The 56,459-nt window shown below is 54.6% G+C and carries 52 protein-coding genes and 4 pseudogenes; 32 read left to right on the top strand and 24 right to left on the bottom strand.

Annotated features, from left to right (window positions below):
- Window positions 1-105: 105 nt before the first annotated feature.
- The 4 genes from GHN86_RS08660 to gap form a co-directional block, all read right to left on the bottom strand.
- Window positions 106-1,059 (bottom strand): FecR family protein, encoded by a 954-nt coding sequence (locus GHN86_RS08660; protein WP_416333490.1) that lies wholly within the window; start codon window positions 1,057-1,059, stop codon window positions 106-108.
- A gap of 51 nt (window positions 1,060-1,110) precedes the next feature.
- Window positions 1,111-1,629: a sigma-70 family RNA polymerase sigma factor gene (locus GHN86_RS08655; RefSeq protein WP_323369255.1), complete on the bottom strand. Its 519-nt coding sequence runs from the start codon at window positions 1,627-1,629 to the stop codon at window positions 1,111-1,113.
- Between the two features lie 139 nt (window positions 1,630-1,768).
- A complete protein-coding gene (locus GHN86_RS08650) occupies window positions 1,769-2,233 on the bottom strand; it encodes a methylglyoxal synthase (protein ID WP_153378391.1) in 465 nt (154 codons plus the stop codon).
- A gap of 4 nt (window positions 2,234-2,237) precedes the next feature.
- Entirely contained in the window at window positions 2,238-3,239 is a 1,002-nt protein-coding gene (gap, locus tag GHN86_RS08645) for a type I glyceraldehyde-3-phosphate dehydrogenase (protein ID WP_153378392.1), read from the bottom strand.
- A gap of 207 nt (window positions 3,240-3,446) precedes the next feature.
- Here gap and edd point away from each other — a divergent pair, with 207 nt between their 5' ends.
- The 4 genes from edd to GHN86_RS08625 all read left to right on the top strand — a co-directional run bounded on the left by edd (window position 3,447) and on the right by GHN86_RS08625 (window position 8,544).
- Window positions 3,447-5,273: a phosphogluconate dehydratase gene (gene edd, locus GHN86_RS08640; protein WP_153378393.1), complete on the top strand. Its 1,827-nt coding sequence runs from the start codon at window positions 3,447-3,449 to the stop codon at window positions 5,271-5,273.
- Entirely contained in the window at window positions 5,270-6,226 is a 957-nt protein-coding gene (locus GHN86_RS08635; RefSeq protein WP_153378394.1) for a glucokinase, read from the top strand. The genes edd and GHN86_RS08635 overlap by 4 nt, the downstream gene beginning before the upstream one ends.
- 130 nt (window positions 6,227-6,356) lie before the next feature.
- Window positions 6,357-7,094, top strand: coding sequence for a response regulator (locus tag GHN86_RS08630; protein WP_153378395.1), 738 nt, complete (start codon window positions 6,357-6,359; stop codon window positions 7,092-7,094).
- Window positions 7,084-8,544 (top strand): ATP-binding protein, encoded by a 1,461-nt coding sequence (locus tag GHN86_RS08625; protein WP_153378396.1) that lies wholly within the window; start codon window positions 7,084-7,086, stop codon window positions 8,542-8,544. The genes GHN86_RS08630 and GHN86_RS08625 overlap by 11 nt, the downstream gene beginning before the upstream one ends.
- On the opposite strand, the gene GHN86_RS08620 is transcribed toward GHN86_RS08625, so the two are convergent.
- Complete coding sequence (locus GHN86_RS08620; protein ID WP_153378397.1) at window positions 8,513-9,160, bottom strand: AP2 domain-containing protein; 648 nt, start codon at window positions 9,158-9,160, stop codon at window positions 8,513-8,515. The two genes, GHN86_RS08625 and GHN86_RS08620, sit on opposite strands and share 32 nt — an antisense overlap.
- A 341-nt stretch (window positions 9,161-9,501) precedes the next feature.
- Between GHN86_RS08620 and GHN86_RS08615 the strand changes: the two genes are divergently transcribed.
- From GHN86_RS08615 to GHN86_RS08590, 6 genes are all read left to right on the top strand, one after another.
- On the top strand, window positions 9,502-10,788 hold the full coding sequence (locus tag GHN86_RS08615) for an ABC transporter substrate-binding protein (RefSeq protein ID WP_153386440.1): 1,287 nt from the start codon (window positions 9,502-9,504) through the stop codon (window positions 10,786-10,788).
- Between the two features lie 119 nt (window positions 10,789-10,907).
- Window positions 10,908-11,816: a carbohydrate ABC transporter permease gene (locus GHN86_RS08610; protein ID WP_153378399.1), complete on the top strand. Its 909-nt coding sequence runs from the start codon at window positions 10,908-10,910 to the stop codon at window positions 11,814-11,816.
- Window positions 11,809-12,654 carry a carbohydrate ABC transporter permease gene (locus GHN86_RS08605; RefSeq protein ID WP_153378400.1) on the top strand — a complete coding sequence of 282 codons (846 nt, stop codon included), beginning with the start codon at window positions 11,809-11,811 and terminating at the stop codon, window positions 12,652-12,654. The genes GHN86_RS08610 and GHN86_RS08605 overlap by 8 nt, the downstream gene beginning before the upstream one ends.
- A gap of 3 nt (window positions 12,655-12,657) precedes the next feature.
- Window positions 12,658-13,788, top strand: coding sequence for an ABC transporter ATP-binding protein (locus GHN86_RS08600; RefSeq protein ID WP_153378401.1), 1,131 nt, complete (start codon window positions 12,658-12,660; stop codon window positions 13,786-13,788).
- Window positions 13,789-13,883: 95 nt separating this feature from the next.
- On the top strand, window positions 13,884-15,239 hold the full coding sequence (locus tag GHN86_RS08595; protein WP_228384867.1) for a carbohydrate porin: 1,356 nt from the start codon (window positions 13,884-13,886) through the stop codon (window positions 15,237-15,239).
- Between the two features lie 113 nt (window positions 15,240-15,352).
- Window positions 15,353-16,216: a D-hexose-6-phosphate mutarotase gene (locus tag GHN86_RS08590; protein WP_153378403.1), complete on the top strand. Its 864-nt coding sequence runs from the start codon at window positions 15,353-15,355 to the stop codon at window positions 16,214-16,216.
- A 5-nt stretch (window positions 16,217-16,221) separates the two neighbouring features.
- On the opposite strand, the gene GHN86_RS08585 is transcribed toward GHN86_RS08590, so the two are convergent.
- Window positions 16,222-17,082 carry a MurR/RpiR family transcriptional regulator gene (locus tag GHN86_RS08585; RefSeq protein ID WP_199750905.1) on the bottom strand — a complete coding sequence of 287 codons (861 nt, stop codon included), beginning with the start codon at window positions 17,080-17,082 and terminating at the stop codon, window positions 16,222-16,224.
- Between the two features lie 208 nt (window positions 17,083-17,290).
- Here GHN86_RS08585 and zwf point away from each other — a divergent pair, with 208 nt between their 5' ends.
- Genes zwf through GHN86_RS08570 form a run of 3 tightly spaced genes read left to right on the top strand, consistent with a single transcriptional unit; the run spans window position 17,291 to window position 20,146 of the window.
- Complete coding sequence (zwf, locus tag GHN86_RS08580; protein ID WP_153378404.1) at window positions 17,291-18,760, top strand: glucose-6-phosphate dehydrogenase; 1,470 nt, start codon at window positions 17,291-17,293, stop codon at window positions 18,758-18,760.
- Window positions 18,747-19,460, top strand: coding sequence for a 6-phosphogluconolactonase (pgl, locus tag GHN86_RS08575; RefSeq protein WP_153378405.1), 714 nt, complete (start codon window positions 18,747-18,749; stop codon window positions 19,458-19,460). Before zwf ends, pgl begins: the two co-directional genes overlap by 14 nt.
- The gene (locus GHN86_RS08570; RefSeq protein ID WP_194286208.1) at window positions 19,457-20,146 is read left to right on the top strand and encodes a bifunctional 4-hydroxy-2-oxoglutarate aldolase/2-dehydro-3-deoxy-phosphogluconate aldolase; all 690 of its coding nucleotides are present in this window, start codon (window positions 19,457-19,459) and stop codon (window positions 20,144-20,146) included. Before pgl ends, GHN86_RS08570 begins: the two co-directional genes overlap by 4 nt.
- A 180-nt stretch (window positions 20,147-20,326) precedes the next feature.
- Here the strand turns inward: GHN86_RS08570 and GHN86_RS08565 are convergent, their stop codons facing one another.
- Together GHN86_RS08565 and GHN86_RS08560 are read right to left on the bottom strand one after the other, a co-directional pair.
- Window positions 20,327-21,514 carry an aminotransferase class V-fold PLP-dependent enzyme gene (locus tag GHN86_RS08565; protein ID WP_153386438.1) on the bottom strand — a complete coding sequence of 396 codons (1,188 nt, stop codon included), beginning with the start codon at window positions 21,512-21,514 and terminating at the stop codon, window positions 20,327-20,329.
- Window positions 21,515-21,526: 12 nt separating this feature from the next.
- Window positions 21,527-21,763: a DUF3820 family protein gene (locus GHN86_RS08560; protein WP_153378408.1), complete on the bottom strand. Its 237-nt coding sequence runs from the start codon at window positions 21,761-21,763 to the stop codon at window positions 21,527-21,529.
- 207 nt (window positions 21,764-21,970) lie between these two features.
- On the opposite strand from GHN86_RS08560, the gene GHN86_RS08555 reads away from it, so the two are divergent.
- Entirely contained in the window at window positions 21,971-22,438 is a 468-nt protein-coding gene (locus GHN86_RS08555; protein ID WP_153378409.1) for a ferritin-like domain-containing protein, read from the top strand.
- Between the two features lie 55 nt (window positions 22,439-22,493).
- Here GHN86_RS08555 and GHN86_RS08550 read toward each other — a convergent pair whose 3' ends face one another.
- Entirely contained in the window at window positions 22,494-22,964 is a 471-nt protein-coding gene (locus GHN86_RS08550; RefSeq protein ID WP_153378410.1) for a MaoC family dehydratase, read from the bottom strand.
- A gap of 64 nt (window positions 22,965-23,028) precedes the next feature.
- Window positions 23,029-23,973, bottom strand: coding sequence for an alpha/beta hydrolase (locus tag GHN86_RS08545; protein WP_153378411.1), 945 nt, complete (start codon window positions 23,971-23,973; stop codon window positions 23,029-23,031).
- 186 nt (window positions 23,974-24,159) lie between these two features.
- Between GHN86_RS08545 and fadD2 the strand changes: the two genes are divergently transcribed.
- Together fadD2 and fadD1 are read left to right on the top strand one after the other, a co-directional pair.
- Window positions 24,160-25,848: a long-chain-fatty-acid--CoA ligase FadD2 gene (gene fadD2, locus GHN86_RS08540; protein WP_153378412.1), complete on the top strand. Its 1,689-nt coding sequence runs from the start codon at window positions 24,160-24,162 to the stop codon at window positions 25,846-25,848.
- Between the two features lie 353 nt (window positions 25,849-26,201).
- Window positions 26,202-27,893: a long-chain-fatty-acid--CoA ligase FadD1 gene (gene fadD1, locus GHN86_RS08535; RefSeq protein WP_153378413.1), complete on the top strand. Its 1,692-nt coding sequence runs from the start codon at window positions 26,202-26,204 to the stop codon at window positions 27,891-27,893.
- Between the two features lie 103 nt (window positions 27,894-27,996).
- Here fadD1 and GHN86_RS08530 read toward each other — a convergent pair whose 3' ends face one another.
- On the bottom strand, window positions 27,997-28,377 hold the full coding sequence (locus GHN86_RS08530; RefSeq protein ID WP_153378414.1) for a hypothetical protein: 381 nt from the start codon (window positions 28,375-28,377) through the stop codon (window positions 27,997-27,999).
- A 199-nt stretch (window positions 28,378-28,576) separates the two neighbouring features.
- Here GHN86_RS08530 and GHN86_RS08525 point away from each other — a divergent pair.
- The 3 genes and pseudogenes from GHN86_RS08525 (at window position 28,577) to def (ending at window position 30,445) form a co-directional block, all read left to right on the top strand.
- Window positions 28,577-28,768, top strand: a pseudogene (locus GHN86_RS08525) (CsbD family protein).
- A gap of 181 nt (window positions 28,769-28,949) precedes the next feature.
- On the top strand, window positions 28,950-29,903 hold the full coding sequence (locus tag GHN86_RS08520) for a YihY/virulence factor BrkB family protein (RefSeq protein ID WP_153378416.1): 954 nt from the start codon (window positions 28,950-28,952) through the stop codon (window positions 29,901-29,903).
- 2 nt (window positions 29,904-29,905) lie between these two features.
- Window positions 29,906-30,445, top strand: coding sequence for a peptide deformylase (gene def, locus GHN86_RS08515; protein ID WP_153378417.1), 540 nt, complete (start codon window positions 29,906-29,908; stop codon window positions 30,443-30,445).
- Here the strand turns inward: def and GHN86_RS08510 are convergent.
- Window positions 30,399-30,845, bottom strand: coding sequence for a GNAT family N-acetyltransferase (locus GHN86_RS08510; RefSeq protein WP_153378418.1), 447 nt, complete (start codon window positions 30,843-30,845; stop codon window positions 30,399-30,401). The genes def and GHN86_RS08510 overlap by 47 nt on opposite strands.
- A 292-nt stretch (window positions 30,846-31,137) precedes the next feature.
- Here GHN86_RS08510 and GHN86_RS24050 point away from each other — a divergent pair.
- Window positions 31,138-31,908, top strand: a pseudogene (locus GHN86_RS24050) (PAS domain-containing protein); the annotation flags it as partial.
- Window positions 31,885-32,457, top strand: a complete 573-nt coding sequence (locus tag GHN86_RS24045) for a methyl-accepting chemotaxis protein (RefSeq protein ID WP_397462673.1) — start codon at window positions 31,885-31,887, stop codon at window positions 32,455-32,457. The pseudogene GHN86_RS24050 and the gene GHN86_RS24045, both read left to right, overlap by 24 nt.
- Before the next feature lie 25 nt (window positions 32,458-32,482).
- Here GHN86_RS24045 and GHN86_RS08500 read toward each other — a convergent pair whose 3' ends face one another.
- Window positions 32,483-33,514: a LacI family DNA-binding transcriptional regulator gene (locus GHN86_RS08500; protein ID WP_153378420.1), complete on the bottom strand. Its 1,032-nt coding sequence runs from the start codon at window positions 33,512-33,514 to the stop codon at window positions 32,483-32,485.
- A gap of 229 nt (window positions 33,515-33,743) precedes the next feature.
- Between GHN86_RS08500 and GHN86_RS08495 the strand changes: the two genes are divergently transcribed.
- Window positions 33,744-34,277 carry a gluconokinase gene (locus GHN86_RS08495; RefSeq protein ID WP_153378421.1) on the top strand — a complete coding sequence of 178 codons (534 nt, stop codon included), beginning with the start codon at window positions 33,744-33,746 and terminating at the stop codon, window positions 34,275-34,277.
- An 85-nt stretch (window positions 34,278-34,362) separates the two neighbouring features.
- Window positions 34,363-35,715, top strand: coding sequence for a GntP family permease (locus tag GHN86_RS08490; RefSeq protein ID WP_153378422.1), 1,353 nt, complete (start codon window positions 34,363-34,365; stop codon window positions 35,713-35,715).
- A 46-nt stretch (window positions 35,716-35,761) separates the two neighbouring features.
- Here the strand turns inward: GHN86_RS08490 and alaC are convergent, their stop codons facing one another.
- The 4 genes and pseudogenes from alaC to GHN86_RS08470 all read right to left on the bottom strand — a co-directional run bounded on the left by alaC (window position 35,762) and on the right by GHN86_RS08470 (window position 39,350).
- The gene (alaC, locus tag GHN86_RS08485; protein ID WP_153378423.1) at window positions 35,762-36,955 is read right to left on the bottom strand and encodes an alanine transaminase; all 1,194 of its coding nucleotides are present in this window, start codon (window positions 36,953-36,955) and stop codon (window positions 35,762-35,764) included.
- Between the two features lie 140 nt (window positions 36,956-37,095).
- Window positions 37,096-37,602, bottom strand: a complete 507-nt coding sequence (locus GHN86_RS08480; protein WP_153378424.1) for a GNAT family N-acetyltransferase — start codon at window positions 37,600-37,602, stop codon at window positions 37,096-37,098.
- Between the two features lie 189 nt (window positions 37,603-37,791).
- Window positions 37,792-38,097: a PepSY domain-containing protein gene (locus tag GHN86_RS08475; RefSeq protein WP_153378425.1), complete on the bottom strand. Its 306-nt coding sequence runs from the start codon at window positions 38,095-38,097 to the stop codon at window positions 37,792-37,794.
- 153 nt (window positions 38,098-38,250) lie between these two features.
- Window positions 38,251-39,350: pseudogene (locus GHN86_RS08470) on the bottom strand (glycerophosphodiester phosphodiesterase).
- A 136-nt stretch (window positions 39,351-39,486) separates the two neighbouring features.
- On the opposite strand from GHN86_RS08470, the gene GHN86_RS08465 reads away from it, so the two are divergent.
- Window positions 39,487-39,828 (top strand): DUF2025 family protein, encoded by a 342-nt coding sequence (locus GHN86_RS08465; protein ID WP_153378427.1) that lies wholly within the window; start codon window positions 39,487-39,489, stop codon window positions 39,826-39,828.
- Between the two features lie 11 nt (window positions 39,829-39,839).
- On the opposite strand, the pseudogene GHN86_RS08460 reads toward GHN86_RS08465, so the two are convergent.
- Window positions 39,840-40,900 (bottom strand): annotated as a pseudogene (locus GHN86_RS08460) (diguanylate cyclase).
- Between the two features lie 226 nt (window positions 40,901-41,126).
- On the opposite strand from GHN86_RS08460, the gene GHN86_RS08455 reads away from it, so the two are divergent.
- Window positions 41,127-42,089: an MBL fold metallo-hydrolase gene (locus GHN86_RS08455; protein WP_228389608.1), complete on the top strand. Its 963-nt coding sequence runs from the start codon at window positions 41,127-41,129 to the stop codon at window positions 42,087-42,089.
- Window positions 42,090-42,115: 26 nt separating this feature from the next.
- Here the strand turns inward: GHN86_RS08455 and GHN86_RS08450 are convergent, their stop codons facing one another.
- The 4 genes from GHN86_RS08450 to GHN86_RS08435 all read right to left on the bottom strand — a co-directional run bounded on the left by GHN86_RS08450 (window position 42,116) and on the right by GHN86_RS08435 (window position 44,994).
- Complete coding sequence (locus GHN86_RS08450) at window positions 42,116-42,433, bottom strand: helix-turn-helix domain-containing protein (RefSeq protein ID WP_153378429.1); 318 nt, start codon at window positions 42,431-42,433, stop codon at window positions 42,116-42,118.
- Between the two features lie 250 nt (window positions 42,434-42,683).
- Window positions 42,684-43,931 (bottom strand): ribonucleotide-diphosphate reductase subunit beta, encoded by a 1,248-nt coding sequence (locus GHN86_RS08445; protein ID WP_122783414.1) that lies wholly within the window; start codon window positions 43,929-43,931, stop codon window positions 42,684-42,686.
- A 491-nt stretch (window positions 43,932-44,422) separates the two neighbouring features.
- Window positions 44,423-44,641 carry a heme utilization protein gene (locus GHN86_RS08440; protein ID WP_153378430.1) on the bottom strand — a complete coding sequence of 73 codons (219 nt, stop codon included), beginning with the start codon at window positions 44,639-44,641 and terminating at the stop codon, window positions 44,423-44,425.
- Window positions 44,642-44,730: 89 nt separating this feature from the next.
- A complete protein-coding gene (locus GHN86_RS08435) occupies window positions 44,731-44,994 on the bottom strand; it encodes a DUF2790 domain-containing protein (protein ID WP_153378431.1) in 264 nt (87 codons plus the stop codon).
- Between the two features lie 415 nt (window positions 44,995-45,409).
- Between GHN86_RS08435 and acs the strand changes: the two genes are divergently transcribed.
- The 7 genes from acs to argR all read left to right on the top strand — a co-directional run bounded on the left by acs (window position 45,410) and on the right by argR (window position 53,140).
- Window positions 45,410-47,365, top strand: a complete 1,956-nt coding sequence (gene acs / locus GHN86_RS08430) for an acetate--CoA ligase (RefSeq protein ID WP_153378432.1) — start codon at window positions 45,410-45,412, stop codon at window positions 47,363-47,365.
- 511 nt (window positions 47,366-47,876) lie between these two features.
- Window positions 47,877-48,659, top strand: coding sequence for an ABC transporter substrate-binding protein (locus GHN86_RS08425; RefSeq protein WP_153386434.1), 783 nt, complete (start codon window positions 47,877-47,879; stop codon window positions 48,657-48,659).
- A gap of 104 nt (window positions 48,660-48,763) precedes the next feature.
- Window positions 48,764-49,453, top strand: coding sequence for an ABC transporter permease (locus GHN86_RS08420; RefSeq protein ID WP_153378434.1), 690 nt, complete (start codon window positions 48,764-48,766; stop codon window positions 49,451-49,453).
- Window positions 49,450-50,148: an ABC transporter permease gene (locus tag GHN86_RS08415; protein ID WP_153378435.1), complete on the top strand. Its 699-nt coding sequence runs from the start codon at window positions 49,450-49,452 to the stop codon at window positions 50,146-50,148. Before GHN86_RS08420 ends, GHN86_RS08415 begins: the two co-directional genes overlap by 4 nt.
- Before the next feature lie 3 nt (window positions 50,149-50,151).
- The gene (locus tag GHN86_RS08410; RefSeq protein WP_153378436.1) at window positions 50,152-51,264 is read left to right on the top strand and encodes a succinylglutamate desuccinylase/aspartoacylase family protein; all 1,113 of its coding nucleotides are present in this window, start codon (window positions 50,152-50,154) and stop codon (window positions 51,262-51,264) included.
- Window positions 51,265-51,287: 23 nt separating this feature from the next.
- Window positions 51,288-52,052, top strand: a complete 765-nt coding sequence (locus tag GHN86_RS08405) for an ABC transporter ATP-binding protein (protein WP_153378437.1) — start codon at window positions 51,288-51,290, stop codon at window positions 52,050-52,052.
- A gap of 107 nt (window positions 52,053-52,159) precedes the next feature.
- A complete protein-coding gene (gene argR, locus GHN86_RS08400; RefSeq protein ID WP_153378438.1) occupies window positions 52,160-53,140 on the top strand; it encodes a transcriptional regulator ArgR in 981 nt (326 codons plus the stop codon).
- 3 nt (window positions 53,141-53,143) lie between these two features.
- On the opposite strand, the gene GHN86_RS08395 is transcribed toward argR, so the two are convergent.
- The gene (locus tag GHN86_RS08395; RefSeq protein ID WP_153386432.1) at window positions 53,144-54,391 is read right to left on the bottom strand and encodes a leucine-rich repeat domain-containing protein; all 1,248 of its coding nucleotides are present in this window, start codon (window positions 54,389-54,391) and stop codon (window positions 53,144-53,146) included.
- Window positions 54,366-56,270: a DUF6543 domain-containing protein gene (locus tag GHN86_RS08390; protein WP_153386430.1), complete on the bottom strand. Its 1,905-nt coding sequence runs from the start codon at window positions 56,268-56,270 to the stop codon at window positions 54,366-54,368. Before GHN86_RS08390 ends, GHN86_RS08395 begins: the two co-directional genes overlap by 26 nt.
- Window positions 56,271-56,459 lie beyond the last annotated feature (189 nt).

Raw genomic sequence — 56,459 nt, 5'->3', positions numbered from 1 at the left:
CTTATAGTTGCGAAGCTGACTCAAAATGCGAATCAGTTGCATTGACTACTACGAGACGTATGACCTTAGGCTATCGCGTAAAAAAAGATGCGTTCCAATGAACTTTTAATTGAGGATCACCAGAGACGCGAATTCCGAGACGCTGCTGGAGGTGATATTGGCGAGTGAGCGAATGATGTCCAGTGGCTGATCAAGCCGGTAATTACCGGTGACAGCGACACTGGCCAGCTTCTCATTGTTGTTGATGATCCAGCCTGGGTAATAGCGGCGCACTTCATCAAGCACTTTGCCCATCGGGCAGTTTTCAAACACCAGGCGGCCCTGAACCCAGGCCAGGTCCGTTTGTGGGTTCAGCAGGGTGGTCTTGCTGAATCCGTTTGGGCCAATGCTCACACTGTTACCCGCCGACAAGCGCATCTGAGTGCCGACACTGCTCACTTGTAATTCCACATTGCCCCGTTGCACCCGTACCTGTGCCTCGCCATTGAGGTAGCTCACGGCGAAATCGGTATCGCGCACGCTGACGCGCACCGGGCCGGCGTCGAGTTGCAGCGCAAACTCAAGATTGGCCGGCACCTCAAAAAAAGCCTCACCCTGATACAGGCGTGCGCTGGCCTGTGCGTTTACGACTTTGCTGGAGAATGCCGAGTTGGTGTTGAGCAGCACCTTGGAACCGTCATCGAGTTGCAGACGCTGGCGCTCTCCGACCACGGTCAAATGATCCGCCTGGATGCGCATCGGCACATTGCTGTAGGCGCCCACCGTCAACACCAGCACGGCAGCTGCGGCCACGTGTTTCCAATGCCGGCTGATGCGACGTAATCGGCCAGGCGTGCGGCGGGTGTGCAGGGTGTGTGCGGCGGTGACAACAGACTGTCCGTTCCAGATGGCGCTGGCTTTAGCGAATGCTTGAGCATGCGCAGGATCTGCATTCCGCCAGGCCTCGAAAGCGATTTTTTGTTCATCGCTTGCGCACTCAAGGGTGATCAGCCAGTCCAGAGCCTGATCCATGGCGCTGTCTTGCAGCACGTCTTGAGCAGATTTTTGGTTATCCGTCACGGGTGTTCCTTGGCAGTCTCAGAACTTTCTTACAAGCATCGGCTGTGCAGATTAAGGCCGATTGAGTCTGTCGGCTACCCCGATGCAGATTGCCATTATCAATTTGAGTTCCTTTTGAACGGTGCTCAAGGAGACATTCAGCTCATCGGCAATCTCTTGATAACTGCAACCGTGCAGGCGGCTAAGGATGAAAATCCGTTGTTGGCGCGCCGTTAACTGGCTCAAGCTCACACTCAAACGCTCCAGTAATTGCGCGGCTTGATGGGCTTCTTCGGGAGTACTGAGGGGGGAGGGAACCCCTTCCATAATCTCCAGTGGCACGTCTTCGACGACCGTGCGCGATTGAATGCGGCGAGCGCGCAGATGGTCGAGTGCCAGGTTGCGGGCGGTCTGGAAGACAAACGGCTCAAGGTGCTCAACGGTGCGGTCGTTGATGGCACGGGCGACGCGCAAGTAAGTCTCCTGCAACAAGTCCTCGGCGGTACTGTGGTTATTCACCATCCGCTGTAACGTGCGCAGCAAACTTTCTCGCTGAGTTAGGAAGACTTGATTGAAGTGGGACTGACTCACTGTACTACCCGACCAATTTTGAGCGAATGATAATGCTTATCATCTGTACTGTTGGTCAAGTGATGTTTTGCAATGAGGGCAATAACCTCAGGATTGCCACCTTTGTAGCCGCTGCCTGCGGCAGCTGCTACGCCAAGGATTACAACCGGCCCTTCAAATACGCGTTGTAGTCAGGGACGCGGTGCTCATGGGGTTGGCTCATCAACGGACTGCTGATCAAGTAGTCAGCGCTGCATTCGTTGCACGCCACGGGAATGTTCCACACAGCGGCAACCCGCAGCAACGCTTTGATGTCCGGGTCGTGCGGTTGTGGCTCGAAGGGGTCCCAGAAGAACACCAGCATATCCACCCGTTGCTCGGCGATACGTGCACCGACTTGCTGATCGCCGCCCAAAGGGCCACTGATCATGCTTTCAATCGGCAAGCCCAGACGCTGACTCAACAACAAGCCCGTGGTGCCCGTTGCGCACAGGTCATGCTGGCTGAGCGCGGTTTTGTTGCGCTCAGCCCAGTCCAGCAAAAAGCCCTTACAGTTATCGTGGGCCACCAGGGCGATACGCTTGCGCGTCGCCAGGGTGGCCGTCGTGAAACTGATGCCGATCATCGCGTCACTCCGCGTTGTGCAGCGCCAGGCAGTTGTCGAGCATGCGGTTGGAGAAGCCCCACTCATTGTCATACCACGCCAGCACTTTCAGCAGCTTGCCGCTGACTTTGGTGTGATTGGCATCAAAAATCGACGAAAGCGGGTTGTGGTTGAAGTCGCTCGATACCAGCGGCAGGGTGTTGTAACCCAGTACTTTCGAGTGTTGGCTGGCTTCTTTGAACACTGCATTGACTTCAGCGGCGGTGGCTTCGCGCTTGAGTTCAATGGTCAGGTCTACCAGTGACACGTTGATCACCGGAACGCGCACCGCCATCCCGGTCAACTTGCCTGCCAGCTCAGGCAACACCAGACCTACCGCTTCAGCGGCACCGGTTTTGCTCGGGATCATGTTCTGAGTGGCCGAGCGAGCGCGGTAGGGATCGCTGTGGTACACGTCGGTCAGGTTCTGATCGTTGGTGTAGGCGTGGATGGTGGTCATCAGGCCGTTGGCAATGCCGAACTCGCGGTTGATGATTTGCGCAACCGGCGCCAGGCAGTTGGTGGTGCAGGATGCATTGGAAATAATTTGATGAGATTGGCGCAGAATGTCGTGGTTAACGCCATAGACCACGGTCGCATCGGCATTTTTACCCGGTGCAGAGATAATGACCTTACGGGCACCGGCAGTAATATGCGCTTCGGCCTTGCTGCGTTCAGTGAACAGACCGGTGCATTCAAATACCACGTCGACCTTCAGCGCGGCCCATGGCAATTCAGCCGGGTTGCGGGTGGCGCTGACTGCAATGCGATCACCGTTGACGGTCAGGCTTTCCTGATCGTGCTCTACGGTCGCGTCGAAAGTGCCATGAACAGTGTCGTACTTGAGCAAATGAGCGTTAATCGAGCTGTCACCCAGATCGTTGATTGCGACGATCTGCAAGTCTTGACGGTAGCCTTGGGTATACAGTGCACGCAGGACGTTGCGGCCGATACGGCCAAAACCATTGATTGCGATTCTTAAAGTCATGGGAAGCGCCTGCCTCGATTTGTTGTTGGAATTACAAGATTATTCTCATAAAAATAGAAAACAAGCCATTTAAGTGGCAATATTTTGTTTTATCTACAACGAGTGACCTGAATCAACGGGTCCGAATGATTGAATCGGCGTCTCTGCGCCCTCGGTCAGCATAGGACACGTACAGGTCGCCACATCCGTTAGCCTGGAGTTCAACACATGCATCCCCGCGTTCTTGAAGTCACCGAGCGTCTTATTGCCCGCAGCCGAGCGACCCGCGAGGCGTATCTGGCGCTGATTCGCGGCGCTGCCAGCGACGGTCCGCAACGCGGCAAGCTGCAATGTGCCAACTTCGCTCACGGCGTAGCCGGGTGTGGTACGGATGATAAAAACAACCTGCGCCTGATGAACGCGGCCAACGTGGCAATTGTTTCGTCATATAACGACATGCTCTCGGCGCATCAGCCCTACGAACATTTCCCTGAGCAAATCAAACAAGCGCTGCGTGAAATGGGTTCAGTGGGGCAATTTGCCGGTGGCACCCCGGCCATGTGCGATGGCGTGACCCAAGGCGAGGCGGGCATGGAGCTGAGCCTGCTGAGTCGCGAAGTGATTGCGCTGTCAACGGCGGTGGCGCTGTCGCACAACATGTTCGATGCCGCGATGATGCTGGGCATTTGCGACAAAATTGTGCCGGGCCTGATGATTGGCGCGCTGCGCTTTGGCCATCTGCCGACCATCTTTGTACCGGGCGGGCCGATGCCGTCGGGCATTTCCAACAAGGAAAAAGCCGACGTTCGCCAACGCTACGCCGAAGGCAAAGCCAGCCGCGAAGAGCTGCTTGAGTCGGAGATGAAGTCTTACCACAGCCCTGGCACCTGCACTTTTTACGGTACGGCCAATACCAATCAGTTGCTGATGGAAGTCATGGGGCTGCACTTGCCGGGCGCTTCTTTCGTCAACCCCTACACACCGTTGCGCGATGCGCTGACCCGTGAAGCGGCCCACCAGATCACCCGCCTGACCAAACAAAGTGGCAACTTCATGCCGTTGGGCGAGATCGTTGACGAACGCTCGCTGGTTAACTCCATTGTGGCGCTGCACGCAACCGGCGGCTCGACCAACCACACCCTGCACATGCCGGCCATTGCCATGGCGGCGGGTATCCAGCTCACCTGGCAAGACATGGCCGACCTGTCCGAAGTCGTGCCGACCCTGTCCCATGTGTATCCAAACGGTAAAGCCGATATCAACCACTTCCAGGCCGCAGGCGGTATGGCGTTCCTGATTCGTGAGCTGCTCGAAGCGGGCTTGCTGCACGAGAACGTCAACACCGTGGCCGGTTTTGGCCTGAGCCGTTACACCCGCGAACCCTTCCTCGTGGATGGCGAGCTGGTATGGCGTGACGGTCCGATTGAGAGCCTCGATGAGTCGATCCTGCGTCCGGTGGCGCGTGCGTTCTCCTCTGAAGGCGGCTTGCGGGTGATGGAAGGCAATCTGGGGCGCGGCGTGATGAAAGTCTCGGCCGTTGCGCTTGAGCATCAAATTGTTGAAGCCCCGGCACGGGTGTTCCAGGACCAGCAAGAACTGGCAGACGCATTCAAAGCCGGTGAACTTGAGCACGATTTTGTCGCCGTCATGCGCTTTCAGGGGCCGCGCTCCAATGGCATGCCAGAGCTGCACAAGATGACGCCGTTTCTCGGCGTGTTGCAGGACCGGGGCTTTAAAGTGGCGCTCATTACTGACGGGCGCATGTCCGGCGCGTCGGGAAAAATTCCGGCGGCCATCCATGTCAGCCCGGAAGCGGCGGTGGGCGGCGCGCTGGCGCGGGTGCGTGATGGCGATATGATCCGTGTGGACGGGGTAAAAGGGACGTTGCAACTGTTGGTGGATGAGGCAGAATTCGCCGCACGTACCCCGGCAGTCGGCACCTTAAGCAATGCGGTCGGCACGGGACGCGAGCTGTTTGCGTTCATGCGTCAGGCCTTCAGTTCGGCCGAGCAGGGCGCGAGTACCTTTACCTCGTCTCTGGAAACCTTGAAATGAAACTCGCACTGGTCGGTGATATAGGCGGTACCAACGCTCGCTTTGCTTTATGGGAAAACGACCAGTTGCATTCGGTTCAGGTTCTGGCCACGGCAGATTTCGCCTGTCCTGAAGACGCCATCAGGCTTTATCTGAGCAGCCTCGACCTTGCGCCGGGCGCGCTCGGTTCTGTCTGCCTGTCTGTGGCCGGGCCGGTCAGCGGCGACGAGTTTCGCTTCACTAACAACCATTGGCGCTTGAGTCGTGCGGCGTTTTGCCGTGAATTGCAGGTCGACAACTTGCTGCTGATCAATGACTTCAGCGCGATGGCGTTAGGCATGACGCGCTTGCAACCTGACGACGTGCGCCAAGTGTGCCCCGGCACACCCGAGCCGGGGCGACCTGCGGTAGTGGTCGGGCCCGGAACCGGGTTGGGTGTGGGCACTTTACTGTGTCTGGGCGAAGGCCAGTTCATGGCGCTTCCAGGGGAGGGCGGTCACGTTGACCTGCCCATGAGCACCCCGCGTGAAGTGCAACTGTGGCGGCACATCTACGCTGAAATCGGCCATGTCAGTGCCGAGTCCATCCTGAGTGGTAGCGGCTTGCCACGCGTATACCGTGCAATTTGCGCCCTCGATGGCCATGAGCCCGTATTGGAAACTGACCGCGCGATTACGGCGGCCGCATTGGCCGGTGATCCGGTGGCATTGCAAGTACTGGAACATTTCAGTTGCTGGTTGGGCCGTGTGGCGGGTAACAACGTACTGACGGTCGGTGGTCGGGGCGGGGTGTACATCGTGGGCGGGGTCATCCCGCGCTTTGCCGATATTTTCCTCGCCAGCGGTTTTGCCCGCAGTTTTGCTGACAAGGGCTGCATGAGTGATTACCTCAAGGGTATTCCGGTATGGCTGGTCACAGCGCCGTACTCCGGCCTGATGGGTGCGGGTGTAGCGTTGCAGCAGGCGTTTGCTTGAAAAGCGCCTCAGTTGGCCCCCTTGACCGAGGGAGAGGGGGCTGACTTTTGATGTTGTTGAGTCTGTATGGAGACAGTTGTAGGGCCAGGGAGCTAGCTGCGGTACATCCATAACAATAAGGAACACCACTATGAGTGCACACGGCAAATCCATTTTGCTGGTCGATGATGATCAGGACATTCGAGAACTGCTTGATCAATACCTCAGTCGTGCCGGTTTTGTGGTGCATACCGTAGGCGACGGCGCGGGTTTTCGTCAGGCGCTCGAACAAATTCCCTGTGATTTGCTGATCCTTGATGTGATGTTGCCCGACGAAGACGGGTTTAGCCTGTGTCGCTGGGTACGCCAGCACGCGCGCTTTGCCCAGACCCCCATCATCATGCTGACCGCCAGTTCCGACGAAGCTGACAGAGTCATCGGCCTTGAGTTGGGCGCGGACGACTACTTGGGTAAACCTTTCAGTCCTCGTGAACTTCAGGCGCGCATCAAAGCGTTATTGCGCCGTGCGCAATTTGCCAGCGCAGGAGTGCCGGCGGGAAGCGAGATCCTGACGTTTGACGAGTGGCGTCTAAACACCGTGACCCACCGGCTGTTTCATGCCGATGGCGAAGAAGTCATCCTGTCCGGGGCTGACTTTGCATTGCTCAAGCTATTTCTGGATCACCCGCAACAGATCCTTGATCGCGACACGATCGGCAATGCCACCCGTGGCCGCGAGCTGATGCCGCTGGATCGTATCATCGACATGGCTGTCAGCCGTTTGCGCCAACGTCTGCGTGATACCGACAAGCCGCCTCGATTGATTCGTACCGTTCGCGGCAGTGGTTACCAACTAGCGGCGCAGGTCTCAGCTGTTCATGGCCTTTAAATGCTTGCCTAAAGTGCGAGTGCCGCGTTCGTTACTGGGGCGAATGTTGCTGCTGACGTTACTGGCCATTGTGATAGCGCAAACCTTGTCGAGCGCTATCTGGTTGTCACAGTTGCGCACCACACAACTGGAAGGGCTGGTAACCAGCGCCCGCAGCCTCGCGCGTTCCATGACCGCCACCGTGACTTACCTGCGCTCATTACCTTTGGCTTATCGCCCGCTGGTACTGGATCAAATGCGCAGCATGGGCGGCACACGTTTCTTTGTGAGCCTCAATGACAAGCCATTGGGGATGCCGACGTTGCCCCTCACTGCCCGAAAAAAAGCGGCATTGGACGCGGTGGATCAAGTACTCCGTCAATCCCTGGGCCCTGATGCGGACGTGTCAGTGAAATTTGTCAGCCCTCATGATTTACGTATCTTCAACGCGGGTCTCAAGCTTGAGGAACTGCCGCGTTCCTGGGCTCACTTTGCCCTGACACTTGAACCGGTCAACCCGCCGGTATTGGTCACGCAAATCCAGATGGCGCCGGGTGAGTGGCTGTACATTGCCTCCTTGCTACCCGAGCCTTACACCAGCCTTGAAGAAGAAGGGTTGCCAGCGTTGCAGGTCTGGTTCATCGCGCTGAGCAGTATCTTCCTGTTGCTTTTTATCGGTTTGCTGGTGCATTGGCAGAGTCGTCCGCTCAAGCGTCTGGCGCGGGCGGCACGGGATATGTCGCTGGGGGAGGATGAGTTCAAACCGGTTGAAACAGGCGGCGGCAGTGAAGTTGTCGAAGTGGGACGCGCGTTTAACACCATGCGTGCCCGCATCAGCCGTTATTTGACCGAGCGCAGCCAACTGTTCAGTGCTATTTCCCATGACTTGCGTACGCCCATCACCCGCTTGCGACTGCGGGTGGAGCTGCTCGAGGACGAGCAGGTGCAGCACAAGTTCGGTCGCGATCTGGATGAGCTTGAAATGCTGGTCAAAGGCGCGCTGCAATGCGTGAAGGACACCGACATTCATGAAAACATCGAACCCGTCGACCTCAATGTGTTGCTCGACTGTTTGATCGAGCCTTATCTGCTCCCCCAGGGAAATGGCCGTGTAACCTTGCGCGGCAAAGCGTTGAGGCCTTACGCAGGCAAGCCGTTGGCTTTGCGTCGCTGCATGGGCAACTTGATCGACAATGCCCTCAAGTACGGCCAAAACGCCCATTTGCGCATCGAAGATAACCACAACGCTTTTATGCTGATTGTTGATGACGAAGGCCCTGGCGTCCCTGAACAGCGACTTGAGCAAGTGTTTGAGCCGCACTTCAGGCTTTCGGGAAACCAGCAGGGTTATGGTTTGGGGCTCGGTATCGCGCGCAGTATCGCGCACAGTCACGGTGGCGAAGTCAGTTTGCAAAACCTGAGTGTCGGCGGTCTGCGCGTTACTTTAAGTATGCCGCGAAATGCCGATTGATAGACTCGCGGGCTTGCTCGGCACTGATTGGCAGTACAGGCTCCAGATTAGGGTTGGGTGCATGTTCAGAGGCAGGGTTTAATGTGGAATTTTTATCCATTGCGGCTTTGATTCGTTTTTCGCGGACGCAGCGGCTGGTTTGGCTGAAGTGCTGCTGTAGTTTTTCCATGGCAACGTCATAAGGCTCATTGCAGAGTGTCAGTTGCCGCTCGCGCTCTTGCAGCGCCAATTGCAATGCGCCCTCATTGCCATAACGATCAATACGAAAGCTTTTGCTCAGGTTGTAACCATGGATCCGCGTCGTAGCTCGCCAGTAATCCACGTGGTTGGATTGCACGCGATACACGCCCGGATGGCCGCTGGTGTTGTTAGGCATCACCCGCTGACGGGTTTCATAGGTAAACACCTGTGGCATTTTTAAGACCAGTAGGTTGCGCACACTTTCTGCGGCCTCCAAAGCGGCATATTCGTTTATATAGTCGGCGAAGTTGAAAATTTGCGTGTGCTGTTTACCTGCGCGCCGAATATCGATTTTCCAGGCGTAGGGTCGACCGTCTTCACCCTTGAGCGGGTAAATAAAGCAGTGATTGCGGTGGGTGGAATTACGCTTTTGCATGGTCAGCATCTCCTGATGAATGTCGGCTTCCGTTCATTTCTTCGTGTCGATGACTAGCAGACTCGCTTAAGTTATTTGCCAGTACAACGTGGGAAAACGACTTCGGGATGCGTCCTACAGGCAACCCGGAAAATGCTTTATTTCAAAGTAGGATCCTCTTTAGTGGGGTGTCAGGAGCGAGTAGTTGTTTTTATTGATAAAAATCCAAATCATTTTTGACTGTCACTGATTAGTGACATTTGTGCGTCTCTTCGTTACGTGAGTAGGCTTGGCGATGGATACACTCATTACAAGCGCAAGCAAAAGACTTGCTCAGATATAACAACAAGAAAGGTCATCTCATGAATTCATTCAGCCGTCTCGCGGTATTCGTCTCTCTTGCCTCTCTCTTTCCTTTGAACGCTTATGCCGCCGACTCTAAAGGCACGGTAGAAGTGGTGCACTGGTGGACGTCGGGTGGTGAGAAAGCCGCTGTAGATGTCCTCAAGGCCCAGGTTGAAAAAGATGGCTTTACCTGGAAGGACGGCGCTGTCGCCGGTGGCGGTGGGGCCACGGCCATGACCGTATTGAAAAGCCGTGCCGTTGCGGGCAATCCGCCTGGCATGGCACAGATCAAGGGGCCCGATATTCAGGAGTGGGCGTCCACCGGCCTGCTTGACACCGACGAACTCAAAAGCGTCGCCCAGAGCGAAAAGTGGGACGGCCTACTCGACAAAAAAATCTCGGATACGGTGAAGTACGAAGGTGATTACGTGGCGGTGCCGGTGAACATTCACCGCGTGAACTGGCTGTGGATCAACCCGGACGTATTCAAAAAAGCCGGCATCGAAAACCCCCCAGCCACCCTTGAAGAATTCTACGCAGCGGGCGACAAGCTCAAGGCTGCGGGTTTTATCCCCCTTGCCCATGGTGGCCAGCCTTGGCAGGACAGCACTGTTTTCGAAGCCGTTGTGCTGTCGGTGATGGGGGTGGATGGCTACAAAAAAGCTTTGGTCGAGCTGGACAACGACACGCTGACCGGCCCACAAATGGTCAAGGCGCTGACTGAGCTGAAGAAAGTCGCCACTTACATGGACCCTGATGGCAAGGGTCAGGACTGGAACCTCGAAGCCGCTAAAGTCATCAACGGCAAGGCTGGCATGCAGATCATGGGCGACTGGGCCAAGAGTGAATGGACTGCGGCGAAAAAAGTCGCAGGCAAGGACTACCAGTGCGTTGCCTTCCCAGGCACCGATAAGGCGTTTACCTACAACATCGACTCTCTGGCGGTGTTCAAGCAGAAAGACCCCGGCACTGCGGCTGGCCAGCAGGACATCGCCAAGGTGGCCTTGGGTGAAGATTTCCAGAAGGTCTTCAGCATCAACAAGGGTTCAATCCCTGTGCGCAACGACATGCTGAACGACATGGGCAAATACGGCTTTGACGCGTGTGCCCAAACAGCTGCCAAAGACTTTCTGGCGGACGCCAACTCCGGCGGCCTGCAACCGAGCATGGCGCACAACATGGCGACCACGCTGGCTGTACAGGGCGCGTTCTTTGATGTCGTAACCAACTTCATCAACGACCCGAATGCCGACCCAGCCGATACCGCTAAAAAACTCGGCGCTGCGGTTAAATCAGCCAAGTAATCCTTTATGCGGCAGGTCCTCTTATGGGAGGGCTTGCCTGGATTGCGGGTCAGTCGTGTCCACGCTGATAACCCCTTCAGCAAAGACCTTGTTGTTTTCTTCCCTGCATGGATTTCCCCATGAGTTCTGTTGCTGTGTTCAGCAAAGTCTCACCGCTCGATGCCTTGCAGCGCTGGTTACCCAAACTGGTACTGGCGCCCAGCATGTTCATCGTTCTGGTGGGCTTTTATGGCTATATCCTGTGGACGTTTGTGCTGTCGTTCACCAACTCGACTTTTTTGCCGACCTACAAATGGGTCGGTCTGGCTCAATACCAGCGGTTGTTCGACAACGACCGTTGGTGGGTGGCCAGTAAAAACCTGGCGGTGTTCGGTGGCATGTTCATCGCCATCACGTTGGTGATTGGCGTGACGCTGGCGGTATTCCTCGATCAGCGAATCCGTCGTGAAGGGTTCATCCGAACCATCTACCTCTATCCCATGGCGCTTTCCATGATCGTGACCGGTACGGCCTGGAAATGGCTGCTTAACCCGGGGATGGGACTGGACAAACTGTTGCGGGACTGGGGCTGGGAGGGCTTTCGCCTGGACTGGCTGATTGACCCTGACCGCGTGGTGTACTGCCTGGTAATCGCGGCCGTGTGGCAAGCCTCTGGCTTTATCATGGCGATGTTCCTGGCCGGTTTGCGTGGTGTGGATCAATCGATCATTCGTGCAGCCCAGATCGATGGCGCGAGCCTGCCGCGAATCTACTGGACCGTGGTGCTGCCCAGCCTGCGGCCTGTGTTCTTCAGTGCGGTCATGATTCTGGCGCATATCGCGATCAAGAGTTTTGACCTGGTGGCGGCCATGACAGCTGGTGGTCCGGGCTACTCATCCGATTTGCCCGCCATGTTCATGTATTCCTTCACCTTCAGTCGTGGCCAGATGGGCGTGGGGTCGGCCAGTGCCATTTTGATGCTCGGCGCGATTCTGGCGATCATCGTGCCTTACCTGTACTCCGAGTTAAGGGCCAAGCGTCATGACTAGTTTCGTGGGTAAATCGTCCATCAGCCTGAGTCGCATCGCGATTTACGCCGTGCTTATTCTCGCCGTCCTGCTGTATCTGGTGCCTTTGGTGGTCATGCTGTTGACCAGCTTCAAGACCCCGGAAGACATCAGCACCGGTAACCTGCTCAGTTGGCCTACCGTCGTCACCGGCATTGGCTGGGTCAAGGCCTGGGCCACCGTTGATAGCTACTTCTGGAACTCGATCAAAATCACCGTCCCGGCGGTGCTGATTTCGACGGCAATCGGTGCGTTGAATGGCTATGTGCTGTCGATGTGGCGCTTTCGCGGCTCGCAGTTGTTCTTCGGGCTGTTGCTGTTTGGCTGCTTTCTGCCATTTCAGACCGTGCTGCTGCCGGCTTCATTCACCTTGGGCAAGATGGGACTGGCCAGCACCACGACAGGGTTGGTATTCGTCCACGTGGTTTATGGTTTGGCGTTTACCACGCTGTTCTTTCGTAACTACTACGTCAGCATTCCCGATGCTTTGGTGAAGGCTGCCCGCATGGACGGCGCTGGTTTCTTCACCATTTTCCGGTTGATCATTCTGCCCATGTCGACGCCGATCATCATGGTCTGCTTGATCTGGCAGTTCACCCAGATCTGGAATGACTTCCTGTTTGGCGTGGTGTTCTCCAGCGGCGAATCACAGCCCATTACCGTGGCCCTGAATAATCTGGTCAACACCAGCACAGGTGCCAAGGAATACAACGTGGACATGGCTGCGGCGATGATCGCCGGGCTACCGACTCTGCTGGTCTATGTGGTCGCAGGCAAGTATTTCGTGCGCGGGCTTACGGCCGGCGCGGTCAAGGGGTAAGGCATGGCAACGCTCGAATTACGTAACGTCAACAAAAGCTATGGCAAGGGTTTGCCCGATACGCTTAAAAACATTGAGCTGGAAATCAATGACGGCGAATTCTTGATCCTGGTGGGCCCTTCGGGTTGCGGCAAGTCGACCTTGATGAATTGCATCGCAGGGCTTGAAAGCATCAGTGGCGGCTCGATTCTGGTGGACGAAGCCGACATCAGTGGCATGAGCCCCAAAGACCGTGACATTGCCATGGTGTTTCAGTCATATGCGCTGTACCCGACCATGAGCGTGCGCGACAACATCGCATTCGGTCTTAAGATTCGCAAAATGAATGCTGCGGCGATTGATGAGGAAGTCGCTCGTGTCGCCAAGTTGTTGCAAATCGAACACTTGCTCAAGCGCAAACCCGGTCAGTTATCCGGCGGCCAACAACAGCGTGTAGCAATGGGCAGGGCGCTGGCGCGGCGACCCAAGATTTACCTGTTTGACGAACCGCTCTCCAACCTCGACGCAAAGCTGCGGGTTGAGATGCGCACTGAAATGAAACTGATGCACCAGCGACTTAAAACCACCACCGTTTACGTCACCCATGACCAGATCGAAGCCATGACACTGGGCGATAAAGTGGCGGTCATGAAAGACGGGATCATTCAACAGTTTGGTACGCCGAAGCAGATTTATAACGACCCGGCCAACCGGTTTGTCGCCAGTTTTATTGGTTCGCCGCCGATGAACTTTATTCCGGTGCGCGTAAAGCGCCAGGCAGACTGTTTGCAGGCGGTACTTGAAAGCGGACAGTCACGGTGTGAGTTGCCGTTGGCCTTAAGCGATGCGGGGCTGGAGGACCGAGAGTTGATCTTGGGCATTCGCCCCGAGCAAATAGTATTGGCGTCAAATGAACTCACTCACTTGCCAACTTTGCGTGCAGAAGTTCAAGTTGTTGAGCCAACAGGACCTGATACTTTGGTTTTTGTAAACATCAATAACACTAAGGTCTGCTGTCGTTTGGCGCCGGATTCTGCTCCTGATTCCGGACAAAATCTAACCCTACAGTTCGATTCCAGTAAAGTGTTACTATTTGATGCTAATACTGGTGAACGTCTCAGGGCCTTGCGTGTGCCTCAAGAATGCGTGGCGTAGTTCAGGCGTTTTGAGTTTGGGCAGATAACTTGCTGCCTGCTCTGCTTGAGCTATACCACGTACACAGTCGAATTAAGAAATTTGAGGAATATGGGATGGACAACCGAATGACCCGCCCTGGACTGGCTTGCCAGCTTTTGGCTATTGCATCGTTAGGGCTGTGTGCCAGTAACAGTTTTGCCGCTGAAGAACCCTTCAGTGCAGATTCCAAATGGATGCTGGGAGACTGGGGCGGCACCCGTACCGAGCTTCTTGAAAAAGGCTACGACTTTACCCTGGATTATGTGGGTGAGATGGGTAGCAACCTCAAGGGTGGCTATAACAAGAACACCACGGCGCGCTACAGCGATCAGTACGGTCTTGGCGTAAAAATGGATCTGGAAAAGATCTTCGGTTGGAAAGACGCTGAGTTCAAAGCCACTATTACGGCTCGTCAAGGCAACAACATTTCCAATGACCGTATTGGCGATCCGCGCGTTGGCACACTGAGTTCATCTCAAGAAGTTTGGGGTCGTGGCCAAACAGTACGTTTGACCCAACTGTGGATTAAACAAAAGTACTTCGATGGCAAACTGGATCTAAAAGCCGGTTATTTCGGCGAAGGCGAAGACTTCAACTCTTTCCCTTGTGACTTCCAGAACTTGTCGTTATGCGGTTCCCAAGTAGGCGATTACGACGGCGGTGTTTGGTATAACTGGCCGGTCAGTGTTGCGGCCTTGCGGGTGAAGTACAACATCACCCCTGAGTTCTATGCGCAAATCGGTGCCTACAACATGAACCCGTCGCAGCTGGAGTCCGGCAATGCCTTCAAACTGAGCGGCAGCGGTACTAAAGGTACTGTGCTGCCAGTTGAGCTGGTGTGGTCGCCCAAGGTCAATGGCCTGCCTGGCGAATACCGTGTCGGTTACTACAAAAGCACCGCTGATGCGGATGACGTTCGCAAGGACGTGAATGGTCAGGATGCGGTTATTTCCGGCAACGCTTTCCGTAGCCACGACAGCAAGTACGGCTACTGGTTGGTCGTTCAGCAGCAACTGACCACCCATAACGGTGATGCGTCGCGCGGTCTGAACTTTGCGGCCAACGCCACGTTCCATGATAAAGACACCAACATGATCGACAACTATCAGTCGTTGATGCTGGTTTACAAAGGCCCATTTGATTCGCGTCCAAAAGATGACGTGGGCATCGGTGTTTCCCGCATTCACGTCAATGACGACGTGACCAAAGGTGAGCGCCTGCTGAATGCTTACAACGATATCTCCAACTACGACAATCCGTTGTATCAGCCCGTGCAGCACACTGAGTACAACGTTGAGGTCAACTATGGTTTTCACATGACCAACTGGCTGACCTTGCGTCCTAACGTGCAGTACATCAAGCACCCGGGCGGTGTGTCGCAAGTAGAAAACGCAATTGTCGGTGGTCTTAAGATTCAAGCGGCGTTCTAAGTCGTTTACTCTAGGCACCCAATATTGCCCGAACGGACAGCATGAGCTGTCCGTTTTTTTTTCAGTACGGCACCTCCTGCGGGCTGCCCCGTGTGATTTCAGGACAGCGGCACATGCATGAAAACCCGCTTCACCGTTTTTATAAATCCAGGCGCGAGCAACCGATCTTTCAGTGGGAGCGCTTTCAGCAGCGCGACGTATTGGTCATTGATCACCCGCATTGCCAGGCCGTTTTCAGCCGCCAGGGCGCGCAATTGCTGCACTTTCAGCCGACAGGGCAAAAGCCTTGGCTGTGGTGTGCTGCCAAGTGGCCGCAGGTGGGGGCGATACGCGGGGGAGTGCCCATTTTTTGGCCCTGGTATGGGCGCCATCCCAGCGAGAATGCGTGGCCATCCCATGGCTGGGCGCGTTTGATTGACTGGAAATTGTTGAGCAGCAGTTCAGATGAAGACGGGGTTTCCTTGCACTGGCGCTTGCAGCTGTGTGACTGGCAGGTTGATCTGCATGCGCGGCTGGGTGAGGAGATGGAGCTGCGCCTGAGTACGGAGCATCAGGACGATGAACCGTGCCAGGTGAGTCAAGCATTGCGCGCGTACTGGCGTATTGGTGACGTCGCCGAGGTAGCGCTGTCTGGGCTGGAAGGTGCTCACGGGTATGATCAGTTGAATCGACAAGTCTGCCAGCAACAAGGTGAATTACGGGTTGAAGGCGGTTGCCAGAGGGTGTTCCAGCAAGAGGGTGAAATGCAGCTCAATGACTATGCCTGGCAACGGGCGTTGAGCATTGATACTGGCGACACGGCCAATACCGTGGTGTGGCATCCCGGCAAACGGCCCTTGCTTGGCGTCAGCTGGAATGAAGTGATGGGCTTTGTGTGTGTCGAATCCACCAGTGGTGGCACTCATCGCCAGTCGCTTGCACCCGGTGAGCAAGCGCATTTGAGTTTGCAGGCGCGCGCGGGGTTGTGCGGCGCCTGAAGGTCTTAATTAAACTCATCGCCCACGGGATACCGGCTGGCATTGAGGCTTTCCTTGATTTTGCGCAGGTGGGGTTGAAAGTCCACGCCGCGGCGCAAGGTCATGCCGGTCGCCAACACATCCAGCACCGTCAGCTGGATGATGCGCGAGGTCATCGGCATATAGATGTCGGTGTCTTCAGGCAGCGGAATGTTCAGGCTCAAGGTACTGGCTTTGGCCAGCGGCGAGTTTTCAGCGGTCAGGCCCAGGACAGACGCGCCATTGGCCCGTGCAATACGCGCCACTTCCACCAATTCTCGCGTACGCCCCGTGTAGGAAATAATCACGAACAACTCGCCCGTGTGTGCCACTGAGGCAATCATGCGTTGCATCAGCACGTCAGCATGAGCCGTGACCGCGAGGTTGAACCGGAAGAACTTGTGCTGGGCATCCAGCGCCACCGGAGCCGAAGCGCCCAACCCAAAAAAGTGGATCTGGCGCGCCTGAATCAGCAAATCGACAGCGCGGCTGATAAGGTTGGGGTCCAGGGCTTGGCATGCGCTGTCGAGAGACGCAATGGCGCTGCCGAAAATCTTGCGGGTATAGGCTTCGGGGTCGTCATCTGCTTCCACGGCGCGGCTGACATACGCCGCACCACTGGCCAAACTTTGCGCCAATTGCAATTTCAGTTCCGGATAGCCGCTGACGCCGAATGAACGGCAAAAGCGATTAACTGTAGGTTCACTGACTGATGCCGCCTGAGCGAGCGCCGCGATGCTGAACCGGGTCGCTTGCTGCGGGTTCTGCAAGATGATTTCAGCCACTTTGCGCTCAGCTTTATTCAGCTCTTCGAGGCGGCCTTTGATTTGTTCGAGTAAATTTCGCACGCGGTCCATTTATGATCCTAGGTTCAGCGATGCAAAGAGCGCCGCTCTGAAGCGACCCTGTAAGGTGGCCTATCCTACTGATGGTGTGTAATGACCACTAGTAAGATTCTGTATTTTGAGAAAATGTTGTGTTTATTACTACATTTTTCCTTGAGTGATGCCTTGAAAAAAGGTATTTGTAGCTTAACTTGATAAAAGAACCAACATCATGCCTTCGATAACGGTTGAACCGTGCACCTTTGCCTTGTTCGGCGCCCTGGGCGATCTGGCCTTGCGCAAGCTGTTTCCTGCCTTGTATCAGCTGGATCGTGCCGGTCTTTTACATGACGACACGCGAATTCTCGCATTGGCGCGTGAGCCCGGCGATGCGTTGACGCATCTGGCGCGCATCGACAGCCAGCTGCGCCAGTATGTTGGCAGCAAGGAGATCGAAGAGGACGTACTGACTCGCTTTTTGGCGCGTCTGAACTACTTGCATGTGGACTTTCTGAACACGGACGACTACGTGTCACTGGCTGAACAGGCCGGCACGGCTCAGCGTCTGATTGCCTATTTCGCTACGCCTGCTGCTGTGTACGGGGCGATTTGCGAAAACCTGGCAAAGGTCGGTTTGGCTGAAAACACCCGCGTCGTGCTGGAGAAGCCGATCGGCTCGGACCTCGAGTCCTCGCGCAAGGTCAACGATGCGGTTGCGCAGTACTTTCCGGAAAACCGTATTTACCGTATTGACCATTACTTGGGCAAAGATACGGTTCAGAACCTGATTGCGTTGCGGTTTGCCAACAGCCTGTTTGAAACCCAGTGGAACCAACGCTACATCTCCCACGTTGAAATAACCGTGGCCGAGAAAGTCGGCATTGAAGGGCGCTGGGGGTATTTCGACAAGGCTGGCCAACTGCGTGACATGATTCAAAACCACTTGTTGCAGTTGCTCTGTCTGATCGCCATGGACCCGCCTGCGGACCTGTCGGCAGACAGCATTCGTGACGAGAAAGTAAAAGTACTCAAGGCGTTGGCACCGATCACGCCGGAAGGGCTGACGACGCAAGTCGTACGCGGTCAGTACATTGCCGGTTACAGCGAAGGCCAGTCGGTGCCGGGTTATCTGGAAGAAGAAAACTCCAATACCCAAAGCGACACCGAAACGTTCGTCGCCCTGCGTGCCGATATTCGTAACTGGCGTTGGGCTGGTGTGCCGTTTTATTTGCGCACCGGCAAGCGCATGCCGCAAAAGCTGTCGCAGATTGTTATTCACTTCAAAGAACCGTCGCACTACATCTTTGCTCCGGAACAGCGCCTTCAAATCGGTAACAAACTGATTATTCGTCTGCAGCCGGACGAAGGCATTTCCTTGCGGGTGATGACCAAGGATCAAGGTCTGGATAAAGGCATGCAATTGCGCAGCGGCCCGCTGCAATTGAATTTTTCCGACACCTATCGCAGCGAGCGGGTGCCTGACGCCTACGAGCGTCTCTTGCTCGAAGTGATGCGCGGCAATCAGAACCTGTTTGTGCGCAAAGATGAAATTGAAGCGGCATGGAAGTGGTGCGACCAGTTGATTGCTGGCTGGAAGAAGTCGGGCGATGCGCCCAAGCCGTATGCGGCGGGCTCTTGGGGGCCGATGAGCTCCATTGCACTGATAACTCGTGACGGGAGGTCCTGGTATGGCGATATCTGATTTGAAACTGCCAGAAGGTGTGCATGCGCATACGTTCAAAACTCCGGCCCAATTGGCTGATGAACTGGCAAAAACGGTGGCGGCTCAATTGAATGAGGCCATCGCTGGTCAAGGGGTAGCAACATTGGTGGTGTCTGGAGGGCGCAGTCCGGTAGCGTTTTTCCAGAGCCTGATCAAGCAACCGGTTGATTGGTCCAAAGTCGTCGTCAGTCTGGCGGATGAGCGTTGGGTGCCGGTTGAGCATGACGACAGCAATGCTGGCCTGCTTAAAAAGCATTTGCTCCAGGGCCCTGCGGCGAAAGCACGGTTTGTGGGGCTGTACAACGCGGCCAACACACTTCAGGACGCTGCCGAGCAAGCGGATCGCTTGTTGGCCGAGTTGCCGCCGATTGATGTGCTGATTTTGGGCATGGGCGATGACGGGCATACCGCGTCCTTGTTCCCGAACAGTCCAAACCTGGCCGATGCCTTGGACGTGGCTAATCCGCGTCGCTGCTGGCCAATGCTGGCGCCGACCGTGCCGCACCAACGCTTGAGCATGAGCCTTGGTCTGTTGGCGAGCGCAAAGAACAAAGTGCTGTCGATTCAGGGGCAGTCCAAGTTGAACACCCTTAATGACGCGCTGGCGGGCACTGATGTAGCAGCCTTGCCAATTCGTGCCTTTCTGCAACCTACGTTAGAGATTTACTGGTGCCCATGAGCCAAGGATCAGCTGCCATGACAATAAAAACTGCGAACGTTTCGATGGCGGAGAAAGTCGCCCTGATCGACCAACTGTGTGCACAGGCACGCATCCTTCCGGTCATCACTATCGCCCGTCAGCAGGACATCCTGCCTTTGGCCGATGCGCTGGCTGCTGGTGGTCTGACCGCGCTTGAAGTCACCTTGCGTTCCCAGTTTGGCCTGGAGGCGATTCGTGTGTTGCGTGAGCAGCGGCCAGAACTGGTTACCGGGGCGGGTACGGTGCTGGATCGTCACATGCTGGCGGCGGCCGAAGAAGCCGGCTCGCAGTTTATTGTGACGCCAGGCATTACCCGAGACCTGCTCGAAGCCAGTGTCGCCAGCGATATTCCGCTGCTGCCGGGTATCAGCAATGCGTCCGGCATTATGGAAGGCTACGGTTTGGGTTATCGCCGTTTCAAATTGTTCCCGGCTGAAGTCAGTGGCGGTGTAGCGGCCATCAAGGCGCTGGGAGGGCCGTTTGGCGAAGTTAAGTTCTGCCCGACGGGCGGCGTGAGCCCGGCCAATATCCGCAGCTACATGGCGTTAAAAAACGTGATGTGCGTGGGTGGCAGCTGGATGCTTGACAGCGAGTGGATCAAAAACGGTGACTGGGCGCGTATTCAAGAATGCACGGCTGAGGCGTTGGCGCTGCTGGATCAGTAATTGCGTAATTGTTGTGTTGCATGTTCTACGGTTTTTAGGTGCGCTTGGTCGGCGCACCTTTTTTTTGTCCGTTAATAACGCAGCCCTCACCCCAACCCTCTCCCAGAGGGAGAGGGAGCACAATCGTGGCGTTTGCTTCCAGTCCCCTCTCTCTTTGGAAGTGGGTTAGGGTGAGGGGCTTTACCCCTGCGCCAATTCCCGCAGCGCCTTGATTAACTGGTTAATGTCATCCACCGACGTGGCCAGGCCCACCGTAATCCGAATACAGCTGCCACAGGCTGATCCGTCTCGGGCCACGGTAAAGAGGTTGTAGTCCTTGAGCAGGCGATCCACTATCGGTTGTTGATCCTGTAGGCGGGTGAACCGCAGTGACGTAATTGCGCATTGCAGGCGAGGATCATCCGGCACCAGCACTTCAATGCCGGGCAACTGGCGAGCCTCATTCACCCAAAGGTCGCGCAGATAGTTAAGGCGGACGCCTTTTGCTGTCGACCCGCCCAGATCCTTGTGCTCCTGCAGCACCTTGGGCAGGGTCAACCATGCCGGCATATTGCCCGTGCCATAAGGTGCGCGAGTGCGTATATCCGGCTCTGGATAACGCTCACTGCCCATGTCCGGGTCAATATCGGCAAGACGGTGCGGGTCGATGTAAATAAAGCCCAGGGTGAGCGGCGCGCCTATCCATTTGTGCAGGTTGTAACCTGCGAATGCGATCCCCAGCGCTTTTAGATCAAAATCAATCTGGCCCAAGGCGTGGGCGCCATCCAGAATCACGTCGACCCCGTGTTCTTTAGCCGCTTGCACAATCGCCTCTACCGGCATCACGAGCCCTGTGCGGTGGGTAACGTGAGTCAGGGCCATCAGTTTGATGCGGGGGTATCGCTCAAAGGCATCGCGATAACTGGCCACCAGGTGTTCATAGGTGGCTGGATGCGCGTGGACTATTTCGATGACTTCGAGCCCACGTTGCCGGGCGACCCAGCGCATGGCGTATTCAACGCTGTGGTATTCCAGATCACTTATCAGCAGTTGGTCGCCGGGTTGCAAACCGTTGTAGTTGCGGATCAGTGATTGCAGTGCGTCAGAAGCACAATTGGTGAGGGCAATGCTGTCATGTTCTACGGCCAGCAGTTCAGCCAGTTGATTACGGATATCAAGGCTCTGGGTGTTATCGAACTGCTGACGGACATGCACCGAGTTGCTGCGGTTAATAAAGTCGATATTGCGCTGATAGTCCTGCGCAACCCCGCGGGTCATTCGGCCGAAGTAGCCGTTTTCCAGATTGATCGGGCCGGGGGCTACGTCGTAGCGCTCGGCGATGGCGTGCCAGAAGTCTTCGTCGCGGGCGTTTTCATCAATCCTTGGCATGAGTCAGCTCTATCAGTGGCGAGGTTTGGGTTTTCCGTGTTTGGCGCGTAACGGGTCGAGCAGGTCCGACAAACCGTTGTGATCAATCTCTTGCATCAGGGCGAGCAGACCGCCGAGTTCGCCGTGGGGGAACCCTTGGCGAGCAAACCAGTTCAAGTACTGGCCCGGCAGGTCGGCAATTATCCGGCCTTTGTATTTGCCGAAGGGCATTTCGCGGGTCACCAGCAGTTCGAGCGTTTCAGGGGTCATGCCACAGCCTTCAGGTACGCGAAGCGTTGAAGTGAAAAATACAGGCATTCTGCATGAGGGCCAATTGACAGTTCATGCAAATAAACCGGATACAGATTTTGATATAAATTTAACTTATTGATTTATAAAGGTTTTATTTTTAACGAAAACTGGCACAGCCCGTGCAATCTCTATTGCACGATCCTCAACTGTGTAAGGAATTGAACAATGACTGACCTCAATAAAGAAGCCATTAGCGTCCTGAACGATTTGATCGAAACCAGTAAAGACGGTCAGGAGGGTTTTAAATCCTGTGCTGAAGACGTCAAAGATCAACAGCTTAAAACATTCTTTGCCCAGCGTTCTGCGGACTGCGCCACTGCAGCTGCCGAGCTTCAGGCTCAGGTGCGCCAATTAGGCGGTGACCCTGAAACCAGCACCAGTGTTGCAGGTGATCTGCATCGCCGTTGGGTAGATGTGAAGTCGATCTTTACCGGAAAAGATGACAAAGCCATCCTCAATGAAGCCGAGCGCGGAGAAGACCATGCGCTCAAGGCCTATGAAAAAGCCATTGAAAAAATTAACGAACACAACCTGCTTAATATTCGTGATCTTGTAGAGCGCCAATACCATGGTGTGCAACGCAACCACGATCAGGTGAAAGCGCTTCGCAATCAGGTACGTTCTCAGTCTTGAGTCGTCGCTGATTAAAAAAAACGCCGGTTAGCCGGCGTTTTTTTATGCCCGCCTGTCAGCCAATGCTGATCGCTGGCAACACGGGTAGTTTCACCGTCTGTTGTTTGCGTGGGGCGATGATCTCGGCTTCACCATCCACCACGATTTCTTCGCGTTGATTGAAAACTCGGGTCGCAATGCGCACGCGGAATTTCGGCAGTTTTTCCAGAATTTCAAGACGCACGGTCAAGGTGTCACCGATTTTTACCGGTTTCTGAAAGGTCATTTGCTGGCCGACATAGATCGTGCCGGGGCCAGGCAGTTCGCACGCCACAGCAGCGCTGATCAGGGCACCACTGAACATGCCATGAGCGATGCGCTCTTTGAACATGGTGGCCGCTGCAAATTCAGGGTCCAGATGCACCGGGTTGTGATCGCCGGACATGGCAGCAAATAGCTGAATATCGCGCTCTTCGACGGTTTTGCTGTAGCTGGCGGTCTGGCCGACTTCGAGGGCTTCGTACGGTGTATTGGTAACCTGAGTCATCTAGCGCATGTCCTGTGACGAGTGTTTAATTTCAAAATGCAGATTATTTAAAAAACTGAGGTGGCTATTGATTGCGTAGGCAACGTGGGTGGCCCAACGCTTGATCGAGCCAATGAATCATCTCTGCGGTGACTTCATCGCGGTTGATTTCATTAAACAATTCGTGCCGTGCCTGAGGGTAAAGATTGAGTTGCAAGTGCTGGCTGCCCGCACTGCGTAACGCGTTGGCCAGATCTTCAAGACGCTTGCCTTGGCTGACCGGGTCACAAACGCCACCGATCACCAGCAATGGCAAGTCGCAATCAATCCGAGTGAGATTGGACGCTTTACTGATTTGCTGCAAGCCGTCGAGCAAATCTACCCACAGCTGGTTGGTGCAGCGAAACCCGCAAAGTGGATCGCGTGCATAAGCATCGACCTCGTCCGGATCACGGCTGAGCCAATCAAAAGGGGTGCGATTGGGCTTGAATGCTTTATTAAAGGAGCCAAAAGACAACCATTCGATCAGAGCGCTGCGGCCTTTAGCGCCTTGTCGCCTACGTTCGAACCGTGCGATCAGGCTGGCGGCGCGGTACAGCGCGACTGGCTGGAAGTTTGATCCGCTGAGAATGACACCCTGTAAACGGTCGCTGTGAGCCATTAAGTAGGCCTGAGCTATGTAACTGCCCATGCTATGGCCCAGTAAAAAGACCGGCACACCAGGGTGGTTCTGGGCGATGTGCTGATGCAAGGTGCCCACATCGCTGATTACTGCGGACCACCCCCCTTCATCCGCGAAATGCCCTTGGGTGTGGTGTTCCGCCGTTTTGCCATGACCTCGCTGGTCATGCGCGTATAGACCCCACTCCGCCTCACACAGTGCAGTGCCCAAGCGACCATAGCGACCGCTGTGTTCGGCCATGCCGTGGGCCAGCAACACTATGCCTTTGGGCGCGCCCTCTGGCAGCCACTGATTAACAAAGAGAGCGGTGCGGTCATTTGCGTCCAGCCACAACGTATTAGGGTTCATGGTGCTTCCTTTGCACGGGGCTAACGCCAAGCCACTGAAGAGCTTTGGCACAGTAATACGATTCAAGATGTAAATGGTGAAGTTCGCTGTATTTGCCAGCTCCGGGATAACTGATACCGTCCATTAGCTTCGCATTTAGTGCTGGTGCTATATGTCCAGACACGCTCAGGCAAGAGGATAAAAATAATGGAACCTGATTTCTGGAATGACAAACGTCCCGCCGGTGTACCTAAGGACATAGATCTGACGGCCTTTGCATCGGTCGTTGATGTATTTGAGCGCTCCTGCAAACAGTTCGCAGATCGTCCGGCATTCAGCAACTTGGGCGTGACGCTTACCTATGGCGAACTGGAACGTCACAGCGCGGCCTTTGCCGGCTACCTGCAAAACCACACAGACCTCAAGCCTGGCGACCGTATCGCCGTGCAAATGCCCAACGTGTTGCAGTACCCGATTGCCGTATTTGGTGCCCTGCGCGCGGGCCTGATCGTGGTCAACACCAATCCGCTGTACACCTCGCGCGAAATGCAGCATCAGTTTAAAAGTGCGGGTGTGCGTGCGCTGGTGTATTTGAACATGTTCGGCAAGCGTGTTCAGGACGTGCTGCAAAGCACCCCGATCGACTACCTGATTGAAGCCAAAATGGGCGACATGATGCCCGCGGCTAAAGGCTGGATTACAAACCTGGTGGTCGACAAGCTGAAAAAGCTGGTGCCAGCCTACCAACTGCCCCAAGCCATTAGCTTCAAAAAGGTTTTGCATGAGGGAAGAGGGCAGGTTCTTCGTCCCGTACCCGTCACCCTGGAGGACACCGCCGTACTGCAATACACGGGTGGAACCACCGGGTTACCTAAAGGTGCGATGCTGACTCATGGCAACCTGGTCGCCAACATGCAGCAGATACGGGCATGCTTATCCCAGCATGATGCTCAGGGTCAGCCGATTCTCCAGGAAGGCTGCGAGATCATGGTGGCGCCGCTGCCGCTTTATCACATCTATGCGTTCACGGCCAATTGCATGGGCATGATGGTCACGGGCAACCACAATATATTGATCACCAACCCGCGCGACATTAAAGGGTTCATCAAGGAGCTGAAGAACTGGCGGTTTACCGCGTTTCTGGGGCTCAACACGTTGTTTGTGGCGCTGATGGATCATCCGGATTTTAAAACACTGGATTTCTCCGGTCTTAAAATCACCAACTCGGGTGGCACGGCTCTGGTCAAGGCGACGGCGGATCGCTGGGAACAGCTCACCGGATGCCGCATCGTTGAAGCCTACGGCTTGACCGAAACCTCACCTGCTGCCAGCTGCAACCCGTGCGGCGCTCTGGCCAGAAGCGGGACGGTGGGTACCCCGGTTCCAGGCACAGCCATGAAAGTCATTGACGACTTTGGCACCGATCTGGGCCTTGGCGAGCGTGGCGAGCTATGCATCAAAGGCCCCCAAGTGATGAAAGGCTATTGGCAAAATCCCGAGGCGACCGCTGAAGTTCTGGATGCCGAAGGTTGGTTTAAAACGGGAGACATTGCTGTCATTGACCCTGATGGTTTTGTGCGCATCGTTGATCGCAAAAAGGACCTGATCATTGTTTCTGGCTTCAACGTCTACCCCAACGAAATCGAAGACATCGTCATGGCCCACCCCAAGGTGGCGAGTTGCGCGGTTATTGGCGTGCCGGACGAGCGCACCGGCGAGGCCGTGAAATTGTTTGTTGTCGCGCGCGCTGGCGGGGTGAGTGTCGAAGAACTCAAAGCCTATTGCAAAGACAATTTCACCGGCTACAAAGTCCCTAAACTTATTGTGCTTCGCGACAGTTTGCCCATGACACCCGTGGGCAAAATCCTGCGTAGAGAGCTGCGCGATATCACCTGATACCTCTGTTGTTTTAGCTATCGCTCGGCTGCTTCAAGCAGTCGGGCGATTTTTTTTTGGCTATCAAATAGCGGGGAATATTCATTTGGAGTGCCTGTATACGTGGCCTGAACAAAGCCAGAAAGCATTTATAGAGTAGTTGCACTAATAGTGACTTAGGATTGTCCTACAGTCATGTTGGTGACGCTGATGCCCCTTTTTGGCTCTAGTCGACTTCTGGCAAAGCTGCTACTCTCGGCGCGCTTTGTGACTTCTCGGTAAGTAAAAGCCACGGTTTTCAACTACAAAAATCAAACAAATAATAACCGCATAAAATGCGGTGAAGAATTCGCGACGCTGAGGAGTGGGCTTCCATGATTGAAAGCTTTTGGAAGGATAAGTACCCAGCTGGGATTGCTGCCGAAATCAACCCTGACGAGTACCCTAATGTTCAATCGGTGTTGCGCCAGTCTTGCGAGCGCTTCGCTGATAAGCCGGCATTCAGCAACCTGGGTAAAACGCTCACCTACGGCGAGCTTTACGAACAGTCCGGCGCCTTTGCTGCTTATCTGCAACAGCGCACCGACCTGCAACCCGGCGACCGTATCGCTGTGCAGTTGCCTAACTTGCTGCAATACCCGATCGCTGTGTTCGGAGCTATCCGCGCCGGCTTGATCGTGGTGAACACCAACCCGCTGTACACCGCGCGGGAAATGGAACACCAATTCAATGACTCCGGCGCCAAAGCGTTGGTGTGCCTGGCGAACATGGCGCATCTGGCCGAAAAGGTCGTGCCGCAGACCTCGATCAAATATGTGATTGTCACGGAAGTGGCCGACATGCTGTCGCCCTTCAAACGTGTGTTGATCAACAGCGTCATTAAATACGTGAAAAAGATGGTCCCGGCGTACCACCTGCCCAATGCCATCAAGTTCAACGATGTGCTGAGCAAGGGGCAGGGCCAGCGGGTCAGTGAAGCCAACCCGCTCAGCAGTGACGTTGCCGTACTGCAATACACCGGCGGCACGACAGGTGTGGCTAAAGGCGCGATGCTGACCCATCGCAACCTGATCGCCAACATGTTGCAGTGCAAGGCGCTGATGGGGTCCAACCTGAATGAAGGTTGCGAAATCCTGATCACGCCCTTGCCGCTTTACCACATCTACGCATTCACCTTTCATTGCATGGCAATGATGTTGCTGGGTAACCACAACATTCTGATCAGCAACCCGCGTGACTTGCCGGCGATGGTTAAAGAACTGTCCAAGTGGAAGTTCACCGGGTTTGTCGGGCTCAATACCTTGTTTGTGGCGCTGTGCAATAGCGAAGCGTTCCGCAAGCTGGACTTCTCGTCGCTCAAAGTGACCTTGTCGGGCGGGATGGCCTTGCAGTTGTCAGTGGCGGAACGCTGGAAGACCGTCACAGGTTGTGAGATCTGCGAAGGTTACGGTATGACCGAAACCAGCCCGGTGGTGTCGGTCAACCCGATACAGAATATTCAGATCGGTACCATCGGTATCCCGATGCCGTCGACGCTGTGCAAAGTCATCAACGATGCCGGTGAAGAATTGCCATTGGGTGAAGCGGGTGAGCTGTGCATCAAAGGTCCGCAAGTGATGAAAGGCTATTGGGAGCGTCCTGACGCAACCGCCGAGATCATGGACAGCGAAGGTTGGTTGAAGTCCGGGGACATTGCCATCATTCAACCTGACGGCTACATGCGTATTGTTGATCGCAAGAAAGACATGATTCTGGTGTCGGGCTTCAACGTGTACCCCAATGAGCTGGAAGACGTCATGGCGTCGTTGTCGGGCGTGCTGCAATCGGCGGCGATCGGTATTCCGGATGAAAAAACCGGTGAGCTGATCAAGGTCTTTATAGTGGTCAAACCCGGCATGACCCTGACCAAAGATCAGGTGATGGTTCACATGCGCGCTAACCTGACCGCGTATAAATCCCCCAAAATCGTCGAATTCCGTGACAGTTTGCCAACGACCAACGTAGGCAAAATCTTGCGACGAGAGTTGCGTGACGAAGAACTGAAAAAACTGGGCCTGAAAAAGTAAACGGCCTGGAAATGAAAAAGCCCCGCATTGAACAATGCGGGGCTTTTTCGTATGCGCAGCTGCTGTTTGGGCGTGTCTGGGCGCGTCAGCCCACAACCCCGTCTTACTTTTGCAAGAACTGGGCGAAGTTCACGCCGGTGCCTGTAGGGCGCACGTCCTGCAGGAACGAGTCTTTGTCCGCGCTCAACTCCAGGCTCATGGTCGGCGTTCGTTTGTGCGTCGCCCGTACGACCATACCTTCGCGTTTTTCGCGCAAGAATGCGGTGGTTACCTTCAAGTGAAGCAACTCGTCGGTGCGTGGGTTATGCAGCAACAGGTGCACCCATTCGTACTGACCTACGGCCAGGCGAGCCAGTGGAATATCGAACCACCAGATGTTTTTGTTGGTGTTGAGCGTGGCGAAATGGCAGTTGTTAACGCCCAATACCGCACCGCCGAGTTCCTGGTTTCTGCGGGCAATGGCCAGCTTTTTATCGAGTTTCATAACCTTCCTACAATTTTGATTCTTCAGCGCCGTAGCCTGAATACGTTGCGCATTCTCGTGGGTACGCAGGCAAACATAAAGCCAAACCTGCGCAGAACGACGAAATGTTCGGCACAAATAAATGAAACTCTCTGCGAACCCGGTGGGTCAACTCTTGTGTCGAGGTTATGACATCCGAAATTTCAGCAGGAGAAATCCCATGAGCAGCACTGGCGATAAGATCAAAGGCAAAGCGAACGAAGCAGTAGGCAATGTCAAATAAGCAGTCGGTAAAGCGACTGACAACGATAAGCTGCGTGCCGAAGGCAAAGCGCAGGAAGTCAAAGGTGAAGGGCAGCAAGCGGTCGGTAAAGCCAAGGACGCGGTCAAGAAAACCGTCGACAAGGCCTGATAGCACCCTTGCAGCCGATGCGTCGGGCATCTGTTGCACTTCAAAACGGCCATCCTTGTGATGGCCGTTTTTGCACAAGTGTTTCCAATGTCGCCAATTCAGCTACTTTTGAGGTAAAACCCTTACCTCGAATGCTTGACTGACTTACACATTAATTATTTAAGCGGCGAAAGGAGACGCTATGTTATTTCCGGTCTTGAAAGGCCTGCCTTTGGGCAAAGTTCTGGTTCGTACGGTCAAAGAATTTATCGACGATGAGATGTCGACCTATGCGTCAGCGCTGGCCTATCAGATGCTTTTTTCGCTGTTCCCTTTCATTCTGTTTTTGATCGCGCTGATCGGCTTCCTGCATCTGCCCGATTTCTTCAGCTGGTTGCGCTTGCAGTCTGAGCTGGTATTGCCGCCACAAGCGCTGGAGTCGGTCAATCCGGTGATCGATCAGTTGCAGCAATCCAAGGGTGGATTGGTTTCGATCGGTATCGTGATCGCACTCTGGACCGCTTCTGCAGGCGTGCGGTTGATGATGAGTGCGATGAATGCCGCTTATGACGTTGTGGAAGGGCGTCCCCTCTGGAAGCGCCTGCCGCTGTCGATTTTTTACACCATCGGCATTGCCGGCATGCTGTTGGCTGCCGCAGCACTGATGGTGCTGGGGCCGCAGGTGATGAGTTGGCTGGCGGGGCAGGTGGGGCTGGAGGAGTTTGTGGTCACGTTGTGGACCATCCTGCGCTGGCCGGTGATCATTTTGCTGCTGATGGTGGCCGTGGCAGTGATGTACTACGTCATGCCGGATGTGGAACAGAAATTCCGCTTCATTACACCCGGTTCTGTGCTGGCTGTGGTGGTGTGGATTGTGGCTTCGCTGGGCTTTGCGTTTTATGTCAAAACCTTCGCTGATTACAACGCCATGTATGGCAGTATCGGTGCAATCATCGTATTGCTTTTGTACTTCTACATTTCCGCTGCTGTCTTGTTGCTCGGGGCTGAGATGAACGCTGTGATCGAGCACATGTCTACAGAGGGCAAAGACCCCGGAGAGAAAACCTTCGATGAGTCCGATGACCCTGATCCAAAGCAACACGTCTCAGGACTGGGCCGTGATCACTCTCTTCCCTCCACTTCAGATGAAGCCTGACTATGATTCGTGAAATCTTGAAAATGGGCGACGAACGCCTGCTGCGTGTGGCCAGACCTGTGCCCCCGGAAATGTTTGACACCCCTGAACTCTGGCAGTTGATCGACGACATGTTGCAGACAATGGAGGATGCAGGCGGTGTCGGCCTGGCCGCGCCGCAAATTGGTGTTGACCTGCAAATGGTCATTTTCGGGTTCGAGCACAGCGAACGTTACCCCGATGCTGAGCCTGTGCCGCAAACCATCTTGCTTAACCCTCTGATCACGCCTCTCAGCCCGGCCCTCGAAGAAGATTGGGAGGGCTGTTTGTCAGTGCCGGGGCTGCGCGGGGCAGTAGACCGTTATCAGCACATCCGTTACGAAGGCTTCGACCCAAAAGGCGAGCCCATCGTACGCGTAGCTGATGGTTTTCATGCACGAGTGGTACAGCATGAGTGCGATCATCTGATCGGTCGGTTGTACCCCTCGCGCATCAAGGACTTCAACAAATTCGGCTTTATTGAGGTGCTGTTCCCGGAGCTGGCGCCCGGCACTCAAGAGTAATGGCCATAGCTATCATCGCCTTGTTGCGTTGATAGCGAACCAACCGTTCATGCAACACCTGAGGTAAATCCTGCGCCAGTCTGAATCCCAGACTTTCGTAGAACCCTTGCAGTGCAGGGTCGCAGAATAACCAGACCGGCCCATCGCAAGACAACACAGCCGTGTTGACCAGCGTGCCAGCAATGCCTTGCCCGCGCAGGGCCGGTGCAACAAACAATCCAGTCAACCAAAAACCATTGGCCGCAGGGCGCAAACACAGCGCTGCGACGATCTCGTGTGCTCGGGCGACCCACAGTTGTGCATCTTTACTGGCCTTCATCGAGGATTGGTGGGTGCGATAAAACTTGTTCATCAAAGGCCATAAAGGCGCTTCCAACAAGGAATGGACAATAGCGGTCATAAGGCAAATGTCATGGGTTAATGGCGCGCGCAGTATATACAACGGCTCGACGCGCTATATGCAATGTTCAAAAGGCGAGTATCCGCGGGATGCGGTGTAAGTCACAGACTGATGGCATTGTGCTTGCGGCTCTGCGTAGTCTGGCTATGCTCACTGCCTGCGGGGCTCAATCAATAGTGCTTGAATCTCCGAGGTGCGTGAGCTCTGGCATTTAGGGCTAAGTGCGCAGGCGGTTTGTTGTGTCTTGAATCGTTTGAATTATCAATAGACAGCACCCCCAAGGGATTGAGCCATGTTCGATTTACACCGCAAAGCCGACCTGCTCGAAAATAAACGCCTCAGTTGTTCTCTGGATGAAATGACCGCCAGGACTCAGGCGATTAGTCGTTCAATGGCCATCATTGAATTCGCCCCTGACGGTACCATTCTTGAAGCCAACGACAATTTTTGCGCGGTGACGGGTTACGCCATCGACGAGATTCGCGGTAAACATCACCGGATTTTCTGCGAAGAGCCGTACACCCGGACCTCTGAGTACGTCAACTTTTGGCGTGACCTCGCGAACGGACAGGCGATGAGTGGCACTTACCTGCGCCTCGACAAAGCCCGGCGCGAAGTGTGGCTTGAAGCCAGTTACATGCCGATTGTGAATGCCGATGGTCAGGTCACGCGTGTGATCAAAGTGGCTTCGGACATCACGGAGCGGGTCAATAAAGAGCATGAAAATCAGAACATCGTGAATGCCTTGAGCCGCTCAATGGCCTTGATCGAGTTCTCACCCGATGGCCGGGTCATTCATGCCAATCAGAACTTTCTCGACACCATGCATTACGCGTTGGCTGAAATTGTCGGGCAGCACCACAGCCTGTTCTGCCGCCGCACCGAAAGCGAGTCGGCGGAATATAAAGCGTTCTGGGCTTCACTTAATCGTGGTGAGTACCACTCCAGACGCTTTGAACGGGTGGATAAATACGGTCACACGGTGTTTCTCGAAGCGTCTTACAACCCGATTTTCGATGCCAAGGGCCGTTTGTATAAAGTGGTCAAGTTTGCCAGTGACATCACCGCTCAAGTCACCAATCTGCAAACGGCGGCTGAATCGGCTCATACCACATCCGTCCAAAATGACGCCTGTGCGCAGAAAGGCTCGCAAGTGGTTCAGCAAACGGTGCAGGTGATTGAAGCGATCTCCAAAGACCTGAACGAGGCCGCGCAAAGCATCGACGCCGTAAGCAAGCAGTCGGACATCATCGGCAAGATAGTGCAGACGATTCGTGGCATTGCGGATCAAACCAATCTGCTGGCGCTCAATGCGGCCATTGAAGCGGCGAGGGCGGGTGAGCATGGGCGCGGCTTTGCGGTCGTGGCCGACGAGGTCAGAAGCCTGGCGGCGCGCACCAGCGCGGCAACCGTGGAGATTGTCGAGGTGGTGCGTAAAAATCATGACTTGTCGCTGAGTGCCGTGACCAGCATGCAGTCCAGCTTGAGCCGTACCGACCTCGGTGTGTCACTGGCCAATGAGGCGGGAGAGGCGATCCTGGAAATTCAGCAAGGTTCGAGACATGTGGTCGATGCCATCAGTCAGTTCAATTCGACCTTGCAGTTGCAATAGGGGCGCAGTGTCGCCCCTGATGGGCCTAACTGCTTTCGCGCACCATTAGCTCAAAACCCATGTCCTGTACCGGGTTTGGCACTTTATTGCCAGCCATTAGCACCAGCATTTGTTCTGCAGCACGACGCCCGATGGCTTCCCGAGGCGTGCGAATACTGCTGAGTCGCGGCACCATAAACTCTGAAGACGGCAAGTCATTGAAGCCCAGGATGGCGATTTGCTCAGGAATTTTAAGGCCGATGCGGGCGGCTTCCAGCAAGGCGCCTTGGGCAAGGTCGTCATTGCCGAAAAAGATTGCATCCACCTGCGGCTGGCTGGCCAGCAAATGTAAAAACAACTCGCCGCCCAAACCGACAGAAGAGGGGCGAGGCGTGAGGATTTCGAGGTCAGGGTTGTATAAATCAGCCTCCTGTAACGCACGACGGTAGCCTTCGCCCCGCAGCAGGGTGCGTTGATCGAGTTGCGCGCCAATGTACGCAAGGCGTCGACGGCCCCGTGAAATCAAATGCCGTGCAGCAGTCTCACCCGCTTTGAGCTGGGAAAACCCCACGCAATTAAGTCCTGCTCCGGCGTCCAGCTCCATCATGTACACGCAGGGCACATTGCTGCTTTCAATCATGCGGCGTGAGCTTTCGGAGCGATCAAAGCCGGTCAGTAGCAAGCCGCGAGGCTGGTAAGCCATGTAGTTGCGCAGCAGGTTCTCTTCTTCGTCGCGGGAGTAGTGAAAGTTGCCGATCAAGACTTCAAAGCCCTTGGGGCGCAATACATCATGGATGGCTTCAAGGGTGTCGATAAACAGCAGGTTGGACAATGAAGGGACCAATACCACGACAGAGTGACTCTGCGCTGAAGCCAGAGCCCGGGCGGCAGGGTTCACCACGTAATTCAGTTCATCAGCGGCCTTGCGCACCTTTTCGGCCAGCTCAGTGGCAACACTGCTGATACCCCGCAACGCGCGCGATGCGGTGATCGGACTGACGCCCGCCATGCGGGCAACTTCATTGAGGGTAGGGCGGCCCGTGGTTCGGGTGTTTTTATCGTTTTTAGAGGAGGTCATCGGGGTCGCTTGCCAAACAAAAAACAAGTCACTAAGGTAGCGCTGTCCGCGCGTGCCCGCAATTGCCTGATTGTGTGCAGGCTTATTACCCCAGCTTTGTATGTCGAGAGCGTTACCGCGTCTCCCCATAAAAATGAGAATTAGACGTCGGTAGCCTGTGCTTTGTGCTTTGCTTTCAAGTATTGAACGCATGAATAAAGACAGCGCTGTCTACGGACTGAGGTGTTTCATGAGTCAACCTATCACTGCCCTGGTCATCATGGGAGTTGCCGGCTGCGGCAAATCCAGCGTGAGCGAGGCGTTATGTAACCGCAATGGCGCCATCCAGATTGAAGGTGATTCATTTCACCCTGCGGCCAACATTGAAAAAATGAGTGCCGGCATTCCCCTTACCGACGAGGACCGCGCGGGCTGGCTTGACAGCCTGTGCGAAGAACTTCGTCGTGCCGTTGATAGCGGTGAGCGTCCAGTTCTGACTTGTTCGGCACTCAAACTGCGGTATCGCGAGCGTTTACGTGGCGCTGTCGATGGTTTGGGTTTCGTGTTCCTGGAACTCACTCCTCAGGTTGCGGCAGAACGCGTTACTCATCGTCCTGGGCACTTTATGCCTTCGACGCTGATCGACAGTCAGTTCGCTGCCCTGGAATCGCCTACAGGCGAGCCACTGGTGTTGACACTGGACGCAACGAAAATGGATATCGACGAATTGGCGAACGCCGCCGTCGTCTGGTGGGATAAACACAGAGTACCGGCAACCTCATGATGTTGTTTCAAATAGATAGCGCTATCCGACTCAGCTACGGCTGTACATTCGCCTTAAATAACAAGAACAAGTCAGGAGAAGCCCCATGCTAGGCATGTCTCACAACACCTTTCTGCTGTTGGATGCAGTGGTGACCATTATCGGATTGATCGTGTTGATCACCCGGTTCAAGTTGCACCCCTTTATTGCCTTGATCATCGCTTCGGCGTTTCTGGGCCTGACCGCGGGCATGCCGGCCAACCTGATCATCAAATCGTTCCAGGACGGTTTCGGTGGCGTATTGGGTTTTGTCGGGATCATTCTGGCGCTGGGCACCATGCTTGGCAAAATGATGGCCGACTCCGGCGGCGCTGACCAAATTGCCCGCACCCTGATCCGGGCCTTCGGTAAAGAGAAGGTGCAGTGGGCAATGATGTTTGCGGCCTTCCTGGTCGGCATCCCGTTGTTTTTTGAGATTGGCTTTGTCCTGCTGATTCCATTGGTGTTTATCGTTGCGCGTCGTACGGGTGTGTCGATCATCAAAATCGGTATTCCGTTGCTGGCTGGCCTGTCAGCGGTACACGGCCTGGTGCCTCCGCATCCTGGCCCGTTGCTGGCCATTGGTGTATTTGGTGCTGATATTGGCAAAACCATCCTGTATGGCCTGATCGTCGCACTGCCTACGGCAATCATCGCCGGCCCGATCTACGGCACGTTTATCGCCAAATACATTCCGGGTCATGCGTCTCAGGAGCTGATGGATCAACTGGCCAGCGAGCCAGAATCCAGTAGTCTGCCGAGCTTTTCGATCACATTGATCACTGTGCTATTGCCGGTGTTCCTGATGCTGCTCAAGACGTTCGCGGACGTTGCGCTGCCCGATGGCAACTTCTTCCGCGTGTGGATGGACATGATCGGTCACCCGATCAGTGCCCTGTTGTTGGCGTTGCTGTTGGCGTTGTACACCTTTGGCGCACGTCAAGGGATCGACTCCAAGCGCATTCTCAAGCTGCTCGACGCCAGCTTGGCCCCGACCGCTGCGATCATTCTGATCATTGGTGCGGGCGGTGGTTTCAAGCAGATGCTGGTGGCCAGCGGTGTGGGTGACGTGATCGGTCATATGGCAGTGAACGCGCAAATCTCGCCGATTCTGCTGGCATGGCTGGTGGCGGCGGTGATTCGTATTGCCACCGGTTCTGCCACCGTGGCGACCATTACCGGCGCCGGTATCGTGTTGCCGGTAGTCGACATGATTCCGGGTGTGAATCGTGAGCTACTGGTGCTGGCGACAGGGGCGGGTTCGTTGATTTTGTCTCACGTCAACGATGCGGGGTTCTGGCTGGTCAAGCAGTACTTCAACATGACCGTGGCTGAAACTTTCAAAACCTGGACCGCGATGGAAACCATTCTGTCGGTAGTAGGTTTGATATTTATTCTGCTGTTGTCGCTAGTGGTTTAACTGATGTTGTGTGGTCGCTGCCGCAGCCTGCGGCAGCGACTACGCGTCAGTTAGCGCGGAACATGGCGCGAATCCCTCGCAGTGCCTGACGGATGCGATCCTGATTTTCAATCAGGGCAAAGCGCACATGATCGTCACCATACTCACCAAATCCCACGCCGGGCGAGACGCAGACCTTGGCCTCGGCCAGCAGCTTCTTGGCAAATTCCAATGACCCCAAGTGGGCATAGGCCTCTGGAATCTTGGCCCAGACATACATCGACGCCTTCGGGTTCTCGACCATCCAGCCCAGCTCATGCAGTCCTTTGACCAACACGTTACGGCGCTGACGGTATTGTTCTGCAATATCCTTAACGCACTGTTGGTCGCCCTCCAGCGCCGCAATCGCCGCCACTTGCAGGGGTGTGAAGGTGCCGTAGTCGTGGTAACTCTTGATGCGTGCCAATGCGTTGACCAGCTCGGCGTTACCGACCATAAAGCCAATACGCCAGCCCGCCATGTTGTAGCTTTTGGACAGGGTGAAGAACTCCACGGCAATGTCTTTGGCGCCCGGAACTTGCATGATTGAAGGTGCTTTCCAGCCGTCATAAACGATGTCGGCGTAGGCAAGGTCGTGTACCACCAGCACATCGTACTGTTTGGCCAGAGCCACCACGCGCTCGAAGAAATCCAGCTCGACACATTGTGCTGTTGGGTTGGACGGGAATCCCAAAATCATCATTTTTGGCTTGGGGATTGAGCCGCGAATGGCTTTTTCCAGTTCGGCAAAGAAGTCGACGCCCGGGATCAGCGGCACTGAGCGCACTTGGGCGCCGGCGATCACGGCACCGTAAATATGGATCGGGTAGCTTGGGTTCGGCACCAGTACGGTGTCACCCTGATCGAGTGTGGCCAGCATCAAATGCGCCAAACCCTCCTTGGAACCAATGGAAACGATGGCTTCTTGTTCCGGGTCAATTTCGACGTTGTATCGGTCGGCGTACCAACGGGAAATCGCTCGACGCAGGCGCGGGATGCCTCGTGAGGTGGAGTAGCCGTGAGTGTCTTCACGCTGTGCGACGGTGCAGAGTTTTTCAACAATATGTGGCGGTGTCGGGCCGTCGGGATTGCCCATGCTGAAGTCGATAATGTCCTCACCACGGCGCCGTGCCGCCATTTTCAACTCGGCAGTGATATTGAATACATACGGGGGGAGTCGATCGATGCGCGCAAAGCGTCGCGGCGAACCTTGGTCTGCCATAAGTGCCTCTGATACGTAAGCGCCCGGAACCGTCCGAGCGACGCGACCACTGCGGTGGTCTGGGCAAAACAATACGGGCAGTGATGGCTTTTTGTCTAGTCGCTGTTATTTGCCGCCATTAAGTGGGTCAAATCCCGCTTTTAGCTTGCGTCTAGATGTTCAGTTTGTGCAGGGGGTAGTTTGAACAACAGGCGCCTTTCTCCGCGATAAGCTTCGCCGCATTCGACCCAGCCCTGACTCATGTAAAAGGCCAGCGCTGAGGTATTGTATGGGCTGACTGAAAGCATCAGCTGGCGTATCTGCGGCCAGACTTTGCGCACTGCCTCGGGGAGTGCGTGCAGACAGATTTTTCCCAATCCTTGTCCCTGAAAGCGTTCGTCGACCTGGAGTGAGTGCAAGGTGGCACTGTCGGCATCAGCCCAATGGGCCAGAAATGGCTGGCGCTTGAGCAGCAAAAAGGCAACGGGGCGACCATCGTCCAGTAAAACAAAGGCGCAAATGGCAGGATGACCTTGGCTTGGAAGAGCGTGCAATGCGGATTCGATGGTGCCGCAAAAAACCATTTGCTCGGCATTAACCTTAACCTCAAGCAATTGCAGACGTTGCTCGGGTGTCAGCTGGTCGTAGGCACAGAGGCGGGTGTTCATGCGCAGGTTCTGTTGAGGTGTGATGGGAAGTCAGAGGCAATAGACAGTGACGTTGAAAAGAACTGCCAGTGTCTACTCATATGGGTTTTAAAGACACTTATTCCCTATCGGTCAGTTCAGTTTCTCTGAACGCTGACGACAAAAAACCGCCTTGTTCATGAAGAACAAGGCGGCGGTTACCGATGGAATTCAAGTGTCTTGTTTGTTTTCCAGAACTTCGCCAGTCGCTGCGTCGATTTTCACATCCCACTCGATGTTTTTGCTGTCGCGCAGTTCAACTTCATAGACCAGTTTGCCCAGCTTTTTGTCCAACTCGGTATCGGTGATGGTTGCACCGGGGTGTTGCTCAATAGCAATTTTATTGAGTTGCTCAAAGGGTTTGATTTGTCCCGATTTGAGCAAGTCTGGAATATGGTCAGGGCGCACATCGGCTTGGGCAGCGCCTGCTGCCAGTGTCAACGTCATTGCGGCGAACAATACATTAAGTGCTTTCATGTTTGACCCTCTTGGGTGAGTTGTTTAAGTGGGCTCAGGTTAACCCTCGCAACTTAATTCATCCTTAATTTTGAGCCTTGGTCTTTAACTTTCAAGAGGGGCTGAGGGTGAGTACATACGCAGTTCAAGGTTTGGCCCGGATGCTCTGCCTGATTAATAGCCGTTTTGCTGCAGAACCTGCTTAACGGTGTGGGGACTCGGGCGCTGATAATAGTTGAGCAGTTCGCGGGTGCGGTTGGTGAATATGCCATCTACGCCTGCAGCCATCGCCTTATTGAAATCCACGGGCTCATCGAGGGTGTAAGCGTGCACCAGCAAGCCTCTTTCATGGGCTTCTGTGTTCATCCAGGGTTGAATCAGGTCGGAATAACTCTGATCGCCCCCGTGGGTCAGAGGGCAGATGGGCCTATACCGATAGCACCGTTGAGCTTGGCAAAATCGAGCCATTGTGTGAACTCGGTTTTATCATTGGGGTGCAGTGTGGCGTAGTAGGCTGCTTTATCCTTCTTACCGGATTGCGCGAAGCTGACGCTCTTGTCAGGTGTCATCCCGCCTGCGCCCACCCAAAGAAGCAATACCTTGGGTGTGTCAGGCATCTCTTTTTGTAGCAGCTGAAGACTATTTTTGTCGAAGGTTTGCAGGATGACCCGCCCCTGGCGATCAGGTTGAGAAGGCAACCAGCCGCGTTGCGTCAGTGTGCGCTTCAGATCGTGCTCTATCCCGGGGAATAGTTGCGGCTCTTTGGTTTCAATGTATAAGCCGGGCGTGTGGCGCGGATTGCTTTGAGCAATATCGATTATTTCGTCCAGCGTCAGTATGGGCAGGCCAACGTACGAAGGGCGTGCGCGATCCGGGTAGGCCTTGTTGAACCAACTGCCGGAATCCAGTGTTTTAAGTTCGGCCAGAGTGAATGCACTGGCTGGTTGGTTTTTGCGTTCCGGGAATTTATTGGCCACATCGGTGGTACGCAACAGGCTGTTGTCGTGGAGGGCAATAAGCACACCGTCCTGACTGCGTTGCAGGTCCATTTCCAGATAGTCTGCGCCCAGATCCCGGGCGAGTTTATAGGCCGCTGCTGTTGATTCGGGTGCATCGTACGATGCACCGCGATGGGCGATAACGGCGGGGTGTGCAATTGCATACCTGCTTGCGATCTGTGCTGGCGGCGTGATGGGCTCAGGGGCCGCGTGTGCGCCAACCATGGCGAGTAACAAACTTGGCAGCAGGGTGCGTCTGGCAACAGTGACCGGCATTGGCGAGATCCTTGGTTTTAGAAAAGTTGTGCAGTAGTCTTGAACCCTTCAGCGTCCCCGGCAGAGGGAGGCGAAGCATGTCTTGTGTGTAAACCATCGACCCTATTGCCCTCAGGGCTTGTCATTGAGGTTTACCATGCGCATCACTTCACAATTAATCTGCCAGGCCGCGGATCTACTTAACGGCTTTGTTGGTTTCAATCGTAAGACAGCGCGGCACATTGTCCGCTTTAGCGAAGATTCTTTCGGAATGGACGTGGCAGATGACAGCATTACGCCCACCCACGAGTTTGTCTGGCAGCCCGGCGAATCAGACACCATGACCCTCAAGCGCGAGTTGATTCAGTTATTACTGGATCAACATGTCGACGACCGTCTGAACATCACTGAACCCCTGCGGGTTTATATGCAGCGTCAGGATGTGCCCGAGATTTCAGCGGTGCGTCGCTGCGTGCAGAGCAATGCCGGCAGGGCTTAGCGTGCCCTGCTTTAACGCTTGCCGGGGACCGTCTCCAACAGCAGATCAGCGGCTCCCATGCTGATCTTGTTGCGGCCTGTTTTTTTCGCAATGTATAACGCTTTGTCGGCTTCATTGAGCCATGCAGAAGCATCTTCGTACTCAGCTCTGTAGGACGCCAGTCCCACGCTCAAGCTAACGCGTAGATCGGGCTCATCAGCGTGCCTGAATTCACCACACACTTGAGTCATGCGCTCCATGATTTCCTTGGCCTGGTGCAGTGAGCGGCTGGGTAAAATGACGCAAAACTCGTCTCCGCCGTAGCGCCCGGCCAAGTCCTCGGCGCGCAGGTTTTGCTGAAGCTCCTTGCTTAGCTGGCGCAGCACGGCGTCCCCCACCAGATGCCCGAAGGTGTCATTGATGCGTTTGAAGTGGTCGACATCAATCAGCGCGAGGGTGGCTGTGGCTTGGTTCTGCTGACACTTTTGGAATATCAGTTGCAATAGGTCTTTCCATGAACCGTGATTGAGCAGCCCTGTCAGGCTGTCAGTGCGGCTCAGTGCTCTGAGTGTGCTTTTGTGCTCGGCCAGTTTGATTGCCAGCCCGTAACTGACCATGCCGACTGATAAAGGGTAAAGGATCAATACAGGCAAGCAGGCAAAGACTTGAAGGTTTGAGGTATGGGGGTTGAACGCGATACCCAAGACAAGACAGGAAATCAGAGCGCCGATGCTCCGCGCAACAGCAGTTTGGGGCCTCCTGCGGCGACGTTATGCATCATCATCATTGAAACGATGATGACGGTCAGAAGGGGGTTGAACTGAATGCTGGCTGCCCAAAATCCTCCGCCCAGCGAGTCGATTAAAATATTTAGCCGCTCAGCTCTATACGGATAGGCCGATCGTGATGACAGCTGAAAGGCCAGATGTGGCCATACAAGCGCATTGGCCAGCAGTAGCATCCACACCCAGTTCGGTATGTTGAGTGGATAGAGAAAGGCGACTAAAGCGAGTCCACCAAACCCCGAACCAATGGCCCGGGGCGCATAGATCCGCCGGGCGAACGACAAGCCTTTGCCTCTTTGATTATCCATAGCTATCTGCGCAATATGTTTAGGCCCAAAGCCTGGCTATTGCTGTAACGGCATTTTGCATTAGCCCGGAGGAACCAAAGCACAATCGACGTTCCCGGGTGTTAAAAGCAAGTGCAATTATTTTTTTCCGTCGAGGGGTAGTAGCCATATGCCATTTAGTGCATCTGATCATGAAGGCCTCAAGCCTGCAAGGAAGCATCAAGGGCGCTATCAAAATGAGCGAGTCATGCCTGTTTTTAGTCTCTTCAAGACCTTGGTGATCTTTTGGAAGTTGCTGTTTCATAAGCCCGCAAATACACGGCCAGCTGAGGCTATTCCTGTCAGGCCGATAACCCGACCAGAACTTGAAGCGGCTGCGGACTACAGTGTTTATCGTCTTGGCCATTCAACACTGTTGCTCAAATTCAATGGCAAATTCTGGCTGACCGACCCGGTATACGCGGAGCGTGCCTCACCTTTTCAGTGGGCAGGTCCCAAGCGATTTCATGCGCCGCCTATCAGTCTGGATGAACTGCCGCCGTTGCATGCCGTGATTCTTTCCCACAACCACTACGACCATCTCGATCAAAAAACAGTGTTGACGTTAGCGGGCAAAACCCGACATTTTCTAACGCCGCTGGGTGTGGACGACCTGCTCGCGAAATGGGGGGTTGCGAGTGAAAAAATTCAGCAATTGAACTGGTGGCAGGAGACGCAGCTCGAGGGTATTCGCTTTATCGCGACGCCGAGCCAGCATTTTTCGGGGCGAGGGCTGTCTGACCACAATCAGACGTTGTGGGTGTCCTGGGTAATAGTCATCAATGACGTGCGAATCTTTTTCAGCGGGGATTCAGGTTATTTCGACGGTTTCAAACAAATAGGCGAACGTTTTGGGCCCTTTGATTTGACCTTGATTGAAACGGGTGCCTACAACCTCGATTGGCCAGACGTACACATGCAGCCTGAGCAAAGCTTGCAGGCCCATATTGATCTTAAAGGCCGCTGGTTGTTGCCGATTCATAACGGCACCTTTGATTTGGCTTTCCATGCCTGGCATGAGCCATTTGATCGTATTGTGGCGTTGGCAGAGCAGCGCAATGTGCTCATAACAACGCCATCAATGGGCGAGGCATTCAATCTGTTACAGCCGCACAAGGGGCGTGCCTGGTGGCTTGATTCACAAGCCCAGGCAGTCCCCTTGGTCAAGTAGCAGCAGTGTTCAGTATTGGGGGGGCATTACTCAATGAGGGCGAAGTCTTCGCGGCCAATCGGGTCTGGGGTCGTACCCCGGATATTGCCGCCCCGGCCAGGTGCGAACCCTGGAAAGAAGACCAGACCTTGTGCTTCCAGGCTGTATGCCAACGCCAGACGCGTGACATCGCGTATGGCTTCTCCAGCTTCAAAGCGTTGGATGGCAGGTACTGAAACCTTTGAGTGCTGACTCAGTTGCTCGAAGGTCCAGCCGAGCATTTCACGGGCTTGCGCGCAGTGCAGGGCAGTAAATTGATTAATGATGATGCGCTCAAATGTGCTGCGCATGGCTGAGTTGGGCATGGGGATTCTCCGGGCTGAGTCGATGCTAGAAAACATACTGTGTTTTTATACAGTTGTTTTTTGCGGCCATCAAACTCATTTTTCTGATCAATGCCGAGGGAGAATCTTTGCCCGTGGTCCCCGGTTCAAGGCGAGTACCGTCCCGGTAATGGTCGATTTTTTCGATTAATGTTTTCGATAGAACGTGTCCAATAAAAAGGGCTGCCCTGAGGCAGCCCTTTTTAACGTTGGCGAACAAGTGAGTCAGGGATCAATCCCAGCTCAGCGCGCCGCCAGTCTGGTACTCGATAACCCGTGTCTCGAAGAAGTTTTTCTCTTTCTTCAAGTCCATGATTTCGCTCATCCATGGGAATGGGTTAGTGGTGCCTGGATACTCTTCTTTCAGGCCGATTTGCGACAGGCGGCGGTTAGCGATGAACTTGAGGTAGTCCTCCATCATCGCAGCGTTCATGCCCAATACACCGCGTGGCATGGTGTCACGTGCGTATTCGATTTCCAGCTGAGTGCCTTGCAGGATCATCTGCGAAGCTTCTTCCTTCATTTCAGCGTCCCACAGGTGCGGGTTTTCAATTTTGATCTGGTTGATCACGTCGATGCCGAAGTTCAGGTGCATGGATTCGTCGCGCAGAATGTACTGGAACTGTTCTGCAACGCCGGTCATCTTGTTGCGACGACCCATGGAAAGGATCTGGGTGAAACCGCAGTAGAAGAAGATGCCTTCCAGAACGCAGTAGTAAGCGATCAGGTTGCGTAGCAACTCTTTGTCGGTCTCAACGGTGCCGGTTTCGAACTTCGGATCGGAGATCGAGCGCGTGTACTTCAGGCCCCAGGTCGCCTTTTTAGCGACTGATGGAATCTCGTGGTACATGTTGAAGATCTCGCCTTCATCCATGGCCAGCGATTCGATGCAGTACTGGTAAGCGTGGGTGTGAATCGCCTCTTCGAATGCCTGGCGCAGGATGTACTGGCGGCATTCCGGGTTGGTGATCAGGCGGTACACTGCCAGCACCAGGTTGTTGGCAACCAGGGAGTCGGCTGTCGAGAAGAAGCCCAGGTTACGCATGACGATGCGGCGTTCGTCGTCGGTCAGGCCTTCCGGGTTTTTCCAGAGGGCGATGTCGGCGGTCATGTTGACTTCTTGCGGCATCCAGTGGTTGGCACAACCATCCAGATACTTCTGCCAGGCCCAGTCGTACTTGAACGGTACGAGTTGGTTCAGGTCGGCGCGGCAGTTGATCATCATCTTTTCGTCAACGGCTACACGGGCGCTGGCGCCTTCGAGTTCAGCCAGACCTTCGGCGACGTCGAGATTGTCCAGTGCGGCCTTGGCACGCTTGATCGCTTCGGAGTCGTTGGCAGTGACTGCGCGGGCTTCCTGAGCCGCAACGCCACCCGCGGTGTCCAGACGGTCCATGTTGGCTTCAGTAGCATGGCCAGCGTTGGCGCCTTTTGCGGCGACTTCGCCGTCTTCTTTGTCGAATTCGTCCCAGCTCAGCATGACGTGTCGTCTCCTGCGTGAGGGCCTGCGCCCGTGTGGTAACACTGAATGTTTGGTTGTCACACGGCCATAGGCCACTTGGATCTAAGAAATGTTGCTGCAGTAGCGATATACGCACGCAAAAACATGAATATATTCGGGGGGCTGTCCCGCTGTCGCTAAGGGGATGCTATGTGTGTTGCATCTCACCTCGGCCCACAAGGCCGGACGCGCGTTGCTTACAACCCGATCAAGGGATATTGCTGCCCCTTCGGAAGGCGCCAGTATACGGGTTTTGTACGGGGTATTTCAGCCAGTTTTTTTTGCGGCGATGCGACGAAATGCCCTAATTTTGAGCTGGGCTTCGGCTGGGCCGGTACTTGGCGAGGTTTGGTCTGCAGAAAGTTTCAGGGCGTGAGGAAGGCGGCGCAAGGGGCGTGCGCAGGGAGGAGCGAGTTTTACATCAGGACAGACTAAGCCCGGCCGAAACCGGGCGTTAAGTCGATGCGGTATCAGCTTAACCGATGACCATTCGTGCGGTCATAGCCATCCTCTGCAAATACGGCAGAGCGAGTGCTGTCGTAACCGTCTTCAACATAAAAGGCAGAGCGGGAGTGCTCGACACCGACGTTTGAAGTCGTCACGCGCTGTAAGCTTTCGTAACCTTGCGCCGCGAAAGCGACACTTGCCAATACCGATATGCCAATGGCCAATACCAGTGAGCGATCCATTTATCGATGTCCTGAGAAGGGGCGCTTAATCATTAGTTCGCCCGAATTAGTTATATAAAAACTATTAATCCCGGTGGATAAGCGTGGTGTTAGCCGTTGGAGCAGCCATTACCCATTACGCGATATTCAAGTGTATGTTTCATGCCCTGAGAATCTTCATAAACCATTTGTGCTGGTACAACTTCACAGACATTCGGAATTTCGCTCATGGATATAACTTTGGCGATGTCCAGTTCCGAGGAGTAGGAATAGTGTTCAACGGCGGGTTGCTGGCTTGAGACCTGAGTGTTCACTTCATCAGCCATGGCGGTAAAGCACACACTGCTGAGGGCCAGAACTAACAACGCTTTCATTTGATCAATACCTGTATTTTGGTCGAGTAGGGTCACGCAGCCCTTGTGAGGCTGCGTGTAAAACTAAGTCATGAAGAGCGATTACACTTACCTTCGTGGGGGCAGTAACTTGCGTTAATCGCAGTGCCTTGGTTGGCGAGATGAATTTTATGCCTGTGCCGTACGGGCATATAGAGGGGCTTTTGATAAAGACTGTTGACAGATTTTGCAACAATCAGGGCCGGTAGCCGTTTGCACCACCTGTTTTTCAAGGCCCGCAATGAGCGTGATATGGCTGTAAGCACTGTCCTTGAGCGGTCGCTACAAAAGCTACGAATTTTCTACCTGTTTCTTACTACCAACGTCGAATGGAAGTCGCGCCTCGGCCCGGCTAAAACAAAGGAAAACAACAACTACAAATATTGAGGTATGAGACATGAGTGCCGCTTCCCTGTACCCCGTACGCCCGGACGTTGCCGCCAATACGCTGACCGACGAGGCGACATACAAGGCGATGTATCAGCAATCGGTCGTCAACCCCGACGGGTTCTGGCGCGAGCAAGCCAAGCGTCTCGACTGGATCAAACCGTTTACGACGGTCAAGCAAACCTCTTTTGACGACCATCATGTCGATATCAAATGGTTTGCGGACGGCACTCTCAACGTTTCCTACAACTGTCTGGATCGCCACCTTGCCGAGCGCGGTGATCAAGTCGCAATCATTTGGGAGGGTGACGATCCCTCCGAACAACGCAACGTCACCTACCGTGAGCTGCACGAAGAAGTGTGCAAACTGGCCAACGCCTTGCGCGGACAGGATGTGCACCGTGGTGACGTGGTGACGATTTATATGCCGATGGTGCCCGAAGCCGTGGTGGCGATGCTGGCTTGTACCCGCATCGGCGCCATTCATTCGGTCGTTTTCGGTGGCTTCTCGCCAGAAGCATTGGCTGGTCGGATCATTGACTGCAAATCCAAAGTGGTAATCACCGCCGACGAAGGTGTGCGTGGCGGCAAGCGTACAGCGCTCAAAGCCAACGTTGATGTGGCGTTGACCAACCCTGATACCTCAAGCGTGCAGAAAATCATCGTGTTCAAGCGTACCGGTGGTGACATTGCCTGGTACAAGCACCGTGACATCTGGTACCACGACCTGATGGCCGTGGCTTCGACGCATTGCGCCCCTAAAGAGATGGGCGCTGAAGAAGCGCTGTTTATCCTTTATACCTCGGGCTCCACGGGCAAGCCCAAGGGTGTGCAGCACACCACGGGTGGCTATCTGCTCTATGCGGCGCTGACCCACGAGCGCGTTTTCGATTACCGTCCAGGCGAGGTGTATTGGTGTACGGCCGACGTAGGCTGGGTGACCGGCCATACCTATATTGTTTATGGGCCGTTGGCCAACGGTGCGACCACGCTGCTGTTTGAAGGCGTGCCGAACTATCCGGACATCACCCGTGTGTCGAAAATCGTCGACAAGCACAAGGTCAATATCCTCTACACCGCGCCAACGGCCATTCGCGCGATGATGGCCGAAGGTCAGGCCGCCGTGAAAGACGCTGACGGTTCCAGCTTGCGCTTGCTGGGATCAGTGGGCGAACCGATCAATCCCGAGGCCTGGAACTGGTACTACACCACGGTAGGCAAAGAGCGCTGCCCGATTGTGGACACATGGTGGCAGACCGAAACTGGCGCTTGCATGATGAGCCCGCTGCCGGGTGCGCATGCCCTCAAGCCAGGTTCGGCGGCACGACCGTTCTTCGGTGTAGTGCCGGGGCTTGTCGATAATCTGGGCAATCTTATTGAAGGTGCGGCGGAGGGCAATCTGGTCATTCTGGATTCATGGCCGGGTCAGGCGCGGACCTTGTATGGCGATCATGATCGCTTCGTCGACACCTACTTCAAGACGTTCCGCGGCATGTATTTCACTGGTGATGGCGCCCGACGGGACGAAGATGGCTATTACTGGATTACAGGTCGTGTGGATGACGTGCTGAACGTATCCGGCCACCGTATGGGCACGGCGGAAATCGAAAGTGCGATGGTGGCGCACCCTAAAGTGGCCGAGGCGGCTGTTGTCGGTGTCCCTCACGACATTAAAGGGCAGGGTATCTACGTGTACGTCACTCTTAACGGCGGCGAAGAGCCTAACGAAGCCTTGCGTCTTGAGTTGAAAAACTGGGTGCGCAAGGAAATCGGCCCGATTGCTTCGCCGGATGTTATTCAGTGGGCGCCAGGCTTGCCAAAAACCCGCTCGGGCAAAATCATGCGCCGTATTTTGCGCAAAATTGCCACCGGTGAGTACGACGGTTTGGGAGACATTTCCACCTTGGCTGATCCGGGTGTGGTGCAGCACTTGATTGATACCCATAAAGGCATGAAGGTCGCGTAACGTCCTTTTGTCTGATCAAGCCCCTCCCGGCACAGCCTGGCGGGGCTTTTTATTGGTGGCTTGTGGAAGCTAAAGGGGGGCTGGATGTTACCTATAGATGTAACCGGCTGTGCCAATGTGTGGCATAGAGATACCAAAAGCCCTGTTTTAGAGCGGTTTGAGGGGCGATGAGACATAAGATGAAACGCTACACTTGCCGGAATAGAAGGCTTTGCGAATAATAGGCCCGCTATTTGCAAATCACTTAGGTTGTATGTTTTTTGCTCTTGCATGAATTTGAAGAGCTGTCAATTGCTAGAGTCGCCTTTTTCGGTGCATCTGTAATTTGTTGTCGCATTGAAGAAATAACGGCTTGAAGCCTGTCGTTAGAATGCCCCTCACTCGCTCGTCGTTGTTGTGCTGCCTTCAGCACAACGCCAGTAGGACGTGGCGCCGCATTCCCGGTTTAACCTCTGCATATTGGGCTCGCGCTCACTCTGCCTTTATTGCCCTTTACCGATGGAGTCCTAAGATGAAGAAACTCGTGCTTCTTGGCGCCTTGGCACTGTCCGTGCTGTCCCTGCAGGCTTTCGCAGATGAAAAACCTCTGAAAATTGGTATTGAAGCAGCGTACCCTCCGTTTGCCTCCAAGGCGCCGGATGGCAGCATCGTTGGCTTCGACTACGACATCGGTAATGCTCTGTGTGAGCAGATGCAAGTCAAGTGTGTGTGGGTTGAGCAAGAGTTCGACGGCCTGATTCCAGCACTCAAAGTGCGCAAGATCGACGCGATTCTGTCTTCGATGTCCATCACAGATGACCGCAAAAAATCGGTCGATTTCACCACTCGCTACTACTTGACGCCAGCGCGTCTGGTAATGAAAGAAGGCACGGTTGTCAGCGACAGCCTCGACGAGCTCAAAGGCAAGAAAATCGGCGTGCAGCGTGGTTCGATCCATGACCGTTTTGCCAAGGAAGTCCTGGCCCCTAAAGGTGCCACGGTTGTTCCCTACAGCTCGCAGAATGAAATTTACCTGGACGTACAGGCAGGTCGCCTCGACGGCACAGTGGCCGACGCCACGTTGCTGCAAGATGGTTTCCTGAAAACCGATGCAGGCAAAGGCTATGCGTTTGTGGGTCCACAGTTCACCGACGTTAAATACTTCGGTGATGGCGTAGGTATCGCCGTTCGTAAAGGCGATGCGCTAAAAGGCAAGATCGACGAAGCGATCACTGCCATCCGTGCTAACGGCAAATACAAGCAAATCCAGGACAAATATTTCGACTTCGATATTTACGGCGCTGACGCGAAGTAACTCATCGCTGCAAATTGTCTGAAATGGCGCAAGCAACAGAATTTCTGAAGTTTGCGCCATTTTTTCATTTTAATTTTCGAGCTAATTTTTCGAGGGCCGGAATCATGTTGAAAGGCTACGGGGCAGTCATCCTCGATGGTGCTTGGCTGACGCTTCAACTCGCCTTGTCGTCCATGGCTCTGGCCATTGTTTTAGGTTTGATCGGTGTTTCATTGCGCCTGTCTCCGGTGCGCTGGCTGGCCTGGTTGGGTGATCTGTATTCAACGGTCATCCGCGGGATTCCCGATCTGGTACTGATCCTGTTGATTTTTTACGGCGGTCAAAACTTGCTTAACAGCGTGGCGCCCATGCTCGGGTACGACGATTACATAGATCTGAATCCGCTGGCAGCCGGCATCGCCACGTTGGGCTTTATCTTTGGTGCGTACCTCTCCGAGACGTTTCGCGGCGCCTTTATGGCCATTCCCAAAGGTCAGGCCGAAGCCGGCATGGCTTACGGCATGAGCAGCTTTCAAGTGTTTTTCCGGGTGTTGGTCCCGCAGATGATTCGCTTGGCGATCCCGGGGTTCACCAACAACTGGCTGGTGTTGACCAAGGCCACAGCGCTGATTTCAGTCGTGGGTCTACAAGACATGATGTTCAGGGCCAAGCAGGCAGCCGATGCCACGCGTGAGCCGTTCACTTTCTTTCTGGCCGTTGCCGCGATGTATTTGGTGTTGACCAGTGTTTCGCTGCTGGCGTTGCGACAACTTGAGAAGCGCTACTCGGTAGGCGTAAAGGCGGCTGATCTATGATCTTCGACTACACCGTCATTTGGGACAGCCTGCCGCTGTACCTGAGTGGTTTGCTGGAAACCCTCAAACTGTTGGGGATTTCTCTGTTCTTTGGTCTGTTGGTGGCGGTTCCGCTGGGGCTGATGCGTGTCTCCAAACAGCCCTGGATCAATTTCCCGGCATGGCTTTACACCTATGTGATCCGTGGCACGCCCATGCTGGTGCAGCTGTTCCTGGTTTACTACGGCCTGGCTCAGTTCGAAGCGGTGCGCGAGAGTTTTATGTGGCCGCTGCTATCGAGCGCGACCTTCTGTGCGTGCCTGGCGTTTGCCATCAATACCAGCGCCTACACGGCCGAGATCATTGCCGGCAGCCTCAAGGCTACGCCTCATGGTGAAATTGAAGCGGCCAAGGCGATGGGTATGTCGCGTTCCAAAATGTACCGCCGCATTTTGTTGCCTTCGGCCATGCGCCGCGCGCTGCCGCAGTACAGCAACGAAGTGATCATGATGCTGCAAACCACCAGCCTGGCGTCCATCGTCACTCTGATCGACATCACGGGTGCCGCACGCACCGTCAATGCGCAGTACTACTTGCCATTTGAGGCCTACATCACGGCTGGCATTTTCTATCTGGCCCTGACCTTTATTCTGGTGCGCCTGTTCAAACTGGCCGAGCGCCGCTGGCTGGGCTATATGGCCCCACGCAAGGCTTGACCCATGGAACGTATCGATCATGTACTGCCGTGGAGCAGCTTGGGCAGTGAGCGACAGATCACGGTGTTTCGTTTCGGTGCTGGCGAACGCAAGGCTTATATTCAGGCCAGCTTGCATGCCGACGAGTTGCCGGGTATGCGTTGCGCTTGGGAACTGAAGAAACGTCTGACTGAACTTGAGGCTCAAGGCTTCCTGAACGGTGTGATCGAGTTGGTGCCGGTGGCTAACCCTTTGGGCTTGGGACAGCTGCTGCAAGGTAATCATCAGGGGCGCTTCGAGTGCGGCAGCGGTAAGAATTTCAACCGCGACTTCGTTGAGTTGAGTGCGCCTGTGGCCGAGAAGCTGGCAGGGCGCTTGGGCGATGATCCGCATGCCAATATTCGTATGATTCGTCAGACGATGCTTGAAGTGCTGACTGATTTGCCAACTGCCACCACTCAATTGCAAGGGATGCAGCGCGTGCTGCTGAGTCACGCTTGCAATGCCGATATTGTGCTGGACCTGCATTGCGATGCCGAAGCTGCACTGCACATGTATGCATTGCCGCAGCATTGGCCCAAATGGCGCTCGCTGGCTGCGCATTTAAATATGCGTGTCGGTTTGCTGGCCGAAGATTCGGGTGGCAGTTCATTTGATGAGGCCTGTTCTTTGCCATGGCTCAGATTGCAGCGTCAGTTTGGCGAAGCGCAGCTACCTTTGGCGTGTATGGCCACCACGCTTGAGTTGGGCGGGCAGTCCGACACCGGACGTCCAGAAGCACAAGCCTATGCTGAAGGCATTCTGGCGTTTCTTGCTGAGCAAGGTCTGATCACGGGTGAGTGGCCGAGCGCGCAGCATGAGCCGTGCGAAGGCATGCCCTTCGAAGGCACCGAATTATTGTTTGCACCGCACCCCGGTGTGGTGAGCTTTTTGCGTCCGGCGGGCGCCTGGGTAGAAACCGGCGAACCGGTGTTTGAAGTGATTGATCCATTATCCGACCGGGTCAGTACGGTATGCGCAGGTACGGCCGGCGTATTATTCGCCGTTGAGCGACTGCGTTATGCCCAACCCGGTTTCTGGCTGGCCAAAGTGGCGGGGCGCGAGCCTTTGCGTCACGGGCGCTTGCTCAACGACTGACTGTTTTTGTGAGAACCGACAGCATGTACAAACTTGAAGTCCAAGACCTGCATAAACGCTATGGCGCTCACGAGGTGCTCAAAGGCGTTTCACTGGCTGCCAAAGCGGGCGATGTGATCAGCATTATTGGTTCCAGCGGTTCTGGTAAAAGTACCTTTTTACGCTGCATCAACCTGCTTGAGCAGCCCCATGCTGGCAAAATCCTGCTCAATGGCGAAGAACTCAAGCTGATCGCCAACAAGGACGGCGGGCTTAAGGCCGCTGATCCCAAGCAACTGCAACGCATGCGTTCGCGTCTGTCGATGGTGTTCCAACACTTCAATCTGTGGTCGCACATGACAGCGTTGGAAAACATCATGGAAGCGCCCGTGCATGTATTGGGAATGTCTAAAGCCGACGCGCGGGAAAAAGCCGAGCATTACTTGAACAAGGTCGGCGTGTCTCATCGAAAGGACGCTTATCCGGGGCATATGTCTGGAGGTGAGCAGCAGCGTGTGGCTATCGCCCGGGCGTTGGCAATGGAGCCAGAAGTCATGCTGTTTGACGAGCCCACCTCGGCGCTCGATCCCGAGTTGGTGGGCGATGTGTTGAAGGTCATGCAGGATCTGGCGCTGGAGGGCCGCACCATGGTGGTCGTCACCCACGAAATGGGCTTTGCCCGTGAAGTGTCGAACCAACTGGTGTTCCTGCACAAAGGTATTGTTGAAGAGAGTGGCAATCCGCGCGAAGTGCTGGTGAATCCGCAATGCGAGCGCTTGCAGCAGTTTCTGTCGGGCAGCTTGAAGTAATCATTTTTAACACTGCCGCTATGCACTGATATAGGGCATGCTTCGTTCCTCGCGAAACATGCCTGGCCTTTTGTTTTTAATCCCGTTTTCGTTCCGGATAGCACGCTATGACCGCCCATCGAATTGGCTTTCTCATTTGGCCCAGCACCAAAGCCCTGACTCTGGCGCTGGCAGAGGAAGCCTTGCGTGTTGCTCAGCGCGTGCATCCTGAAGTCGTGTATGAATTGTCGTTTTTGCAGGCCGAGGCTCCAGCCCAGGGAGCATGGCAACTGCCCGGCGAGCCTTGGGCGGGTAAGCTCGAGGGTTACCAAAAGCTGTTTTTGCTGGCGGATGAGCCACCCATCTCAATAGCTCCGGCCTTGAGCAGCGCACTTAAGCAATTGGTGCGTGCCGGGTGTGTGATCGGCGGTTTGTCAGCAGGCGTGTACCCGTTGGCGCAGTTGGGCTTGCTTGATGGTTATCGCGCTGCCGTGCACTGGCGCTGGCAGGACGACTTTGCCGAGCGTTTCCCAAAAGTGATAGCCACCAGCCATTTATTTGACTGGGATCGCGACCGCTTGAGCGCATGCGGTGGGTTGTCGGTGCTGGATCTGCTACTGGCTGTTTTAGCCCGCGACCACGGTGCAGAACTTGCCGGCGCCGTTTCCGAAGAGTTGGTGGTGGAGCGTATTCGTGAGGGCGGCGAGCGCCAACGTATCCCGCTGCAAAATCGTCTTGGCTCAAGCCACCCCAAGTTGACTCAGGCCGTATTGTTGATGGAAGCCAATATCGAAGAGCCGCTGACCACCGACGAAATAGCCCAGCATGTGTGCGTATCTCGTCGGCAGTTGGAGCGAATTTTCAAGCAATACCTCAATCGTGTACCCAGTCAGTACTACCTGGAACTGCGTCTGAACAAGGCTCGGCAAATGCTGATGCAAACCAGCAAGTCGATCATTCAAATTGGCTTGTCATGCGGTTTTTCGTCAGGGCCGCATTTCTCCAGCGCCTACCGCAACTTCTTTGGTGCAACGCCTCGTGAAGATCGCAATCAGCGACGTAGCAGCAGCCCTTTTGAGTTGTCTTCGGCACCTGCGGAGCGTAGTTGAATACTATTCCTCTGACTCACTGACCACGACCTGCTCTATGGCGTCCTCATCTTCAAGCTGGATGTTCATATCAATGTCTGTTTGGGCAAAGTATTCGCGCACCCGCTCCAGGCTGTCTTCTGACAGCGGGTTATCTTCCAGATCAAGCCCTGAAGTAATGTAGGCAGGTGCCTCGAAGAGCTCGCTGGGTAGATGGGTAATCAGGTTCTCACTCAAATCGATGATTTCCAGTTCGGACAGGCCAAGCAGTGTGCTCGGAAACACGCTTAGCTCCGTATTGTGTAAATGCACTGTATTCAGGTTGGGCATGTTGCTGAAGTCAGGTGTGATATTGAGTGGATTGTTGTCCAGGTCGATATATTCCAGACGCTCAAGCCCGGCCAGCCCTGATGCGCTCTCTGGTGTCAGGGTGATGGCGCTGTTTTCCAGGCGCAGCTCTGTAAGGTTTTGCATGGTGAAAACGGCATCAGGTAAGCGATCAAGCTCAAAGTTTCTGAGTTCAAGTACGCGTAATCCGGGGAAGTGTTGCAGGAACTCGTTGATGCCGGTTATCGCGCCTTGGCCATTTAAAGAAAGATAAGTGACATGACTGAAATCAGCATTAATCGTCGGCATGTCCTCGATTAATATTCGCGTGAGCGTTAGTTCAAAGCCGTCACGCGCCGGGTCGGCATAGTGATTGTCAAAGGCGGTCTGTCGCCTGTAAGCCCTTTCAAGTTCATGACTGAAGGCTCTTCTGTCCTGAACTCTTGCAATAATTGAGTTAGGGGACAGCATCTCGCCGGTGCGTTGATTAGTGGCAGGAGCATTAAGAGTCCATAACTCCATGTCGTCGCGCAGGGCGTGCCATTCCCGTGTTCTGTGTGCAATCACTTCTCTGGCTTCAACCTCGGTAGAGGGGAGCGAAGACATTACGCGGGCCCTTTCGAGTGTATTCAAACTGGGGTAGAGCTCATGGACGAGCGCCTCAATAGACGATACCGATTTGTCTGGAGCGTCTGCGCCGAGTAAGGGGTAGCTGACCCGTCCATACGTAAGCTCCATGGGTGATTTGAAGTCCAGTGCCACGACAGGTTGCTCCAGATGCTGACTAACCTGTGTGCGGGGAAACAAGGGTTGGGCGCGTACCCGATCCTTGAGTGCCGAACCTTGGCCGGGATGCGGGAAACCCAATGCCTCACGCTCAGCGTCCGGCAGTGCGTGCAGCACTGCGCTGTAAAGGTCATCAGCGCCATTCTTGATCAAGTGCATCCCGTGCGCTATAGCGGTTCTCGGAGGCGATCAGAATTTTACGGATGGGCGCCGATTCTTCGCCGATACAGTTGAGCACTTTGCCTTCAAAAGTGTCTTCCCGGATTTCCAGGCGTACTTCTTTCGACCAGCCCGGTAGACTTTCGAGGGTTTTGAGGGTGAGCCATTCACTGTCAGGATTATAAAAAGAGTTCAGGAACATACCCTCATAAGTCCGACTGACTCTGGACTCCATGACCTGCCATCGCGCCTCTTCCTGTAGTCGTATGGGAATGGTTTTTTGATTGAGCAGTTGTAGCACTTCGTCACCTTGGGCATGCCAGATCAGCTCTTGTGCGCCAGTGCTCGAAAGACCCGGGAAGGCTTGTTGCAGCAGCGCCGATTCTGCATTGCCGCGCAACTGCAAGGTGGTATAGCGCGAATTGAACAGCTCTACCCGCTTGAGGCGAGCCTGATGCGCCAAGTTGCTGCTGAGCTTGTCAATTTTGACCTGAAGGTTGGGTAACTCATCACCAATAGCTGGACTCACTCCCAGTAATAATCGGCTATCCGATGCGTTCAACTCCTCAAGAACAGCGTTCAGTAATTCGCCTTCCTCGATTTGCGATGCATAGATGTTGACGTAAGAGGCGCTGATAGTCTCGGGAGGATATTGAACAATCACCCATCCCTCTGGATCCAGCACCCTTAAACCTGTGGTTGCTGACCAGTGCTCATTGTCGATGAGCAGTTGCAACTGAGTGTAAGGGTCGGCGTTGAGGCGAGTGGCCCGGTCCGGGCTTTCCAATTGGGCAATAAATTGCTCAATGTCTTTATCGATTTTGAACCGCTGCACGGTATCGGCCAATTGTGCCGGGGCTGGAAGGGCATTGTCGTGGATGCTGCGCAATACGGCATTGTCTGTGCGGGAAATGGCTAATATATTCGCGGCTTCTTCTTCGGTAAACGCGGCATATGACGGCCCAAGACGTCTAAATAGTTGCGCATCCGTCCACTGCAGGGGCGTTTCTGTTTCAGTCGACCATGCTCCGCTGCCGTTATGCCGCAGGCGAGGGGAGTAAGTCTGGGGCCGTACAGGATGTTTTATTCGGTATTGCGCAGGGCGGCCGCCCTCTTGTACTCGGTAGGTTTTGTTGTCGATGGTTAAAAACTCAGAATCGTTATAACGGTGCAGCCCTTTGCTATTGGCTACAAGAGTGGCGGGAGGCTGGGTGGGATGTTCGTAGGGTGTCAGATCCGGTTGCCATAAGCGGGTAACGCCATCATTACTTTTAACAGGTTTCAGGTTTTCCACGAAAGCGGAGGTTTTGGGCAGCAGGTCGCCGACTATTTTTGCACTCGCTGCGAACAGTCCAATTTGAACGGTGGTTTCCAGTATTGAAAACATATGTTCATAGGCTTCGAGTGCTTTGCCCTCTACCCAGTCGTGAACGCCTTCATACACGTCTTCGAGTAATTGATAAGCCATTTGCAGCAACATTATTTCCCCTATGACGGGCACAAAGGGCGCGACAACAAACAGTGCTGCATTGAACAGCGCCATACCAATACGTTTAATGCTGTCCCATCGGTCTTGCCGGGTTTTGCGGTCTTCGGCGTCGGTAGAGACGGCCAGGGTTTTGGCATCCTTGAATATTTTCGCCAGCTTTTTGCTGTAAAGGGTTTCCCATACATCGTCCTCCACGCGTGACGTTGAATACTTGATTGATGGTTCACTGATCGGGACGAATTCTTCGGCGATACCAAAATCTCGTAGCGCATAATCTGGCGCGTTGGGCTTGTCAATGATCACCTTGAAGTAGGTGTGTTTGAGTGCCGAAAAGAACGCAGCCAATTGGTCGTGATCCATGAGACGGCTAAAAAATTGCTGAAAGCTCACAGACTTCAAACGTGTGGTCAGGTGATCGATAAAACTGCCAATCGATACATACTCCTTGATTGGGTGCAGTGGATCATTGGGGATGGACACCACAATGGAACGCTTATGGTTGGGCGGTTGCAGGAGCTGAGTGCAACACGGTTATTGAATTGACGCAGGAGCATCATATTGCATAGCCAAGGCTTTCTG

The sequence above is a fragment of the Pseudomonas helleri genome (genome assembly GCF_009600315.1).
GTDB lineage: Bacteria > Pseudomonadota > Gammaproteobacteria > Pseudomonadales > Pseudomonadaceae > Aquipseudomonas > Aquipseudomonas helleri_A.
This window is presented reverse-complemented; position numbering and strand designations above follow the sequence as displayed.

Bases quoted from the DNA above. Each gene is read 5' to 3' on its own strand.
- GHN86_RS08650 (WP_153378391.1), bottom strand. From the start codon at position 2,233: ATGATCGGCATCAGTTTCACGACGGCCACCCTGGCGACGCGCAAGCGT.
- gap (WP_153378392.1), bottom strand. From the start codon at position 3,239: ATGACTTTAAGAATCGCAATCAATGGTTTTGGCCGTATCGGCCGCAAC.
- edd (WP_153378393.1), top strand. From the start codon at position 3,447: ATGCATCCCCGCGTTCTTGAAGTCACCGAGCGTCTTATTGCCCGCAGC.
- GHN86_RS08635 (WP_153378394.1), top strand. From the start codon at position 5,270: ATGAAACTCGCACTGGTCGGTGATATAGGCGGTACCAACGCTCGCTTT.
- GHN86_RS08630 (WP_153378395.1), top strand. From the start codon at position 6,357: ATGAGTGCACACGGCAAATCCATTTTGCTGGTCGATGATGATCAGGAC.
- GHN86_RS08625 (WP_153378396.1), top strand. From the start codon at position 7,084: ATGGCCTTTAAATGCTTGCCTAAAGTGCGAGTGCCGCGTTCGTTACTG.
- GHN86_RS08620 (WP_153378397.1), bottom strand. From the start codon at position 9,160: ATGCAAAAGCGTAATTCCACCCACCGCAATCACTGCTTTATTTACCCG.
- GHN86_RS08615 (WP_153386440.1), top strand. From the start codon at position 9,502: ATGAATTCATTCAGCCGTCTCGCGGTATTCGTCTCTCTTGCCTCTCTC.
- GHN86_RS08610 (WP_153378399.1), top strand. From the start codon at position 10,908: ATGAGTTCTGTTGCTGTGTTCAGCAAAGTCTCACCGCTCGATGCCTTG.
- GHN86_RS08605 (WP_153378400.1), top strand. From the start codon at position 11,809: ATGACTAGTTTCGTGGGTAAATCGTCCATCAGCCTGAGTCGCATCGCG.
- GHN86_RS08600 (WP_153378401.1), top strand. From the start codon at position 12,658: ATGGCAACGCTCGAATTACGTAACGTCAACAAAAGCTATGGCAAGGGT.
- GHN86_RS08595 (WP_228384867.1), top strand. From the start codon at position 13,884: ATGGACAACCGAATGACCCGCCCTGGACTGGCTTGCCAGCTTTTGGCT.
- GHN86_RS08590 (WP_153378403.1), top strand. From the start codon at position 15,353: ATGCATGAAAACCCGCTTCACCGTTTTTATAAATCCAGGCGCGAGCAA.
- zwf (WP_153378404.1), top strand. From the start codon at position 17,291: ATGCCTTCGATAACGGTTGAACCGTGCACCTTTGCCTTGTTCGGCGCC.
- pgl (WP_153378405.1), top strand. From the start codon at position 18,747: ATGGCGATATCTGATTTGAAACTGCCAGAAGGTGTGCATGCGCATACG.
- GHN86_RS08570 (WP_194286208.1), top strand. From the start codon at position 19,457: ATGAGCCAAGGATCAGCTGCCATGACAATAAAAACTGCGAACGTTTCG.
- GHN86_RS08565 (WP_153386438.1), bottom strand. From the start codon at position 21,514: ATGCCAAGGATTGATGAAAACGCCCGCGACGAAGACTTCTGGCACGCC.
- GHN86_RS08560 (WP_153378408.1), bottom strand. From the start codon at position 21,763: ATGACCCCTGAAACGCTCGAACTGCTGGTGACCCGCGAAATGCCCTTC.
- GHN86_RS08555 (WP_153378409.1), top strand. From the start codon at position 21,971: ATGACTGACCTCAATAAAGAAGCCATTAGCGTCCTGAACGATTTGATC.
- GHN86_RS08550 (WP_153378410.1), bottom strand. From the start codon at position 22,964: ATGACTCAGGTTACCAATACACCGTACGAAGCCCTCGAAGTCGGCCAG.
- GHN86_RS08545 (WP_153378411.1), bottom strand. From the start codon at position 23,973: ATGAACCCTAATACGTTGTGGCTGGACGCAAATGACCGCACCGCTCTC.
- fadD2 (WP_153378412.1), top strand. From the start codon at position 24,160: ATGGAACCTGATTTCTGGAATGACAAACGTCCCGCCGGTGTACCTAAG.
- fadD1 (WP_153378413.1), top strand. From the start codon at position 26,202: ATGATTGAAAGCTTTTGGAAGGATAAGTACCCAGCTGGGATTGCTGCC.
- GHN86_RS08530 (WP_153378414.1), bottom strand. From the start codon at position 28,377: ATGAAACTCGATAAAAAGCTGGCCATTGCCCGCAGAAACCAGGAACTC.
- GHN86_RS08520 (WP_153378416.1), top strand. From the start codon at position 28,950: ATGTTATTTCCGGTCTTGAAAGGCCTGCCTTTGGGCAAAGTTCTGGTT.
- def (WP_153378417.1), top strand. From the start codon at position 29,906: ATGATTCGTGAAATCTTGAAAATGGGCGACGAACGCCTGCTGCGTGTG.
- GHN86_RS08510 (WP_153378418.1), bottom strand. From the start codon at position 30,845: ATGACCGCTATTGTCCATTCCTTGTTGGAAGCGCCTTTATGGCCTTTG.
- GHN86_RS08500 (WP_153378420.1), bottom strand. From the start codon at position 33,514: ATGACCTCCTCTAAAAACGATAAAAACACCCGAACCACGGGCCGCCCT.
- GHN86_RS08495 (WP_153378421.1), top strand. From the start codon at position 33,744: ATGAGTCAACCTATCACTGCCCTGGTCATCATGGGAGTTGCCGGCTGC.
- GHN86_RS08490 (WP_153378422.1), top strand. From the start codon at position 34,363: ATGCTAGGCATGTCTCACAACACCTTTCTGCTGTTGGATGCAGTGGTG.
- alaC (WP_153378423.1), bottom strand. From the start codon at position 36,955: ATGGCAGACCAAGGTTCGCCGCGACGCTTTGCGCGCATCGATCGACTC.
- GHN86_RS08480 (WP_153378424.1), bottom strand. From the start codon at position 37,602: ATGAACACCCGCCTCTGTGCCTACGACCAGCTGACACCCGAGCAACGT.
- GHN86_RS08475 (WP_153378425.1), bottom strand. From the start codon at position 38,097: ATGAAAGCACTTAATGTATTGTTCGCCGCAATGACGTTGACACTGGCA.
- GHN86_RS08465 (WP_153378427.1), top strand. From the start codon at position 39,487: ATGCGCATCACTTCACAATTAATCTGCCAGGCCGCGGATCTACTTAAC.
- GHN86_RS08455 (WP_228389608.1), top strand. From the start codon at position 41,127: ATGCCTGTTTTTAGTCTCTTCAAGACCTTGGTGATCTTTTGGAAGTTG.
- GHN86_RS08450 (WP_153378429.1), bottom strand. From the start codon at position 42,433: ATGCCCAACTCAGCCATGCGCAGCACATTTGAGCGCATCATCATTAAT.
- GHN86_RS08445 (WP_122783414.1), bottom strand. From the start codon at position 43,931: ATGCTGAGCTGGGACGAATTCGACAAAGAAGACGGCGAAGTCGCCGCA.
- GHN86_RS08440 (WP_153378430.1), bottom strand. From the start codon at position 44,641: ATGGATCGCTCACTGGTATTGGCCATTGGCATATCGGTATTGGCAAGT.
- GHN86_RS08435 (WP_153378431.1), bottom strand. From the start codon at position 44,994: ATGAAAGCGTTGTTAGTTCTGGCCCTCAGCAGTGTGTGCTTTACCGCC.
- acs (WP_153378432.1), top strand. From the start codon at position 45,410: ATGAGTGCCGCTTCCCTGTACCCCGTACGCCCGGACGTTGCCGCCAAT.
- GHN86_RS08425 (WP_153386434.1), top strand. From the start codon at position 47,877: ATGAAGAAACTCGTGCTTCTTGGCGCCTTGGCACTGTCCGTGCTGTCC.
- GHN86_RS08420 (WP_153378434.1), top strand. From the start codon at position 48,764: ATGTTGAAAGGCTACGGGGCAGTCATCCTCGATGGTGCTTGGCTGACG.
- GHN86_RS08415 (WP_153378435.1), top strand. From the start codon at position 49,450: ATGATCTTCGACTACACCGTCATTTGGGACAGCCTGCCGCTGTACCTG.
- GHN86_RS08410 (WP_153378436.1), top strand. From the start codon at position 50,152: ATGGAACGTATCGATCATGTACTGCCGTGGAGCAGCTTGGGCAGTGAG.
- GHN86_RS08405 (WP_153378437.1), top strand. From the start codon at position 51,288: ATGTACAAACTTGAAGTCCAAGACCTGCATAAACGCTATGGCGCTCAC.
- argR (WP_153378438.1), top strand. From the start codon at position 52,160: ATGACCGCCCATCGAATTGGCTTTCTCATTTGGCCCAGCACCAAAGCC.
- GHN86_RS08395 (WP_153386432.1), bottom strand. From the start codon at position 54,391: ATGCACTTGATCAAGAATGGCGCTGATGACCTTTACAGCGCAGTGCTG.